Raw genomic sequence first — 57,671 nt, forward strand, 5'->3', positions numbered from 1 at the left:
ACAGATTGATAGGTTTATATTGTTAAAGAGCTTGTTTTGAGCTTTGCTCAAAACGGACGGCCATTTTAGCGAGATAAGTTGTCGTGTCAACCACTTTTTTCAACTTATTTTACCAAGCTTCTTAGAAGCTTGAGGCCTTCTGACTGGGTGCGAACTTTCGTCTGCGTTCCCGTGTCAGCGAGGGGGCATTATAGAGATCGAAATCTTCTTGGCAACCCTTTTTTTTAAGTTTTTCGCATTTTTTTATCGTTCGATTAAAAACAGCTCAAAACGACGCAAAAATCGACATTTTCTTATTATAGCTGAGCAAATTTATCCGCAAACAAGCTGACTTTATCCCAGTTAGTGTATTCCACTTCCTTTGAAGTATCTGTTTCTCCGCCGGTCATCGTCATAATCAGTTTAATCATAAAGCGGTCAAAAGGATTATAACGTGGGTAATACAATGCGCCGGCAAACACACCTATTAACTCCGGTTGCCAAGGTGACTTTTTCAAGAACGTCTTTATATAAGCACTGCCTTCCGGCGTGTCTTTTCCTTGTTCTTCTTTTCTTGCGGTCAGATTGACGCAGAAGAATGCGGCTTTCATTGATGCTAACTTTGTACTGTTAGCATTTAAAAACTGATAGAGTTTTTTATTTAAATGACCATATCGGATTGATGCCCCAATAAGCACTTTATCGAACTCATCAAGATTAATGTTCATGTCTTGGTGTAGATTGACGATAGTGGCGGCATCATCACCTAATTGCTCAGCAATACGCGTAATAATTTTTGTCGTTTGTCCTTCACGAGAAGAATAGAGATAGAGAACTTTTTCCACGATGTTTCCTTTACCTTAATAAGCAGGCTGGTTAACTACGCCAAAATGCAGGAGTTAATAGAATAAGAAGGGTAAACACTTCAAGTCGGCCAAATAGCATCGAAACGATGAGCACCCACTTAGCGCTATCATTGACTTCACCAAAGTGGACAGCTACTTCTCCAAGACCCGGGCCCAGGTTGTTCAACGTAGCCGCAACTGCGGAGAACGCACTAAGCTCATCCATACCAGTAGCAATTAACGCTAACATACAGACCACAAACACCAGTGCGTAAGCCGAGAAAAATCCCCATACTGCGTCTACTACACGCTGAGACAATGCTGTCCCACCCACTTTGATGGTATATACCGCTCTTGGGTGTACAAGGCGTTTCATCTCACGAGCGCCTTGCAGAGTAAGTAATAAAATACGAATTACCTTCATACCACCGCCCGTTGAGCCTGCACATCCACCAATAAAAGAAGAGAACAGTAGCAACACGGGTAAAAACAATGGCCATTCCGAGAATCCAGTAGTGGTAAAGCCCGCCGTCGTCGAAATAGATACTGACTGGAACAGTGCCTGATCAAACGCATCGTATACCGAGTTATAGGAGTGATGCTTCAATAAAATAAGGAAGCAGATCAGGAATAACACCGCCTGTATAAAAATGAAGGCTCTAAACTCGGGATCCTTCCAATAATACTTAGGATGTACTCCACCTGAAGCAAATGCAGCAAAGTGTAAAGAGTAGTTACAGGCCGATATAAGCAGGAATACCACGGTAATCATATTAATAGCATGGCTATCAAAGTAACCCATGCTCGCATCATGAGTGGAAAAACCGCCAATCGCAATGGTTGAGAAACTATGGGCTATCGCATCAAACGGTGTCATACCTGCTACCCAAAATGCCGCTGCACAAGCGATAGTCAAGCTTAAGTAGATGTACCAAAGCGCCTTTGCTGTCTCAGCAATTCGAGGCGTCATTTTGCTGTCTTTCACCGGACCAGGGATTTCAGCCCGATATAACTGCATACCACCGATGCCTAGCACCGGTAAAATAGCGACGGCGAGTACAATGATCCCCATACCCCCAAACCACTGTAGTAATTGACGGTAAAACAATATCGCTTTAGGTAGCTCATCTAAACCAACAATAACCGTCGCACCGGTAGTGGTTAAGGCGGAGAATGATTCAAAGAATGCATCGGTTATCGACACATTAGGGAAATCGGATATAAGGAACGGTAAGGCGCCGGCGCTGCCGATTACTGTCCAAAACAAAACCACAATAAGGAAGCCATCACGAGCTTTGAGCTCGTGTTTGTGACGTCGGTTGGGAAACCAGAAAAAGCCACCACAAACTAATAAGACAAAAAAGGTCGTAACAAAAGGTACACCCGCACCATCACGATAGATGAGCGCGACAAGGGCTGGCGCAAGCATTGACACACTGAACAGTGCTAAAAGAAGCCCGACAATGCGGATTATGGATCGAAATTGCATATATGTTGAATGAAGCTACGCTTCGTTACGTCCTAGTTGTGTTCTACTGGAGAAACCATTGCCTTGGCTCCACTTTTATTAATTATGCTTTGCGTGAGTGCATCAACCTTATTCACCTCAACTTCTACAATAAGAATAACCTTATCGCTATAGTGAGATTCCACTTCTACTGCAGAACACTTACTAAGTTCAGACTGAGCCGTGGCTACAAATGCATAGTCTAACTCTAGTCGTAATTGTGTGGTGATTTTTTTTTCTATTGTTTGAATTAGCTTAAGTGCTTGTTGAACTCCTCCACCATAAGCTTTCACTAATCCGCCTGTTCCTAGCTTGATTCCACCAGAATAACGGGTAACAACGGCCGCCAATTCTCCAATCCCGGAACCGCTTAACTGTGCCAAAATAGGCTTTCCTGCAGTGCCAGATGGTTCACCATCATCACTAAAGCCCCACATCATCGAATTCTCTGGACGACCAGCTACAAAGCCCCAACAGTTATGTCTGGCACTACTGTGTTCTTTCTTCACATCATCGATAAACGCTTTGGCACTTTCGATACTTGGTGTATGGGCAATTTGTGTGATGAAGACACTCTTTTTGATTTCTTCTTCAAAAATCACAGAGTGCTCTGGTATCAAGTATGCAGTTGAGTTCATTAGGATTTATGAGATCTGTAGCTTAAAAAGGGTATTCTATCACGGGTGAATAGGATTGACTCCAAGATTGGACCACGGTCATAATGTTAAACAGTTGTTTAAAAAATGTATTGAAATTAAATTCAATGCGGTTCAATATTAGACAACTGGTCTAACCAGAAGCAAAAACAATAACTACCGCTTTCGCACAATCACGGATTGTCTGTCACGGAGAATGACAATGATTTACCAATCTGAAACCCTACAGGTAAAGGAAGTACACAACGGCATCGCCGAACTGTGTTTTAGCTCTCCCCAGTCGGTCAATAAACTTGATCTGGCTACTCTTGAAGCCCTAGACAAAGCACTTGATGCTCTTGCAGCATGGAATGATTTAAAGGGTCTAATCCTCACTACAGATAAAAGCGCATTTATCGTTGGCGCCGATATCACGGAATTCTTGGGATTGTTTGCCAAACCAAAAGCAGAACTCAAAGAGTGGCTTGGTTTTGCAAATAGCATCTTCAACAAGTTAGAAGATCTACCCGTTCCGACACTTTCAGCCCTAAAAGGTCACACGCTTGGTGGCGGTTGTGAGTGTGTATTAGCAACAGATTTTAGAATTGGTGACAAAACCACCAGCATCGGCCTTCCAGAGACAAAACTTGGCATTATGCCTGGCTTTGGCGGCACTGTGCGCCTACCACGCCTCATTGGTGCCGATAGCGCGATGGAAATCATCACACAAGGTAAAGCATGTCGCTCAGGTGAAGCGTTAAAGCTTGGTTTACTCGACGCAATCGTCGAAACCGATGCACTGTATGAATCTGCACTTAACACGATTCAATTAGCCATCAATGAGAAAATCGATTGGAAAGCACGCCGCCAAGCGAAAGTGTCTCCACTGACACTGAGCAAGCTTGAAGCGATGATGAGCTTCACTATGGCTAAAGGTCTTGTTGCTCAAAAAGCAGGCCCACATTATCCAGCACCAATGGCTGCAGTAAAAGCCATTGAAGAAGCAGCTCGCTCTGGCCGAGATCAGGCTCTTGATATTGAAGCAAATTACTTTATTCAACTAGCTGGCTCTGATGTAGCCAACGCACTAGTTGGTATCTTCCTTAACGACCAATACATTAAAGGTCTTGCTAAGAAAGCCGCGAAGTCAGGTAAAGACACCGAACGTGCTGCCGTGCTAGGTGCTGGCATCATGGGTGGCGGTATTGCTTATCAGTCTGCGCTTAAAGGCGTACCCGTAATCATGAAAGATATTGCTCAGGCTTCTTTAGAGCTTGGCATGACTGAAGCATCCAAACTGCTGAACAAACGCTTGCAACGTGGTCGTATTGATGGCTTTAAGATGGCTGGCGTATTGGCATCTATCACTCCAAGCCTTCATTACGCAGGCATCGAACAGAGCGATGTGATTGTCGAAGCGGTCGTTGAGAATCCAAAGATAAAGGCATCAGTATTGAGCGAAGTCGAAGGATTAGTCGGTGAGAATACTGTCATTGCATCGAATACATCGACGATTCCTATTAATGTACTTGCGAAGTCACTCAAGCGCCCAGAAAACTTCTGTGGTATGCACTTCTTTAATCCAGTCCACCGTATGCCACTGGTTGAAATCATCCGTGGTGAGCACACGTCAGAAGAAACCATTAATCGTGTTGTGGCTTACGCAGCAAAAATGGGTAAATCGCCAATCGTCGTTAATGATTGCCCAGGGTTCTTTGTTAACCGCGTACTCTTCCCTTACTTTGGTGGCTTTAGTCAGCTATTAAGTGATGGTGCTGACTTCATTCAGATTGATAAAGTCATGGAGCGCAAGTTTGGTTGGCCTATGGGGCCTGCTTATCTTCTCGATGTTGTTGGTATCGATACCGCTCACCACGCTCAAGCTGTCATGGCGGAAGGTTTCCCTGAGCGTATGGCGAAAGAAGAGCGCGATGCAATCGATGTTCTCTTTAGTAACACTCGCTACGGTCAGAAGAATGGCTCTGGCTTCTACGCGTACACTACAGACAAGCGTGGTCGACCGAAGAAAGCACCAAGTGAAGACATCACTAGCTTACTAGAACCGGTTTGCAAACCAAGCCAAGCGTTCGACGACGACACCATCATTCAACGTATGATGATTCCAATGATCAACGAAGTAGCACTGTGTCTTGAAGAGGGCATCATTGCAACACCACAAGAAGCCGACATGGCTCTAGTATATGGATTGGGCTTCCCTCCATTCCGCGGTGGTGTATTCCGTTACCTAGATAGCATTGGTATCGATAACTACGTAGCAATGGCAAAACAATACGAGTCATTGGGTGCAATGTACAAAGTCCCTCAGTCGCTAGTAGACATGGCAAGCTCTGGTAAGCGCTTCTATGAACTGCAGCAAACTGGCTCACTGTAATTACCCATTGGAAGAGGAATATCAAAATGAAAAATGTTGTCGTTGTTGATTGTCTTCGCACACCGATGGGTCGTTCCAAAGGTGGTGCATTTAGACATCAACGTGCTGAAGATCTATCAGCGCATCTTATGAAAGGAATTTTGGCTCGCAACCCACAAGTCAAACCTGAAGAAATTGAAGATATCTATTGGGGCTGTGTACAGCAAACATTAGAGCAAGGCTTTAACGTGGCACGTAATGCAGCACTGCTCGCGGGTTTACCTATTGAAATTGGTGCGGTTACCGTTAACCGTTTGTGTGGTTCATCAATGCAAGCTCTGCATGACGCGGCACGCTCTATCATGGTTGACGATGCGGAAATCTGTCTTATCGGTGGTGTAGAACACATGGGTCATGTCCCAATGACTCATGGCGTTGACTTTCATCCACAGTTGTCAAAGAACGTTGCCAAAGCAGCAGGCATGATGGGTTTAACAGCTGAGATGCTAGGTAAACTCCATGGAATTAGCCGCGAACAACAAGATGAGTTTGCTGCCCGCAGTCACCAACGTGCACAAGCCGCAACCCTAGAAGGACGCTTCAAAAACGAAATTCTACCAACAGAAGGTCACGCAGAAGACGGCTCTCTCTTCACTTTAGATTACGATGAAGTTATTCGTCCGGAAACTAACGTGGAAGGTCTATCTAAGCTACGTCCTGTATTTGACCCTGCCAATGGCACTGTCACTGCCGGCACGTCATCTGCGCTATCAGATGGTGCTTCTGCCATGTTGATAATGAGTGAAGATAAAGCTAACGAGCTAGGTTTACCTATTCGTGCAAAAATCCGCTCAATGGCCATTGCTGGTTGCGATCCTTCCATTATGGGTTACGGTCCAGTACCTGCGACTCAAAAAGCACTGAAGCGTGCAGGTTTGACGATGGGTGATATTGATATTGTTGAACTTAACGAAGCATTTGCTGCTCAGTCACTGCCTTGTGCGAAGGATCTGGGTCTATTAGATGTGGTAGACGAGAAAGTAAACCTTAACGGTGGTGCTATCGCGCTTGGACACCCATTGGGCTGCTCAGGCTCTCGCATTTCCACCACCCTTATCAATATTATGGAAAGCAAAGATGCCAAGATCGGTCTAGCGACCATGTGTATTGGTTTGGGTCAAGGCATTGCAACCATATTCGAACGTCCATAACCCCATCTGAATGTAAAAACAGCTCCGCTTGCGGAGCTGTTTTTATTTATGCATAAAATGCATACATCAAATGTTCAAGTTTCATTTTTTTTTTACCTATTTGTCGCCTACACTTTGCAGCAGATAACACGTCAACTCATTGGAGATAACCATGTTCAAAGCACTGTTACTTAACCAAGAAGATAAAAAAACAATCGCTACTATTTCTCAAGTAGATGAGTCTCAGCTTCCAGAAGGTAATGTAAAAATAGATGTAAAATATTCATCTTTGAACTACAAAGATGGGTTGGCGATTACAGGTAAAGGCAAAATTATTCGCAATTTCCCAATGGTACCGGGTATCGATCTTTCTGGCGTAGTGTCTCAATCTGATGACCCTCGTTATAAGGAAGGCGACGAAGTGGTTCTCACTGGCTGGGGGGTCGGTGAGAATCACTGGGGTGGCATGGCAGAGAAAGCAAGTCTAAACGGTGATTGGTTGGTGCCAATGCCTGCTGGCCTAGATGCAGAAAAGGTCATGGCTATCGGTACTGCTGGCTTCACGGCTATGCTTTGCGTGCAAGCGATTGTTGATGCTGGCATCAAACCAGAAGATGGTGAAGTACTGGTAACCGGCGCAAGTGGTGGTGTCGGTAGTGTATCAGTAACGCTACTAAACCAACTCGGCTACAAAGTCGCAGCAGTCACAGGCCGTGCTTCAGAAAATGGTGAATTACTCACTTCTCTTGGCGCTTCTCGTATTGTTGAACGTAGTGAACTTGAAGAGCCAGCTAAGCCACTTGAGCGTCAAGTTTGGGCTGCAGCGGTTGACACTGTAGGTAGCAAACTTCTCGCGAAAGTATTGGCTCAAATGAACTATAACGGTGTGGTCGCAGCATGTGGTCTGGCAGGTGGTTTTGATTTGCCAACAACCGTTATGCCATTCATTCTACGTAATGTCCGCCTACAGGGCATTGACTCAGTAATGTGCCCTCGCGAGAAACGTATCAAAGCATGGGAACAATTGGCAACTTTACTTCCAGAATCATACTACGCACAAGCGAGTAAAACAGTGGCGTTGGAAGAAGCGATTCAAGCAGCAGAAGATATCACTAATGGCGCTATCACTGGCCGTGTGACAATTAAGATCTAATCTTAGCTAACATATAATTGAAAAGGCTCTCATGATGAGAGCCTTTTGTATTTAATACGCATTAGTACCGAGTATTTGCTTATCATTAGCAGGGCTTGGATTACCGTACTCTCCATTATGATTATGAAAAGCTTCTTTCGTCGACTTAATATCACCATCAAAGCGTGGATCCTGTGGTCGTTCATGGCTGTCCATAAACAACGCGATATCCCAAGCTTGCTGATCTGTTAATGTTCCACCTTGCCCCAAAGGCATGTTGTGTTTTATGAACGTAGCAGCAGTATTTACTCGATGCATTCCTGCTCCCCAGTTAAAACTATCCGGCCCCCAAAGTGCAGGAAAGACATAACGTCCACCCACCTGTCGTCCTTGTCCGTTTTCACCATGGCATACAGAACATTCTTTTTGATAAGCTTTTTCACCACGCTTGTAACTAGGTGCCTTCACAGGTTTCTCTAGTTTTCCAAATCCTCTTCCAGGCAACTTGTTATCAACAGAGACCCCAAACGACAACCAATAAGAGTAAGCATTAAGGTCCAATATTTCCTGACTTAATACCTCTGGGGGTTGACCATCTTTTGCGTTCATAGAATAAAGAAAACAACCTTGCAATCGATCTTCAAACGTATTTACTCGTTTATTTTTAGAACGATAGGCAGGGTAAGACACAAACGCAGCCCACATAGGTGCCGCATTGGCTACACTCCCCCCTCCAAGATGGCAATTGGTGCAGTTCATACCATTATTCACTCTTCCCGTCGGTTTCAATTGCTGGGTATTCATAAACAATGAATATCCACGCTTTATCGACTCCCCCAATTCACCCTTTGGTAAGTTATCCCAATGAGATACTTGATGAAGGGTTTCACCTTCGTTCAACGTCCTACCAGGCTCTATGGGGTGAAGCTCTTTATATTGATCAGCAAAGGCAACGAAAGTAAAACCAGCAAGCAAAGCGATTAGATAATGAGTTTTCATAAAGAACCTCCTTGCGATGAGAAGTATTCCGCAACAGCTTCGATTTCTTCTTCACTGAGTGCTTTAGAAATAGTTACCATCGTCCCCAACAAACCCGGAGGGCGTTGATCATTTTTCCAAGCGTTGAGTTGATTGATTAAGTAGTCTTTATTTTGCCCTATAAGCATAGGAAAACTTGGTGCAACCCCCACCCCATTAGGTCCGTGGCAACTGACACAAGCTGGTACATTGCTATTCCATTTACCACTGTATGCGATTCGTTCACCCAATGGCATATCAGCAGGCCACTTATCACCTCGCCATTGCAAGGTTTCAGGAGTATCAACGGGAATGGAGGCATAGAAATCAGCAGCGAGTACCAGCTGATCATCTGCAACGTCGTGAACGATAGGCTCCATAAAGCTGCTAGTTCGATGACCAGATTTAAACGCAAGGACTTGAGCCTCTAAGTAGGCTTTAGGCTGCCCTCGAAGGTTAGGGATGGTGTTTTCTCTACCAACACCATCAGAACCATGACAGTCGATACACGCCTCCATGATGTTATTGGCGAGAGCAGTATGAGTAAGGCTTATAGCAGCTAGCCCGACGATAATCCTTTTAATATTCATTGCTCATTCCTTTGTTGTTTTTAAGTCAAACTAGGATAAAGATTAGTGAATACAAGGAAATGAAGGTATCAATTCAACCGACTGCTAGCCTAACCCTACATCTTCAATTCTTTTAGTAATCAATTTTCCACATTCTTGTTTCAACACTTTGCGCAACCATTGCTGGGACTCAGAAGTATCGCAGCGTGAGTGCCAAATCAACGAATAATCAAATGGTGTGAACGTAAATGGCAATGGCTTAATTACTAAGTCATATCGCTCTGCAACCAAATACGCTAAATCGGCAGGAACGGTAATAATAAGAGGCATGGAATCAACAATCGCCAATGCCGCTTCAAGGTGATAAGCCCGTAACACCATTCTTCTTGGATTCTGATTAACCAATGCAGCATCAAGTAATGATTTTACGCCATCGCTTATCGCAATCATGGCGTGTGGCGCATTAATATAGTCTTCGAGTAATAGTGGCTTTTCCGCAAGAGGATGCTGTTTAGACACTAAACATGAAACCCCTACAGGCCCTAATATATCTTGATGCAAAGGTGAGACAGAACCTGATGGTCGACAGATAGCCATATCTACCTTATCGGTACTCAGCTGCTTAAAAAGGCTCTCGTGTTGCAGTGGGGCAAACTCTAGCGAAATGTTAGGCGCCTGCTGATACACCATAGGCAAGGCATAAGGAAGTATGGTCTGCATAGCGTAGTCAGTAGTAGCGATAAGAAAACGCTCATTGCAGTAATATGGATTGAACTCACTCGGTGTTAACAATTGGCGGAATGATTCTAACGGCGCATCAATTTGTTTGCAGATCTCCAATGCTTTACTGGTAGGAATGATCCGTTGCCCTTGACGGGTAAACAGAGGATCGCCCAGTAAATCTCTGAGCCGACCTAAAACACGACTGGTCGCTGACTGGCTAAGGTTCAAGCGCACTGCTGCTTGACTAACACTGCCTTCTTCGACCAACACTTTTAACGCAACCAACAGATTCAAGTCACGACGATAGATTTCTTCGAGTTCCATAAACACTTCCTAACGGGTTCTTTTATAGTGTACACCGAGCCCGAATATCTTTACCTAGCGCCAGATAAAAAAAATCCCGCCTTTGACAGCGGGGAAGCCCAAGAAAATGGGGATAGTGTCGGAATGTCGTATAGTGTTAGAAATCTAAATTAGCCAGATGTTTATAAAATGTTAACTTTCTTGTTCTTCTGAAACATCTTGCCAGCGTCTCATCTCAATCCAAATCCCTAGGATTGAGGCGCTTAATCCAATTAAAGGAACAAAGCTCGGCTCTGCTGAAGTCTTTAATACCAGGGCACAGAACGCAATAAAGCAAAGCACTGAATAAATCGTCAATCTATCTAAAGCGGTTAACATAGCTACTCCCTTGCTTCTTTGTTACCAACTTGTTAAACAAAGTTAAAACAAAAAAATCCATTTGCCAAGAGTTATTGCATATTTTTTCTTCATAAGTAGAATTTGAGCTGTTTTTTATAGATCAGAGCACACCATGACAATCAATACAGACCTAGCAACGCAAACATTAGAAGCAGAAGGCTTGCGCTGTCCAGAGCCAGTGATGATGGTCAGGAAGACAATTCGTAAAATGGAACAAGGAGAAGTGTTGTTAGTGAAAGCTGACGATCCTTCTACTACGAGAGACATCCCAAGCTTTTGTCGTTTTATGGATCACCAATTACTTGGCTCGCAAACAGAATCTATACCTTACCTTTACTTAATCAAGAAAGGTCTCGCGTAAAGAATCAAAAAAGGTCTCGCGTAAAGAATCAAAAAAGGCTGCATCATGCAGCCTTTTTACTATTCATCATATTCAAGCGTTCGGACTTCCGATTGCAACTGCTTAATCTGCTTTTGCATCGCACGTATTTCATTGTGCATGGGAATGAGGTGTTGCACCCTAATCCACGACTCTACAGAGAGTCCAGCCATCACAATGGCACCGACAACCATAGGTGTCCACATGTCGGTGAGCACCATTCCAAGAACCGTTAAAACAAAACCGAACGTAAATAAAGAACTCTGACTTTTCGCGGTCATTCCTGTGTAACGTGTAAGCATAGTATTGCCCTCTCGCTAGGATCCACATGATTAAAGTAGCATGACAATTGTGACACTAATATGTCACTCATCACGAAATTCACTAGATTCGTGCCAGAGTTTGATCTTGGATAAATCACAGTTAGCTAGTTGATATTGTTATTAAAAAATAGCCGCACCAATTGCTAATAATACAAACAGAATGGCGGTAACCCGGCGAATCCAATCTAATGGCAATTTATCCGCTGACAACTTTCCTATCAGTACTACCGGAACATTCGCCAACAACATACCAATAGTGGTTCCTAGAACCACCAGCATTAAGGCATCGGCATACTGCGCCCCTAATATTGATGTCGCAATTTGAGTTTTGTCACCAATCTCTGCGATAAAAAACGCAATGAAACTGGCCACAAATGGTCCTTTGTTGGAGATACTTTCCTCTTCATCCAGTTTATCGGGAATCAGTACCCATCCGGCCATGGCTACAAAACTTACGACAACAACCCACTTCAGAACTTGAGGCGAAAGGTAATCGGCGACGACAACTCCTAACCAAGCAGCAAGTGCATGGTTGGCTATCGTTGCCAGAAAAATGGCTGCAATAATGGGAATAGGTTTACGGTAACGACTGGCTAACAGCAATGAGAGAAGTTGGGTTTTATCCCCAATCTCAGCTAAGGCGACAGTAGTAATTGAAATAGCTAAAACGCTCACGACATGCTCTAAGGGGCAGGGATTATAGTTTTTAACCTATAGATAAACCTCGCACCCCACCCCGGTTCACGATGTTTATCTAAGGTCTTGCTAAACTTGTTGGCACAAGTCTCGAACGCCATGGTGATTTTGCACCAATTATGTTGACGAACGAATTCTGACTCTTGCTAGAGTCCGAATAAGCTACTCCCCAAAGATGGCGGTATTGTAATCACACTAACCATCAAATTCAACAATAACACTGTCCCTTAAGCCGCAGTTGAGCGAGAAATGCAAAAAACTGACCTTTTTTCGCATAATGACGATTAATTAACCACTTTTACCCCTACTCCCCCAAGGAATTACTGGGTATACTTGATCGTTATTTTTACCTTTTTCAGATAAAGAATCGCGCGAATTGACTATGCAAAAATACGATATCAAAACCTTCCAGGGAATGATCCTCGCGCTGCAGGATTATTGGGCACAAAATGGCTGTACCATTGTACAACCTCTAGATATGGAAGTAGGTGCGGGCACCTCTCACCCAATGACATGTTTGCGCGCACTTGGCCCTGAGCCAATGTCGACAGCTTATGTCCAACCATCTCGTCGTCCGACTGACGGCCGCTATGGTGAAAACCCGAACCGACTACAGCACTACTATCAATTTCAGGTAGCGCTAAAGCCATCTCCAGACAACATTCAGGAGTTATATCTAGGCTCACTAGAAGTACTTGGTATCGACCCACTAGTGCATGACATTCGCTTCGTAGAAGACAACTGGGAAAACCCGACACTCGGTGCTTGGGGTCTTGGTTGGGAAGTATGGCTAAACGGTATGGAAGTCACTCAGTTTACTTACTTCCAGCAAGTGGGTGGTCTTGAGTGTAAGCCAGTAACCGGCGAGATCACTTATGGTATCGAGCGCCTTGCTATGTATATCCAAGAAGTAGACTCTGTTTACGACCTAGTTTGGAACATTGCACCAGACGGAAGCAAAGTGACTTATGGTGATATCTTCCACCAAAACGAAGTTGAGCAATCTACATACAACTTCGAGCACGCTGACGTAGACTTCCTATTCTCATATTTCGATCAATGTGAGAAAGAAACTAAAGAGCTACTGGAACTAGAGAAACCTCTTCCTCTTCCAGCTTACGAGCGCATTCTAAAAGCCGCTCACGCGTTCAACTTGCTTGATGCTCGCAAAGCTATCTCTGTAACAGAGCGCCAACGTTACATTCTTCGCATCCGCAACCTGACTAAGTCAGTAGCAGAAGCATACTACGCATCACGTGAAGCACTTGGCTTCCCAATGTGTAAGAAATAAGGCGAGGAGACAGTAAACATGGCAAAAGAATTTCTAATTGAACTAGGTACTGAAGAGCTACCACCAACACAACTTCGCACTCTTGCTGAAGCATTTGCAGCAAACTTTGAGTCTGAACTTAAAGATGCAGACCTAGCACACGAAGGTGTGAAGTGGTATGCCGCACCTCGTCGCTTAGCACTTAAGGTTTCAGCGCTGGCTGAAGGTCAAGCTGACAAAGTGGTTGAAAAGCGCGGCCCAGCAGTATCGGTAGCATTTGATGCTGATGGCAATGCAACTAAAGCAGCACAAGGCTGGGCTCGTGGTAACGGTATTACTGTTGACCAAGCAGAACGTCTAGTGACTGACAAAGGTGAATGGCTGCTATTCAAACAAGAGGTGAAAGGTCAGGCAACGTCTGAGATCATCGTTGAACTTGCAGCCAAAGCACTCGCTAATCTACCTATCGCTAAGCCAATGCGTTGGGGTGATAAAACCACTCAATTTATCCGCCCAGTTAAAACGCTGACGATGCTAATGGGTTCTGACCTTATAGAAGGCGAAATCCTAGGCGTAGCGTCTGATCGAACTATCCGTGGTCACCGCTTTATGGGTGAGCAAGAGTTCACTATCGAATCAGCAGAGCAATACCCAGCGATCCTCGAAGAACGCGGTAAAGTGATGGCTGATTATGACGCACGTAAAGCCATCATCCTAGCGGACTCTCAAAAAGCAGCGGCAGCGGTTGGCGGTGTAGCTGATCTCGAAGATGACTTAGTAGAAGAAGTGACGTCCCTGGTTGAATGGCCAGTAGTACTCACTGCGAAGTTTGAAGAAGAATTCCTAAAAGTACCTTCTGAAGCGTTGGTTTACACCATGAAGGGTGACCAAAAATACTTCCCAGTTTATGACGAGAACAAGAAGCTACTACCAAACTTCATCTTCGTTTCTAATATCGAATCGAAAGAGCCTCGCTACGTTATCGAAGGTAACGAGAAGGTTGTGCGTCCTCGCCTAGCCGATGCCGAGTTCTTCTTTAATACAGATCGCAAGCGCCCGCTTATCGACCGTCTACCTGAACTAGAGCAAGCTATCTTCCAGAAGCAGCTTGGTACTATCAAAGACAAAACGGATCGCATCACTGAGCTTGCTGGCTACATCGCTGAGCAAATCGATGCTGATGTTGAAAAGTCTAAGCGTGCAGGCCTATTGGCTAAATGTGACCTAATGACATCTATGGTATTTGAATTTACTGATACTCAAGGTGTGATGGGGATGCATTATGCCACGCACGACGGTGAAGATGAGCAAGTAGCGCTAGCACTATACGAACAATACATGCCTCGTTTTGCAGGCGATGACCTACCAAGCACTGGTATCTCATCCGCTGTCGCGATGGCAGATAAGCTAGATACTATTGTTGGTATCTTCGGTATTGGTCAAGCACCTAAGGGCTCTGACCCATTTGCACTTCGTCGTGCATCGCTAGGTGTGTTGCGTATCATCGTAGAAAACGGCTACAGCTTAGACCTTACAGACCTTATCGCAAAAGCGAAGTCACTGTTTGGCGACAAGCTAACCAATGCAAATGTTGAAGAAGACGTACTTGAGTTTATGCTTGGTCGTTTCAATGCATGGTACAAAGACGAAGGCTTCAGCGTAGACATCATCCAGGCGGTGTTAGCACGTCGTCCGACTAAACCTGCAGACTTTGACCATCGTGTGAAAGCAGTGTCTCACTTCCGCGAACTGGAAGCGGCAGAATCACTTGCAGCAGCAAACAAGCGTGTGGGCAATATCCTAGCGAAGTTTGATGGTGAACTCGCAGCCGATATCGACCTTGCACTTCTACAAGAAGATGCAGAAAAAGTACTGGCAGAAAACGTAGAAGTCATGACAGAGGCACTGGAGCCTGCTTTCGCTACAGGTAACTACCAAGAAGCGCTAAGCAAGCTAGCAGATCTTCGTGAACCGGTTGATGCTTTCTTCGACAACGTAATGGTAATGGCAGACGATGAGGCGCTGAAGAAAAACCGCCTAACACTGCTGAACAACCTACGTAACCTATTCTTGCAAATTGCTGATATATCACTGATTCAAAAGTAATTTTCTAGAAAAACAGCAAAAGCCCAGTTACCTAACTGGGCTTTTTTTTATTCCCACCACAAATAGTGCTTTGCCTCACAGTTTCATTAATGTATGTTCAAACATTAATCTTGCCATCAGCAGGATAAAAAACCGAAAAAATATAACAAGTGAACACAATGAACTAGGTACAGCAATGCAATTTTCTAAGTTTGGTGAAAAATTTAATCGTTACTCAGGTATTACCCAATTAATGGATGATCTCAATGATGGCCTCCGCACTCCAGGTGCCATTATGCTCGGAGGTGGCAATCCAGCCGCTATTCCAGCAATGCTCGAGTACTTTCACCAAGCCAGTGCAGATATGCTTGCCAACGGCGATCTCGTCGCAGCTATGGCTAACTACGATGGCCCACAAGGTAAAGATGCCTTTGTTAAAGCGCTTGCTAAGCTGCTGCGTGAAACCTATGGCTGGGCAATCACAGAAAAGAACATCAGCCTAACCAATGGTAGTCAAAGCGGCTTTTTCTATTTGTTCAATTTGCTTGCAGGTAAGCAATCCGATGGCTCGCACAAGAAGATTCTATTGCCTATTGCTCCCGAGTACATTGGCTATGGCGACGCGGGCATTGACGAAGATATCTTCGTCTCTTATCACCCAGAAATTGAATTACTCGACGGTGGTTTATTCAAATATCATGTGGATTTTGAACACCTGAAAATCGATGACTCTGTTGCCGCTATCTGTGCGTCGCGTCCAACCAACCCGACGGGTAACGTGCTAACTGACGAAGAGATCCACAAGCTCGATAAACTGGCTCGTGCTAACAATATCCCACTGATTATTGATAATGCTTATGGTCTGCCATTCCCAAACATCATTTTTGAAGATGTAGAGCCATTTTGGAATGAAAACACCATCCTATGTATGAGTTTATCCAAACTAGGGTTACCTGGCTTACGCTGCGGCATTGTCATTGCGAGTGAAGAAGTCACGCAAGCGATGACCAATATGAATGGCATCATTAGTCTTGCTCCTGGGAGCTTTGGCCCTGCGCTTGCCAATCATATGATTGAAAAAGGTGATCTGCTGGATTTAAGCTCGAATGTCATTAAGCCTTTCTATCAACAGAAATCATTGCGTGCGGTAGAACTACTGCAATCAGCCATAACCGACCCACGTTTTAGAATTCACAAACCAGAGGGTGCAATTTTCTTATGGCTTTGGTTTGATGAATTACCGATTACTACCATGGAGCTGTACCAACGACTGAAAGACCGTGGTGTATTAATTGTTCCTGGTGAATACTTCTTTATTGGTCAAGAAGACGAATGGGATCATGCTCATCAGTGTTTACGCATGAACTACGTGCAAGACGATGACAAGATGCAGCAAGGCATCGCTATCATTGCGGAAGAAGTAGCAAAAGCCTACGCAGAAGCCTAACACTAAAAAGAGCGCCTTATGGCGCTCTTTCACTCTTTATTTCCGAGTATTGTTTCAAGGCAAATATTAGCCTTCGATCAGTTTATTACCACCGATCTCAATTTTACGCGGTTTCATCGCTTCTGGTATTTCACGTTCTAGGTCAACATGAAGCAAGCCATTCTCCATGCTTGCACCGACCACTTTCACATAGTCTGCTAGCTGGAACTTACGCTCAAAGTCGCGTTCTGCGATACCTTGGTAAACATAGTTTTTACCTTCTTCAGCTTTACGTTCACCCTTAACAATCAACAGGTTCTCTTTTTGAGTAAGATCGAGCTGCTCTTCAGCAAAGCCAGCCACAGCCATAGTAATACGGAAGTGGTTCTCGTCTTGTTGTTCGATGTTGTAAGGAGGGTAACCACCTGAAGAATTTTTCGCGGTGTTCGCTTCCATCATATTAAATAGACGATCGAAGCCGATTGCGTTGCGGTATAAAGGAGTGAAATCTACAGTTCTCATAATACTATCCTCAGTTAAGCAATAGTCTTAGCTCTTTATTCATAAGAACTAAGGGGATTCATGGCTTATTCCCTGATGTTTGTCGATAAACGGGACATAAGTTGGAATCAATCTAAATAGTGTGCTGCCACCGTTATCCTCTTTTGAGCAATAAGGGATCAGCGATTTCCGAGGCCCATAAGTTGGCATCCTCTTCATTACCTTATATAGGGATGATGTACTCCATATTCAAGAGAGCCCTACTCTTTTTTCTATAAACGGACACTCACTATCAACAATAAGAATACGCGAGTAATAAAAAACGCCACCCTAAGGCAGCGTTTTTATTTAGCAGAACAACCCGTCTATACGTCTAGGTTGGCCACTTTCAGTGCGTTTTCTTCGATGAAGTTACGACGAGGTTCTACTTGGTCACCCATCAACGTGGTAAACAGTTGATCAGCGCCAACCGCGTCTTCAATCGTCACCTGCATCATACGACGAGTCTCTGGATCCATGGTTGTTTCCCACAGCTGATCAGGGTTCATCTCACCAAGACCTTTATAGCGTTGTAGGCTTAAACCACGACGTGACTCTTTGATTAACCACTCAAGAGCATCAACGAAGTTTGTAACTTCTTGAGTACGCTCACCACGTTTGATGTAAGCACCCTCTTCAATCAGACCGTCTAACGCTTCTGACGTATCTGCCAATTGGCGATACTCTTTCGAGTTGAGTAGATCAACACTGATAACGTGCTCATGAGTCACGCCATGGGTACGAACCACAACTTTAGGTAGGTTTACACCCAGTTCAGCGTGCTGTTCTACTTCAAAGCTGTATTGGCTTGCGCCCACTTCTTTGTTGTTTAGCTGCTCAACAAGCTGTTTAGACCATGCTTCCACCGCCGCAGCGTCATGACATTGCTCAGCCGTTAGACGTGGTACATACATGAACTCGCCAACCATAGCATGTGGATAACGACGACTCATGCGATCAACCGTTTTAACTGCAGCGTTGTATTGCTGAACTAGCTTCTCAAGTGCTTCACCAGCCAGTGCAGGTGCTTCAGAATTAACATGCAGTGCCGCGTTATCTAGAGCCAGAGATACTTGATACTGGTTCATGGCATCTTCATCTTTAATATACTGCTCTTGCTTGCCTTTCTTCACTTTGTAAAGTGGTGGCTGAGCAATATATACGTAGCCACGCTCAATAAGCTCTGGCATTTGACGGTAGAAGAACGTTAATAGCAGCGTACGAATGTGAGAACCATCCACGTCCGCATCGGTCATGATAATGATGTTGTGATAACGCAGTTTGTCTGGGTTATATTCATCACGACCAATACCACAGCCAAGTGCCGTGATAAGCGTTGCCACTTCTTGTGAAGAAAGCATCTTATCGAAGCGCGCTTTTTCTACGTTAAGGATTTTACCTTTAAGTGGAAGAATCGCTTGGTTCTTACGGTTACGACCCTGCTTGGCACTACCGCCCGCAGAGTCACCCTCCACTATGTATAGTTCAGAAAGCGCTGGGTCTTTCTCTTGGCAGTCAGCCAGTTTGCCTGGTAGACCGGCTAAATCTAGTGCACCTTTACGACGCGTCATCTCACGAGCTTTACGTGCTGCGTCACGAGCACGAGCAGCATCGATGATCTTGGTACAAACAATCTTCGCTTCACCTGGGTTCTCAACAAGGAACTCTGACAGTTTCTCACCCATCGCAGACTCAACCGCTGATTTCACTTCAGATGAAACCAACTTGTCTTTGGTTTGGCTTGAGAACTTAGGATCTGGCACTTTCACCGAAACGATAGCAGTTAGACCTTCACGCGCATCATCACCTGATGTTGCGGTTTTCGCTTTCTTAGAAAAGCCTTCTTTATCCATAAACGTGTTTAACGTACGCGTTAACGCCGCACGGAAACCAGCAAGGTGAGTACCACCATCACGTTGAGGGATGTTGTTGGTAAAGCAATAGATGTTTTCTTGGTAACCATCGTTCCACTGCATCGCCACTTCGACAGTAATGCCATCATCACGTTCGTTATCGAAGTGGAAGATTTTTTGGATGATTGGTGTTTTATTGGTGTTTAGGTGCTCAACAAACGCTTGGATACCGCCTTCAAACATGAAGTGATCCATTTTGTCTTCTTCACGCTTATCAATCAGCTTGATAGACACACCAGAGTTTAAGAACGATAGCTCACGAAGACGTTTTGCTAAGATATCGTAATGGAATTCAATGTTAGTGAAGGTTTCTTCACTTGGCCAGAAACGGATTTCCGTACCCGTTTTATCCGTATCACCAATGACTGTAAGTGGCGCTTCTGGCTCACCATGGTGATAGGTTTGCGTATGAATTTGACCGCCACGATGAATGGTTAGCGTCACTTTTTTCGACAATGCGTTTACTACCGAAACACCTACACCGTGCAGACCACCCGATACTTTGTACGAGTTGTCATCAAACTTACCACCCGCGTGAAGTACCGTCATGATAACTTCTGCAGCAGAAACCTGCTCTTCTGGGTGCATTTCAGTCGGGATACCACGACCATCATCGCTAACAGAAACAGAGTTGTCCTCATGGATTGTCACAATAATGTCGTTACAGTGACCAGCCAACGCTTCATCAATTGAGTTATCAACCACCTCAAAAACCATGTGGTGCAGACCGGTTCCATCGTCCGTGTCACCAATGTACATTCCCGGACGCTTACGTACCGCATCCAGACCCTTTAGTACCTTAATACTCGATGAATCGTAATTTTCTGACATGAGTTTCTCTCACTATTTACCTGGTTCTATTGTGCCATGTTCCACATGAAACATCTTGCCATTTTCGTCAATCATATCGGCGACTTGGCTTTGGGTAATAGAACTTACAAAAACTTGAGCGTTCGTCTGTTTTAGGTAATCCGCTAAGCGTTTACGACGAAGGCTATCTAATTCGGAAGCAAAGTCATCTATTAAATAAATGCACTGCTTACCGGTCAACTCGGCGAGATGCTGTCCCTGCGCTAAACGCAATGCACACATCATCAGTTTTAGCTGACCTCGAGACAACACATCCTCAACTGGTGTGTTGTTCACTTTAATTCTTAAGTCGGCTTTATTAGGTCCACTAAAGGTGTACCCTAAGCTCTGGTCTCGTTCAAAGTTACGCTCTAATAGCTCAGCATAGGGCGTATCTTTTTCCCAACCACGGTAGTAGCCAAGTTTGATTTCAAACTCGGGCAAAAACGACTGACACATTTCCTCAGCAAGAGGTTGCATCTGTTCGACATAACACCGACGCCAATCATCAATTTGTTCCGCCAGTTGGGCCAAATCACGATCCCAATAGCTCAGTTCTCGATAACTGGTTGCAGTCTTAAGCAGAGCATTACGCTGCTTACTTAAACGCTTAAATCGTCCCCAAGCTTCATGAAAGCCTGGTTCAGAGTGAAACACACCCCAATCGATAAAAGCGCGACGAAACTTAGGTCCATCCGTCAGTAATTCAAATCCTTCAGGGTGAATTAGTTGCAGCGGTAATACCTTGGCAAGCTGAGCCAATTTTTGCCCAGATTGACCGCCTATTTTAACCTCAGTTGAGCCATCACGCTGCTTATTAATGCCAACGGGTATCTCAAATTGATCCGAGTTCAAAAAACGGCCATGAACGAACAGCTCTTGGCAGTCATTTTGAATGACTCGTCCTGTCAAAGAACTCTTAAAAGAGCGTCCATGACCGAGCAAATATATGGCTTCCAATACGCTGGTTTTGCCACTGCCATTGGGGCCAATAATAAAGTTAAAGCCTGTAGATAGTTCTATATCACAGGCTTTAATATTACGAAATTGCTGTACGATTAAGCGCGTAAGCGGCATAACATCATGCCTAGCTTAGAGACGAATCGGCATCACCACATACATGGCACTGTCATCTTCGCTATTTTCAATCAACGCACTCGCATTGGCATTCGACATAGAAATACGAACCTGATCGCAACGAAGCGTGTTCAGTACATCCAAAACGTATGACACATTGAAACCAATTTCTAATGCATCGCCTTGGAATTCGACGTCTAACATTTCTTCCGCTTCTTCCTGTTCAGGGTTATTCGCGGTAATGCGCATTTCATTTTGGTCGAGATTAACTCGCACACCACGGAACTTCTCATTGGAAAGAATGGCGGCGCGTGAGAATGCTTGTCGTAGTTCGTCGCAATTGGCTTCCAATGTTTTATCGGTATTTTGCGGCAAAACACGGCGATAATCCGGGAAACGACCATCAACGAGCTTAGAAGTAAAGACAAAGTTATTCACTTCCGCACGGATATTAGAGCTGCCAATTTGCAGCGTCACAGGTTGCTCAGGAGCATCTAATAACTTAGACAGTTCCTGCACACCTTTACGCGGTACGATAATTTGTTTGTTATCAAAGCTGCCTTCAAGTGACACCAAAGCAACAGCCATACGGTGGCCATCAGTGGCAACAGAACGAAGCGTGTTTTGGTCTAACTCAAACAGCATACCGTTGAGATAATAACGAACGTCTTGGTTCGCCATTGAAAATTGTGTTTTTTCTATCAGTGATTTAAGTTCAGCTTGAGTAACGGTCACCGCCACTTCTTGTTGCCAATCTTCAATATTTGGGAAATCACTGGCTGGTAAAGTCGATAGCGAGAAACGACTGCGTCCAGAACGTACTTGTACACGATCGCCTTCTAACACGATAGTGATAGTAGAGTCATCCGGCAGTCCACGACAAATATCTAGGAACTTGCGTGAAGGTACCGTCACACTACCCGCTTCAAACTCACTCTCTAGCGTCACTTTACTTACTAGCTCAACTTCTAAGTCGGTTGCAGTAAGAGAAAGCACCCCTTCTTCAACCTTCAACAGCAAATTGCCCAAAATAGGTAATGTTGGTCGTCCACCCAGTGCACCAGAGACTTGTTGTAACGGCTTTAATAAGTGATGACGTTCGATAGTAAATTTCATAGATAACTCTTCGTAAAGCTGGCAATCCATGCCACTTATATGCGAAATACAATAACTTGAATGCTAATTATAGCGATTATGCCATTATTATGAAGAAAGCGTACGAATTAAGTTCGAATAGTCTTCTTTAATATCGTGACTTTCTTCGCGTAGCTGAGCAATCTTACGACAAGCATGAAGCACTGTCGTGTGGTCACGACCACCAAATGCATCGCCAATTTCTGGAAGACTGTGGTTGGTAAGCTCTTTCGCCAAAGCCATCGCCAACTGGCGAGGACGCGCAACCGAACGAGAGCGACGTTTGGACAATAAGTCAGCCACTTTAATCTTGTAGTACTCAGCAACGGTCTTTTGAATGTTGTCTATAGTGACTAGCTTCTCTTGTAGTGCTAATAGATCGCGCAGCGCCTCTCGAACAAAGTCGATAGTGATAGGACGGCCAGTAAAGTTCGCGTTGGCGATAACACGGTTAAGTGCCCCTTCCAACTCACGAACATTAGAACGTAAACGCTTAGCAATAAAGAACGCCACCTCATCAGCAAGGTGAATTTGATGATCTTCTGCTTTCTTCATCAAAATTGCCACGCGGGTTTCAAGCTCTGGTGGCTCGATCGCAACCGTCAAACCCCAACCGAAACGGGATTTTAGACGATCCTCTACCCCATTTATCTCTTTAGGGTAGCGATCAGAGGTAAGGATGATCTGTTGGTTACCTTCTAATAGAGCATTAAAGGTATGAAAGAATTCTTCTTGAGAACGTTCTTTATTTGCAAAGAACTGAATATCATCGATAAGCAATGCATCAACGCTACGATAGTAACGTTTAAACTCTTCAATCGCATTGTTTTGTAGTGCTTTTACCATGTCTTGAACAAAACGTTCAGAGTGCATGTACACAACTTTCGCGTTCGGCTTGTTATCAACAATCGCATTGCCTACCGCATGCAACAAGTGGGTTTTACCCAGACCAGTACCGCCGTACAAAAACAGCGGGTTGTATGCCGCACCAGGGTTATCCGCAACTTGACGTGCAGCAGCTAAGCCAAGTTGGTTCGACTTACCTTCAACGAAATTATTGAATTTATGCTTGATATTAACGTTCGAGCGATGATTGATATCTGAGACTTCTGCTTCATCGTCCCACGTTTTATGCACAGGCTGACGTGCTTGCAGCTGTGCTGGTGCTGAAGATTCTGCCGCTACATCAGCGGCCGTCTTAACAGGCTTAGGCGCTGGTGGCGCAGAAACTGGTTTACTACCCACTTCAAATCGTAAGTTAGGTACGTCATTACCGCAATACTCTTTGAGTAAACGGTTGATGCTGTTTAAGTATCTGTCACGTACCCAATCTAATACAAAGCGATTAGGCGCAAATAGAGTTAGGGTGTTGTCATTAAGTTCAGCTTGTAATGGTCTGACCCACATGCTGAATTCGGTAGCGGGTAGCTCTTCTTGTAGTCGTTGCGAACATTGCAACCAAAGCGAAGATGACACGGTGCTCTCACTCTATTTATTTGAATTGGAAAAGATTGGTAATTTTACCTGTTGATAACCAAGATCGCCAGTAAATGATCAGTGATCCAGTGAATAAGATCTAAGTTATTCACAATTTTTTCGGTTGAATTCGCTTGATCCACACAATTTGCCCTAATTTTACTCACAAATGAATGCACAAAACACAGATCTACCCACAAAAGCAGTATGTTGATCTAACTTGTGCATAGATCAACGTTCAAGCTGTCATTATCTTTTTGTTTAATATTAATAGAGTGATGAAAAAGCCAGCATTCAACCCCGAGTTTGTTATGGTTAATAACAACTAGTTATTTAACTTATCGACATGTTTACCAGTAACATCCTCTCCATAAATATCAGGAGTAGTAAAATGAAAAACTGGATTAAAGGCCTTCTAACCGCTTTAGCGCTTTCTGCAACCGTATCTCAAGCAGCATATGCTGCGACACAACAAGAAGTGAAAGTCGGCATGTCTGGTCGCTACTTCCCATTTACGTTTGTTAAACAAGACAAGTTACAAGGGTTTGAAGTCGACCTTTGGGACGAAATTGGTCGTCGCAATGACTATAAAGTAGAGTTCGTGACGGCAAACTTCTCAGGTTTGTTTGGTTTGCTTGAGACCGGTCGTATCGACACGATTTCTAACCAAATCACTATGACAGATGCTCGTAAAGCGAAGTATCTGTTCGCAGACCCATATGTTGTTGATGGTGCTCAAATTACCGTTCGAAAAGGTAATGACAGCATTCAAGGTATTGATGATTTGGCAGGTAAAACAGTCGCAGTGAACCTTGGTTCAAACTTTGAACAACTGCTACGTAGCTACGATAAAGACGGCAAAATCACCATCAAAACTTACGATACAGGTATTGAACATGACGTCGCACTAGGCCGTGCTGATGCTTTTGTTATGGATCGCCTTTCTGCACTTGAACTAATCAAGAAAACAGGCCTGCCACTGCAACTTGCAGGTCAACCTTTTGAAACCATCGAGAATGCTTGGCCATTCGTAAACAACGAAAAAGGTCAAAAGCTGCAACAAGAAGTAAATAGCGCACTGGCAGACATGCGAGCTGATGGTACGCTAGTAAAAATCTCTGAGAAGTGGTTTGGTGCTGATATCACTAAAAAGTAAGTGATTACTATTGATACGCCCACTACTCTTGGTAGTGGGCGTTTGTTTTTCTAAGAGTTTGGTACTGTTATGGGATTTGATTTTCAATACATGCTTGAGTTGATGCCGATACTGTTGAAGTATCTTGGTACAACCATGGAAATGGCGGTATGGGGACTGCTGTTCTCATTGATTCTATCGGTTATTTTAGCCAACATTCGCGTGTTTAAGATCCCGGTATTGGATCAGCTCAGTCAGCTCTATATAAGCTTTTTCCGTGGTACTCCATTATTGGTTCAGCTGTTTCTGCTTTATTATGGCTTACCACAAATTTTTCCTTGGATGGTTGGGCTCAACGCCTTCAGTGCCGCAGTAATAGGCCTGACTCTGCACTTTGCCGCTTATATGGCAGAGAGTATTCGTGCCGCCATTATCGGCATTGACCGCAGTCAGATGGAAGCAAGTCTTTCTGTAGGTATGACAACTAGCCAAGCCATGCGTCGTATCATTTTGCCGCAAGCAACTCGCGTAGCCCTACCATCATTGATGAACTACTTCATTGATATGATTAAGTCGACGTCGTTAGCGTTCACACTTGGTGTGGCAGAGATTATGGCGAAAGCCCAAATGGAAGCATCATCCAGCTTCCGATTTTTTGAAGCATTTCTTGCCGTCGCGCTCATATACTGGGGTGTTGTGTTAGTACTTACTCGCGTACAAATTGTCGCAGAGCAAAAACTGAATAAGGCTTATCAACGATGATTACATTAAAAAATATCCACAAGCGATTCGGTGACACCGAAGTGCTCAAAGGCATCGATATTGATATCAAACAAGGCGAAATTATCGTCATTATTGGTTCTAGTGGTACCGGTAAGTCTACCTTATTACGTTGCGTCAATTTCCTGGAACAAGCAGATGAAGGCCAAATCTCTATTGACGATGTCTCGGTAAACTGCCAAAGCCATACTAAAGCAGAAGTATTGGCACTAAGACGCAAGACTGGCTTTGTGTTTCAGAACTACGCTCTATTCGCGCACATGACTGCGCGTCAGAATATTGCGGAAGGTTTGATCACAGTAAAGGGCTGGAAAAAAGAGCAAGCTCTTGAGAAAGCACAACAAATTCTCGATGACATCGGTCTAGGAGACAAAGGGGATCAATACCCAGCTTCCCTTTCCGGTGGTCAACAGCAGCGTGTAGGTATTGGCCGAGCGATGGCATTACAACCTGAGCTACTGTTATTCGATGAACCAACTTCAGCACTCGATCCTGAGTGGGTAGGTGAAGTACTTAACCTTATGAAAAAGCTCGCAACACAGCATCAAACCATGCTTGTTGTGACCCACGAAATGCAGTTTGCCAAAGAAGTCGCCGACAGAGTGATCTTCATGGCTGATGGCCACATAGTGGAACAAGGTACACCAGAGCAAATTTTTAACGATCCACAAGATATCCAACTGAAGAAATTTCTAAATCAAGTTGGGATCGAATAGGATCCTTGCGCTCTGGCTCACAAAAAGTATAATTCGCCAACCGGAATTGAAGTTGAACTGATTATTGACTCTTGACGAGTCAGTGATTACAATTCCGCCTCTTTGTTGAGAGGCGTCGGATTTCCTCTCTATATATAGAGTAGGGAAATATGTCCCACGCCGGGTTCAACGAGAACCTAAAACTACTGATCAGTAAAGGTAATAACCATGTCTAAACGCACTTTTCAACCTTCAGTTCTAAAGCGCAAGCGTACTCACGGTTTCCGTGCTCGCATGGCGACTAAGAACGGTCGTAAAGTAATCAATGCACGTCGTGCTAAAGGCCGTGCACGCCTATCAAAATAATTTTCTATTTTGAATAAGCACGCCTTTATTCGGGAGTTACGTTTGTTAACTCCCGAGCATTATCAAAACGTATTTAAGCAAGCTCATCGAGCTGGCTCCCCTCATTTCACCATCATTGCTCGTAAAAACTCTCTCTCACACCCTCGTCTTGGTCTTGCGGTTCCTAAAAAACAGATAAAAACAGCTGTTGCTAGAAATCACTTCAAGCGTCTGGTACGTGAAAGTTTTCGTAACAAACAACATGAACTTCCAAGCAAAGATTTTGTTGTAATTGCAAAGAAGAGTGCGCAAACTCTAAGCAATGAAGAAATGTTCAAACTTCTAGATAAGTTATGGCATCGCCTGTCTCGCCCTTCGCGTGGTTAGCTATCGGACTCGTCTACCTATATAGGTGGATTATCAGTCCTCTTATCGGACCTCGTTGTCGGTTCACCCCAACCTGTTCTCTTTACGCTATAGAAGCCTTGAAAGCTCACGGTTTTGTAAAAGGATGTTGGTTATCAGGCAAACGTCTATTAAAATGCCATCCTTTGAATGAAGGGGGATTTGACCCCGTTCCACCAGTCCAAAAACAAGACAGAGATAAATAACGATGGATTCTCAACGTAATATTCTGTTAATCGGTTTGGCTTTAGTTTCTTTTTTGCTGTTCCAACAATGGCAATCGTATAAGAATCCAGCGCCAGTTCCGACCCAACAGACGCAAAGCAGTACTCTACCTGCGCCATCTTTCGCTGATGAGCATGATCCTGCACCTGGTCAAAGCCAAACTGCTGCAGAAAAAATCATCACAGTGAAAACTGACGTACTAACGCTAGGTATTAATACCGTTGGCGGTGATGTAGTAACAGCAAAATTAAACGAGTACGCAACTGAGTTAGAATCTAGCGAACCGTTTGAACTTCTAAAAGACGATCAAGGTCACCAGTTTATCGCTCAAAGTGGTCTGGTAGGTCCTCAAGGTATTGACCTAAGCAGCACAAGCCGTCCAGCTTATACCGTGTCTGCTGACAGCTTTACCATTGCTGACGGTCAAGATGAACTACGTGTTCCAATGACATTTGAAGCGAATGGCATCTCTTACACCAAAACCTTCATTCTAAAACGTGGCAACTACGCGATTGATGTTGAATACGATGTAGACAACAACTCTGGCCAAAATGCAACGTTCGGCATGTACGCTCACCTTCGTCAAAACTTACAAGACAAAGGCGGCAGCATCACAATGCCAACATACAATGGCGGCGCATACTCAACTCAAGACGTTCGCTATAAAAAATACAGCTTCGAAGATATGCAAGATCGCAACCTGTCTCTTAACCTGACTGACGGTCAAGGTTGGGCAGCAATGATCCAACACTACTTCGCAGCAGCATGGATTCCTCGTGAAGCACCAGGTACTAACCTTTACACTCGTGTAATCGGTAACCTAGGTGATATCGGTGTTCGTATGCCAAACGCAACAATTGCAGATGGCCAATCAGCAACACTGAAAGCTACACTTTGGGCAGGCCCTAAACTTCAGAAGCAAATGGCTGAAACTGCGCCAAACCTAGATCTAGTAGTAGACTACGGCTGGTTATGGTTCATTGCAAAACCACTTCACACGCTACTATCGTTCATTCAAGGTATCGTTGTTAACTGGGGTCTAGCTATCATCTGTTTGACCTTCATTGTTCGTGGTGCCATGTACCCACTAACAAAAGCTCAATACACCTCGATGGCGAAAATGCGTATGCTTCAGCCTAAGCTGCAAGCAATGCGTGAGCGTATCGGCGATGACCGCCAACGCATGAGCCAAGAAATGATGGAACTGTACAAGAAAGAGAAAGTAAATCCTCTAGGTGGCTGTCTACCAATCTTGCTACAGATGCCAATCTTCATTGCACTTTACTGGGCACTAATGGAGTCGGTTGAGCTGCGTCATTCACCGTTCTTTGGTTGGATTCATGACCTTTCAGCTCAAGACCCATACTACATTCTGCCTCTACTAATGGGTGCAAGTATGTTCTTGATCCAGAAGATGAGCCCGACAACAGTAACCGATCCAATGCAGCAGAAGATCATGACCTTTATGCCGGTTATGTTTACCTTCTTCTTCCTATGGTTCCCATCAGGTCTAGTTCTTTACTGGTTGGTATCGAACATCGTTACTCTGATTCAGCAAACCTTGATTTATCGAGCGCTGGAGAAGAAAGGATTACACTCTAAGTAGTCCTGCTGATTGGTTAACAATACGCGAATAGAATAAAAGGCGGCCTAAATGGTCGCCTTTTTCATTTACCATGATTACAATTTGGCTAAAGTACTGCGATTAGGCAACACAATGACAACAGACACTATTGTGGCACAAGCCACAGCCCCAGGCCGCGGTGGCGTGGGTATTATACGAGTATCAGGCCCTCTTGCTGCTGAGGTTGCCTTACAAGTGACAGGGAAAACGCTTAAACCGCGCTACGCCGACTATCTGCCATTTAAAGCACAGGATGGCAGCGAGCTTGACCAAGGGATCGCTCTATACTTCCCTAACCCACATTCGTTTACTGGTGAGGACGTTCTTGAACTACAAGGACACGGTGGCCCTGTTGTTATGGACATGCTGATTAAGCGTATCCTGCTCATTCCGGGCGTTCGTCCAGCAAGACCTGGCGAATTTAGTGAACGCGCATTCCTCAACGATAAAATGGACTTAACCCAAGCAGAAGCCATTGCCGATTTAATTGATGCCAGTTCAGAAGAGGCCGCGAAATCGGCACTGCAATCTCTTCAAGGACAATTCTCTAAACGCATTCAGGTGCTGGTGGAATCGCTAATCCATTTACGTATTTATGTCGAAGCGGCTATCGACTTCCCAGAAGAAGAAATCGACTTTCTAGCAGATGGCAAAGTCGCTGGTGACCTGCAACATATCATTGATAACTTAGAGTCCGTTCGTAAGGAAGCCAATCAAGGTGCCATTATGCGCGAAGGGATGAAAGTGGTTATTGCAGGTCGCCCTAATGCAGGTAAATCTAGCCTACTCAATGCCCTATCTGGGAAAGAGTCTGCTATCGTTACCGATATCGCAGGCACGACTCGAGATGTCCTGAGAGAGCATATCCATATAGACGGAATGCCACTGCATATCATTGATACCGCAGGTCTACGTGACGCTTCCGATGAGGTAGAACGTATTGGTATCGAGCGAGCTTGGGAAGAGATTGAGCAGGCCGATCGCGTTCTCTTCATGGTAGATGGCACCACAACAGATGCTACGGATCCAAAAGAAATCTGGCCCGACTTTATCGATCGCCTACCAAGTTCGATCGGCATTACCGTAATCCGCAATAAAGTTGACGAAACAGGCGAAACGCTAGGGATCTGCCATGTTAATGATCCAACCCTAATTCGACTTTCTGCACGCACTGGTGAGGGTGTGCCAGCTTTACGAGAACACCTAAAAGCCATTATGGGCTTCTCTGGTGCCAATGAAGGTGGCTTTATGGCAAGACGTCGACACCTTGATGCGTTAGAGCGAGCTGCTGAGCATCTCGATATCGGACAGCAGCAACTAGAAGGTTATATGGCGGGCGAAATTCTGGCTGAAGAACTTCGTATTGCCCAGCAACATCTGAATGAGATTACTGGAGAGTTTAGCTCCGACGATCTGCTTGGTCGTATCTTCTCTTCATTCTGTATTGGTAAATAAGGAACATTAATGATTCATATCATCACAGGTAGCACACTTGGCGGTGCGGAATATGTCGGTGACCACTTGAGTGACCTACTTATAGAACAAGGGCTAGAAACTACAATCCACAATCAGCCTGAGTTGAGTGACATTGAGGCCGAAGGGATTTGGCTTTTAATCACCTCAACGCATGGAGCTGGAGATTACCCAGATAATATCCAGCCTTTCATCGCAGCTCTGCAAGATACACCACCTCGCATGTCGAACGTGAAATACGCTGTCGTTGGCATAGGTGACTCTAGCTATGATACGTTTTGTGCAGCCGGTAAACACGCTTATGAGTTACTTGAAGACATCGGCGCGACACCACTGACAGACTGCCTGCAAATCGATGTTCTCAACGATCCCGTGCCTGAAGACGCTGCGGAAGTTTGGCTCAATGAACACATGAGTAAGTTTAGCTAGAAGCAAACACTTAATAATAAGCGGCTTTGGCCGCTTTTTTTATGCCTGTGAGTAACTCTTCAACTTCAATTCACTCATAACGAGTAATTTATGACCAATCAATCTGTGGATAAAATATGATCTTTTCGGTGAAAAACCTATATTTATCCAAAGAACAACTTTCAAGGCCTCCTTCCCTTGTGTATAACTAGCCTTTTTGATCCCAACTAATACAGTGCCAGATCAACACTAGATCACAACAAGCGATCACGAAAAGATCCATGGATTTGTTGATCATTTTCGACTTATCCACAGAGATCGAGGATCCTAATAATAGATCTAATAAAAGATCATATATATAGATCTTATCTTTATATTACTTATTTCTTGGATCCAAAAAATGTGAAAACCGTTTTTCTCACTTCAAGAAAAGCGGTAGAATACTGCTCCTTTTGGTTTGTCTAAATTTCTCGATTGAATACTGAGGTCGGTTCATGCTTTATCACGAAACATTTGATGTCATCGTAGTTGGTGGCGGACATGCAGGAACGGAAGCCGCACTCGCATCTGCTCGTACAGGGCAAAAGACACTACTGCTAACTCATAATATTGATACGTTAGGTCAAATGTCATGTAACCCTGCCATTGGTGGTATTGGTAAAGGACATTTGGTTAAAGAAGTGGATGCTATGGGTGGTTTGATGGCAGAGGCCATTGATCATGCAGGTATTCAATTTCGTACGCTGAATGCGTCAAAGGGTCCAGCAGTTCGTGCCACACGCGCTCAAGCAGATCGTGCGTTATACAAGGCTTATGTGCGTAACGCCCTAGAAAACACACCAAACTTAACACTATTCCAACAGTCGGTGGATGACTTGATCGTGGAACAAGATCAAGTACGCGGTGTAGTAACTGAGATGGGATTGAAATTCCATTCGAGATCCGTTGTATTAACGGTTGGTACTTTTTTAGGTGGTAAGATCCATATCGGTATGGAGAGCTCTTCTGGCGGTCGTATGGGTGATCAACCATCCATTGCACTCGCGGCGCGTTTGCGAGAGTTACCATTTCGCGTAGATCGTTTAAAAACAGGTACACCTCCACGTATTGATGCTCGAAGCGTCGACTTTTCTGCACTAGAAGTGCAGCATGGTGATAACCCTACGCCTGTTTTTTCTTTCATGGGTAACCGCAACCAACATCCAACGCAGATTCCGTGTTTCATTACGCACACGAATGAGTCCACGCATGAGGTGATTCGCAATAACCTCGATCGAAGCCCAATGTATGCCGGCGTGATCGAAGGTATTGGACCGCGCTATTGCCCTTCTATTGAAGATAAGGTCATGCGTTTTGCGGACAAAAATAGCCATCAGATCTTTATCGAACCTGAAGGTTTAACCACGCATGAGCTGTATCCAAACGGTATCTCAACCAGTTTACCGTTTGATGTACAGGTACAAATCGTTCGTTCAATGAAAGGTTTTGAGAACGCGCATATTGTTCGCGCTGGTTATGCTATCGAATACGATTTCTTTGACCCTCGTGATCTAAAACAGACTTACGAAACCAAGTTTATTTCTGGTTTGTTCTTTGCTGGCCAGATTAATGGCACCACCGGTTACGAAGAAGCGGCGGCACAAGGTCTAATGGCAGGTCTAAACGCTAGCCTCTACTCGCAAGGCAAAGAAGGCTGGAGCCCACGTCGTGATCAGGCTTATATGGGCGTACTGATTGACGATTTATCAACCATGGGTACCAAAGAGCCTTATCGCATGTTTACATCTCGTGCGGAATATCGTCTATTGCTGCGTGAAGACAATGCGGATATTCGTTTGACTGAACATGCGCATAATCTCGGTTTAATTGACGAGAAACGCTGGTCGCGATTCAACGAAAAACTGAATAACATGGCGACCGAACGTCAGCGCCTAAAAGAAACATGGGTTAATCCAAAATCTGAAGGTATCGAAGCACTTAATGTGCTACTGAAGACCCCTATTTCTCGCGAAGCAAGCGGTGAAGATCTACTACGTCGTCCTGAATTGAACTATTCACAATTGACGTCATTAGACGCATTCGCACCCGCGATGGAAGATCAACAAGCCAGTGAGCAAGTTGAGATCCAGGTGAAATATGAAGGTTATATTCAGCGCCAACAAGATGAGATAGCTAAGTCGCTTCGTCATGAAAACACCAAGATCCCAGCCGATCTTGATTACAGCGATGTGAAAGGGCTGTCTAACGAGGTCGTTGCCAAGCTGACAGAAGCAAAACCTGAAACGGTTGGAATTGCTTCCCGTATTTCTGGTATTACACCCGCAGCGATTTCCATCCTGTTGGTTTACTTGAAGAAACAAGGAATGCTTAAAAAAGGTGAAGCCGCGTGAGCAACAACTTATCCGCAAAACTTGAACAATTATTATCAGAGACCTCATTAGAGGTCTCTGAACTTCAAAAGCAGCAACTTGTGGGCTATGTCCAATTACTTGATAAATGGAATAAGGCTTACAACTTGACTTCGGTGCGTCGACCTGAAGATATGTTAGTGAAACATATCCTTGATAGCATCATTGTTGGTGAGCACCTCGAAGGTGAGCGTTTTATTGATGTTGGAACGGGGCCGGGACTGCCAGGGATTCCTTTGGCTATCATGCATCCAAACCGTTCATTCACTTTGCTTGATAGCTTAGGTAAGCGTATTCGTTTTATCAAACAGGTGGTTCACGAGCTTAAACTGTCTAATGTGACTGCGGTTCAATCTCGAGTCGAAGAGTTTGATCCTGAAGGTGGCTTTGATGGTGTTCTGAGCCGAGCCTTTGCCTCTATGACCGATATGGTGAATTGGTGTGAACATTTACCAAAATCACAGAGTGGTCGCTTCTATGCATTAAAAGGTCAACTTCATGAACAGGAAGTCTCAGAGCTACCGGAGTGGTGTTCTGTGATCGATATCAAACCTTTGCAAGTTCCTGAGTTGGAAGGTGACCGTCATCTTGTAATCTTATCCAAGAAGGGATAATGGAGAAGTTGTCGTGGGAAAAATTGTCGCTATTGCGAACCAAAAAGGTGGCGTTGGTAAAACTACCACGTGTGTAAATTTAGCGGCATCAATGGCTGCCACTAAACGTAAGGTATTAGTGATAGATCTTGATCCGCAGGGAAATGCGACGATGGCCAGTGGCGTCGATAAGTATCAAGTTGAAACAACTGCTTACGATTTGCTGGTTGATGAGCTTCCTTTTGAACAGGTAGTTTGTCAGGACACTTCTGGTCAGTTTGACCTCATCGCTGCTAATGGAGATGTTACGGCAGCTGAAATTAAACTCATGGAAGTGTTTGCTAGAGAAGTGCGTTTAAAACATGCACTTGCGCCAATCCGCGATAACTATGATTTCATCTTTATCGATTGTCCTCCCTCTTTGAACCTACTTACAATAAACGCAATGGCTGCTGCTGACTCTGTGTTAGTGCCAATGCAATGTGAATACTTTGCCTTAGAGGGACTGACGGCATTGATGGATACCATCAGTAAGTTGGCAGCGGTAGTCAATGAAAACCTGAAGATCGAAGGGCTACTACGTACCATGTACGACCCTCGAAATCGTCTTGCTAACGAAGTGTCTGAACAATTGAAAAAACACTTCGGAGACAAGGTTTATCGAACCGTTATCCCTAGGAATGTACGCCTCGCAGAAGCGCCAAGTCATGGTAAACCAGCGATGTACTACGACAAGTATTCCGCCGGTGCCAAAGCTTATCTTGCCCTTGCTGGTGAGATGCTACGACGCGAAGAAGTATTGGCTTAACGCTCTTAAGGAAAATAGATTCAATGTCTAAACGTGGTTTAGGCAAAGGGCTCGACGCGCTTTTGTCGACGAGTTCTATTGCCAGAGAAAAACAACAAGTCGCAACGCAAAGCCAAAGCCTATCTACCGATGGTGATCTGGCTGAACTTTCAATCAATAGTCTGCGCCCTGGTATTTACCAGCCGCGTAAAGATATGGCTCCTGAAGCACTCGAAGAGCTCGCAGCTTCCATTCAATCGCAAGGTATTATTCAACCTATTGTGGTCAGAAGTGTTGGGCATGAGCAATTTGAAATTATTGCTGGTGAAAGACGCTGGCGAGCGGCAAGACAAGCTGGCCTGAAAATGGTGCCTTGTCTGGTGAAGAACGTTCAGGATCGTGCTGCGGTTGCGATGGCGCTAATTGAGAACATTCAACGTGAAGACCTAAATGCCATTGAAGAAGCTCAGGCTCTGGAAAGGCTACAAGACGAATTTGAATTGACCCACCAGCAAGTGGCCGATGTGATTGGTAAATCACGTACTGCGGTCAGTAACTTGCTGCGTTTGAATCAACTAGAGCCATCTGTGAAGAAGCTAGTTGAAGCGAAACAGATAGATATGGGTCACGCTCGCGCACTATTAGCATTGGAAGGTGAAGTTCAATGTGAGGTTGCGGACACTGTTGCTAAGAAACAGCTGACGGTTCGTCAAACCGAAGATTTAGTGAAAAAGTGCTTAAAACCGAACTCTTCAGAGAAAAAACAGTCAGAAGACCGTGATGCTAAAGAAATTTCACATCGTTTAAGTGAAATTCTGGGTGCAAAAGTGTCTCTTGTACGAAATGCAAGCGGAAAAGCAAAAGTAACGATAAGTCTTGATGAACCTCACAAATTGGAGCAACTTATTGCCAAGCTTGAGAGCTAAATGAGATAATTGATGTAGGTCAATTATTTATAAATTGAAATTTTGTGCGAAAGTTATGGTTTTGTGAACGAAATAGCACCTTTTTGGTGCTGTTTGATTGCAATAACTTTGTCGGAAAGTATAATTTTCGCGAATCTCCCAGCACAGTAGTAATTTAGGTGCATTGTGGAAAAAACTATAGGTAAGAATACATGGTAGCTGTGCTAGCTAGACCAGGACGAGAGCTTGCAAAGCGATTGTTACTGATTCAAGCCAGCGCGGTTACATTGGTAGCTGTTGGAATGGCAGTAGCTGTAAATGCTGAGTGGGGAATTTCAGCGCTCATTGGTGGTGGCAGTTTTGTTATCGCTAATGCGGTTTTTGCATTGTGTGCATTTTTGTTTAGTGGGGCTCGAGCAGCGAAAAAGGTTGCCGCGTCTTTCTACGCAGGAGTGACTCTGAAAATCCTCATTACGGTTGCTCTATTCTCGATTGCTTACATGTATATTCAGGTGGAAGTGATTCCCTTGAATCTCACTTTTTTACTGGCCGTCTTAATTAACCTTATGGCACCAGTAATATTCGTCAACAACAAAAAATAGGATGAGTTATGGCTGCGCCAGGTGAAGCGCTAACATCGGCCGGATATATCACTCACCACTTGACCAACCTTTCTTTAGGAAGTCTCGGTCTAGTGGAGGAGACGAGTTTCTGGAACGTACATATCGATAGCCTGTTTTTTTCTGTGTTTACTGGTCTGATATTCCTAGGAGTGTTTCGTTCAGTAGCTAAGAAAGCAACAGCTGGTGTGCCGGGCAAGCTGCAGTGTTTTGTTGAAATGATCGTGGAATTCGTTGACGACAACGTCAAAGAAACGTTTCATGGACGCAACGCGCTAATCGCGCCTTTAGCACTAACTATCTTCTGTTGGGTATTTTTAATGAACGTCATGGACCTTGTTCCAATTGACTTCTTACCTTACCCTGCAGAGCAGATGGGCATCCCTTATCTCAAAGTGGTTCCTTCTGCTGATGTCAATATCACCATGGCTATGGCGCTAGGTGTTTTTGCTCTGATGATTTACTACAGCATCAAAGTAAAAGGTCTAGTTGGCTTTACAAAAGAATTGACGCTACACCCATTTAACAATCCAATCATGATTCCTTTCAACATGCTGATCGAAGTCGTGTCTTTGCTTTCAAAGCCACTGTCTCTCGGTATGCGTCTGTTCGGTAACATGTTTGCGGGTGAGGTGGTCTTCATTCTTTGTGCTGCAATGCTACCATGGTATTTACAATGGATGGGCTCACTACCATGGGCGATATTCCATATTCTGGTTATTACGATTCAAGCCTTCGTGTTTATGATGCTAACGATTGTTTATCTATCAATGGCACACGAAGACAGCGATCACTAACTTTATTAACGCTTTTTATTTGGGCAAATTTAAGCCAACAACTATAAATTGGAGATAGTAATGGAAACTTTACTGAGCTTTTCTGCAATCGCCGTAGGTATCATTATCGGTATGGCAGCATTTGGTACGGCGATCGGTTTTGGTCTTCTAGGTGGTAAATTCCTTGAAGGCGCGGCTCGTCAACCTGAAATGGCTCCGATGCTTCAAGTTAAGATGTTCATCATCGCAGGTCTACTTGATGCGGTTCCTATGATCGGTGTTGTTATCGCACTGCTATTCACATTCGCGAACCCATTCGTTGGTCAGCTAGGTTAATCAGCTTTTTCTCAGACAAGTTTCGGACTTGTCACCTGATTAAACTTTAGCTCGTCAATGAACCATTAGAGGGGTAGCTGTTGTGAATATGAACGCAACTCTGCTAGGTCAAGCAATCTCATTCGCACTATTTGTGTGGTTCTGCATGAAGTATGTATGGCCACCAATCATGAATGCGATTGAAGAACGTCAGAAAAAAATTGCTGACGGTCTAGTAGCCGCTGAGCGCGCTGCTAAAGACTTGGATCTAGCACAAGCCAACGCTTCTGACCAAATGAAGGAAGCGAAGCGCACTGCAACAGAGGTCATTGAACAGGCAAACAAGCGTAAAGCACAAATTGTTGATGAAGCTCGTGAAGAAGCTTTGGCAGAACGCCAAAAGATTCTTGCTCAAGCTGAAGCAGAAATTGAAGCTGAACGTAACCGTGCCCGTGATGAGCTGCGCAAACAAGTTGCAACTCTGGCTGTAGCTGGTGCTGAGAAGATTCTTGAGCGTAGTATCGATAAGGATGCGCAAAAAGATATTCTCGACAATATTACTGCGAAACTTTAAGGCGAGGGGCGCATATGTCTGAATTGACTACAATCGCACGCCCCTATGCTAAAGCAGCATTTGACTTTGCGGTAGAAAAGCAAGCATTAGACCAATGGGTTGAAATGTTAACTTTTGCCGCTGAAATTACCAAGAATGAAGACATTGCAGACTTGTTATCAGGTTCTGTAACGGCGAAAAAAGTCGCTGATATCTTCATTGCCGTTGGTGGTGAACAGTTTGATGAATTCGGTCAAAACTTGATTAAAGTTATGGCTGAAAATGGTCGACTAGCAGCCTTGCCGTATGTGTTAGAAGAGTTTGTAGCTTTCAAAAAAGAGCTAGAAAAACAAATTGATGTTGAAGTGATTTCAGCGTCAGCTCTAAACGACGAGCAACTTGCAGCGATCAGCGACAAACTTGAGAAGCGTTTAGAACGCAAAGTTAAGCTGAATTGCAGTGTAGATGAGACCCTACTTGGTGGGGTTATTATTCGAGCCGGAGATCTTGTAATTGACAACTCAGCACGTGGTCGTTTGAACCGCCTGAGTGAAGCAATGCAGTCTTGATGGGGATTGGAGCATGCAACTTAATTCCACAGAAATTAGCGACCTAATCAAGCAGCGTATCGAATCTTTCGATGTTGTGAGTGAAGCTCGTAATGAAGGTACTATCGTATCGGTAAGCGATGGTATCATTCGCATTCACGGCCTAGCGGACGTGATGCAAGGTGAAATGATTGAATTACCGGGTGGCCGTTATGCACTAGCACTTAACCTTGAGCGTGACTCGGTTGGTGCGGTAGTAATGGGCCCATATGCTGACCTTAAGGAAGGCATGAAAGTAACAGGTACTGGTCGTATTCTTGAAGTACCAGTTGGTCCAGAATTGCTTGGTCGTGTTGTAAACACGCTAGGTGAGCCAATTGATGGTAAAGGTCCAATTGAAGCTAAACTTACGTCACCAGTTGAAGTGATTGCACCGGGTGTAATCGACCGTAAATCGGTTGATCAGCCAGTACAAACTGGTTATAAGTCAGTTGACTCAATGATCCCAATCGGTCGTGGTCAGCGTGAGCTTATCATCGGTGACCGTCAGATCGGTAAAACCGCTATGGCGATCGATGCAATCATCAACCAGAAAGACTCTGGTATCTTCTCTATCTACGTAGCGATTGGCCAGAAGGCATCTACAATCGCAAACGTTGTGCGTAAACTGGAAGAGCACGGTGCACTACAAAACACTATCGTTGTTGTAGCATCTGCATCTGAATCTGCTGCACTGCAATATCTTGCGCCATACTCTGGTTGTGCAATGGGTGAGTACTTCCGTGACCGCGGTGAAGACGCTCTGATTGTTTATGATGATCTATCTAAGCAAGCGGTAGCTTACCGTCAGATCTCTCTACTACTTAAACGTCCACCAGGCCGTGAGGCATTCCCAGGTGACGTATTCTACCTCCACTCACGTCTACTAGAGCGTGCAGCTCGTGTAAACGAAGAGTACGTAGAGCGTTTCACTAACGGTGAAGTGAAAGGCAAGACTGGTTCTTTAACTGCTCTTCCTATCATTGAAACTCAAGCAGGTGACGTTTCTGCATTCGTACCGACAAACGTAATCTCGATTACCGATGGTCAGATCTTCCTACAAACTGAAGCCTTCAACGCGGGTGTTCGCCCAGCGGTTGACCCAGGTATCTCAGTATCTCGTGTAGGTGGTTCAGCACAGACTAAGATCATTAAGAAGCTATCTGGCGGTATCCGTACTGCACTAGCTGCTTATCGTGAACTAGCGGCATTCGCACAGTTCTCATCTGATCTAGATGAAGCAACTAAGCGTCAGCTAAGCCACGGTCAAAAAGTTACAGAACTAATGAAGCAGAAGCAATATGCTCCAATGTCTGTATTTGACCAAGCACTAGTTATCTTTGCTGTTGAGCGCGGCTACCTAGATGATGTTGAAATCAACAAGATTCTAGACTTCGAAGCAGCGCTTCTATCGTATGCTCACAGTCAATATGCTGATCTTGCAAAAGAGATCAACACTACGGGTGCTTACAACGATGATATCGAAGCTCAGCTTAAGAAACTGACTGACGATTTCAAAGCAACTCAGACTTGGTAATTGGTGGGTGACCTTTTGGTCACCACTTATGGAGAGTAACGATGGCCGGCGCAAAAGAGATACGTAATAAAATCGGTAGTGTGAAAAGCACTCAGAAAATTACGAAAGCGATGGAAATGGTAGCAGCTTCAAAAATGCGTCGTTCGCAAGATGCGCGTGAAGCTTCTCGTCCATACGCTGAAACTATGCGTAAAGTGATCGGTCATTTGGCAAACGCAAACCTAGAGTACCAACATCCGTACCTAGAAGAGCGTGAAGCCAAGCGTGTTGGTTATGTCATTATTTCTACTGACCGTGGTCTTTGTGGTGGCTTGAACATTAACTTGTTTAAAAAAGCCATTGTAGAGATGCAAGGTTGGAAAGATAAAGGTGCTGAAATCGAGTTAGCTATTATTGGCTCAAAGGCGACAGCATTCTTTAACAACAGCGGCGCAAAAGTAGCGGCACAGGTATCTGGTCTGGGTGATGAGCCAAGTCTAGAAGACCTAATCGGTACGGTAGGCGTTATGCTGAAGAAGTATGACGAAGGCGAATTGGATCGCCTGTACGTAGTGTATAACCACTTTGTGAACACTATGATTCAGGAACCAACGATCGATCAATTGCTACCTCTGCCTAAATCTGACAGTGAAGAGATGCAGCGCGAACATTCATGGGGCTACATTTATGAGCCTGAGCCAAAACCACTACTAGACGCACTATTGCTTCGTTATATCGAATCTCAAGTGTATCAAGGTGTGGTAGAGAACCTTGCTTGTGAGCAAGCGGCTCGAATGATTGCAATGAAAGCTGCAACGGACAATGCGACCAACTTGATTGATGATCTAGAGCTTGTGTACAACAAGGCGCGTCAAGCGGCTATCACACAAGAACTATCAGAAATCGTTGGCGGCGCAGCTGCGGTTTAAGCTTAGGTAAAACGAAATAGATTAGAGGATTAACGATGGCTACAGGTAAGATCGTACAGATCATCGGTGCGGTAGTCGACGTAGAGTTCCCACAGAGTGACGTACCAAGTGTATACGACGCTCTAAACGTAACGGACTCTAAAGAGCGTCTTGTTCTTGAAGTTCAACAACAGCTAGGCGGTGGCGTAGTTCGTTGTATCGTAATGGGTAGCTCTGATGGTTTACGTCGTGGCGTAACAGTAGAGAACACAGGCGCGCCAATCTCAGTACCAGTAGGTACTAAGACTCTTGGTCGTATCATGAACGTACTTGGTGATGCGATTGACGAGTGTGGTGAGATCGGTGCAGAAGAAAGCTATGCGATTCACCGTGAAGCGCCAAGCTACGAAGAGCAATCTAACGAAGTCGCTCTTCTAGAAACGGGTGTTAAAGTAATCGACTTGGTTTGTCCATTCGCTAAGGGTGGTAAAATCGGTCTATTCGGTGGTGCAGGTGTAGGTAAGACCGTTAACATGATGGAACTTATCAACAACATCGCATTACAACACTCAGGCCTATCCGTATTTGCGGGTGTAGGTGAGCGTACTCGTGAAGGTAACGACTTCTACTTTGAGATGCAGGAAGCGGGCGTTGTAAACGTTGAGAAGCCTGAAGAATCAAAAGTAGCAATGGTTTACGGTCAGATGAACGAGCCTCCAGGTAACCGTCTACGTGTTGCTCTGACTGGTCTAACAATGGCAGAGAAGTTCCGTGACGAAGGTCGTGACGTACTGCTGTTCGTTGATAACATCTACCGTTACACACTTGCAGGTACAGAGGTATCGGCACTTCTAGGTCGTATGCCATCTGCGGTAGGTTACCAGCCAACTCTTGCAGAAGAGATGGGTGTACTACAGGAGCGTATCACGTCAACAAAAACTGGTTCTATCACGTCTGTACAGGCGGTATACGTACCAGCGGATGACTTGACTGACCCGTCTCCAGCAACAACGTTCGCGCACTTGGATGCAACGGTTGTACTTAACCGTAACATCGCTGCTATGGGTCTATACCCAGCGATTGACCCACTAGATTCAACATCTCGTATGCTTGATCCACTAGTCGTTGGTCAAGAGCACTACGAGGTAGCTCGTGGTGTGCAGCAAACACTGCAGCGTTATAAAGAGCTGAAAGACATCATCGCGATCCTAGGTATGGACGAGCTATCTGAAGAAGATAAGCAAGTTGTATCTCGTGCTCGTAAGATTGAGCGTTTCCTAACTCAGCCTTACCACGTAGCGGAAGTATTTACTGGCGACCCAGGCATCTACGTACCTCTTAAAGAGACTCTACGTGGCTTCAAAGGTCTACTAGCTGGTGACTACGATGACATTCCAGAGCAAGCGTTCATGTACTGCGGTACTATCGACGATGCTATCGAGAATGCTAAGAAGCTATAAGGCTAAATAGGAGGCGATATGGCAGCAATAACCTTTCACCTAGACGTAGTAAGCGCTGAGAAAAAGCTTTTCTCTGGTCGCGTAGAAACGTTCCAGGTGTCCGGTAGCGAAGGTGAACTTGGTATTTTCCATGGTCACACACCGCTGCTGACCGCTATCAAGCCTGGTATGGTGCGTATCGTTAAACAGCACGGCCATGAAGAGTTCATTTATGTCTCTGGTGGTATTGTTGAAGTTCAGCCAGGCACAGCGACTGTGTTGGCTGATACAGCAATTCGTGGTGAAGAACTAGACGCAGCGAAGGCGGAAGAAGCCAAGCGCAAAGCTGAGGAACATATCCAGAATCAGCATGGCGACATGGACTTCGCGCAAGCGGCCAGTGAACTGGCTAAAGCCATTGCTCAGCTTCGAGTAATCGAGCTGACAAAAAAACGTCGTTAATTCAGTTAAACTGAACTAACCGCGATGAAAAAGGCGACCTATGGGTCGCCTTTTTGCTTAATTTTTATTAGAAATTTACCCAATCCATTTAACACTATTGTCATTCATAGCTAGAATGACGTTAGCTTAATTAACGTCAATGGTTTGATAATAATGAAATTCAGTGCAGTTGTTCTTGCTGCGGGGAAAGGAACCCGCATGTATTCCAATAAGCCTAAAGTGTTGCATACACTTGCTGGCAAACCAATGGTAAAACATGTCATCGATACTTGTGAAAGCTTAGGTTCTCAGAATATCCACCTTGTTTATGGTCATGGCGGTGAAATGATGCAATCGGCTTTGCAACAAGAAAAAGTAAACTGGGTTCTACAAGCCGATCAGTTAGGGACAGGTCATGCTGTTGATCAGGCATCTCCTTATTTGGCGGATGATGAAAAAGTGCTGGTCCTCTACGGTGATGTACCTCTTATCTCCGAAGAGACTATTGAAAACCTATTAGATGCTCAGCCTACAGGTGGTATCGCTTTGCTTACTGTCGTTCTTGATAACCCTATGGGTTATGGTCGTATCGTGCGTAAGAATGGTCCTGTTGTTGCGATCGTTGAGCAAAAAGACGCCACAGAAGAACAAAAGCTGATTAAAGAGATCAATACGGGTGTGATGGTGGCAACCGGTGGAGACCTTAAACGTTGGTTGTCCGGCTTAAGCAATGATAACGCGCAAGGTGAGTATTACCTGACAGACGTGATTGCAGCTGCTCATAATGAAGGTCGTGCAGTAGAAGCCGTTCACCCGGTAAACCCTATTGAAGTTGAAGGTGTGAACGACCGTGCTCAGCTTGCTCGTCTAGAGCGTGCATTCCAATCTATGCAGGCGCAGAAGTTACTAGAGCAGGGGGTTATGCTACGTGACCCTGCACGTTTTGACCTTCGTGGTCAGTTACAGTGTGGCATGGACGTAGAAATCGATACCAATGTCATCATCGAGGGTAGTGTAACTCTTGGCGATAATGTAGTTGTAGGTGCAGGTTGCGTACTGAAAGACTGTGAAATCGATGATAACACACTTGTACGCCCGTATAGCGTAATCGAAGGTGCGACAGTTGGCGAGGAGTGTACTGTTGGCCCATTTACACGTTTACGCCCTGGAGCTGATTTACGTAATGATTCGCACGTTGGCAATTTTGTTGAAGTGAAGAATGCGCGTCTAGGTGAAGGTTCGAAAGCTAATCACTTAACTTACCTGGGTGATGCCGAAATTGGCCAGCGCACTAACGTTGGTGCTGGTGTTATTACTTGCAACTACGACGGTGCAAATAAGTTTAAGACAGTTATCGGCAATGACGTTTTTGTCGGTTCTGACAGTCAACTGATTGCTCCTGTGATTATCGCTGATGGGGCAACGATTGGTGCGGGCACCACATTAACCAAAGATGTAGCTGAAGGTGAGTTAGTGATTACTCGCGCAAAAGAGCGCAAAATTACAGGATGGCAGCGTCCAACCAAACAGAAGTAAACTCTTCCATTAGAAAGGGCCTCATTGAGGCCCTTTTTTGTCTCTTGATACTTATTGTTAGTGGCTTGGAATAGCAATACGCTTTTCCAGCCAGCGTACAGCTTGTGAGACCAATAGTATTAATACTAAGTACTCGAGTACCAAAAACGTATAGATTTCTAAAGGTAAGTACTCATTTACAACCAGCTCATTGGCGCGTCTAGTTAGGTCACTTAGCCCGATAACGCTTACTAATGATGACATTTTGAGGATATAGACAAACTGGTTACCGAGTGGTGGCAGTATCTGACGAAAGGCTTGCGGTAAGATAACCAGTCGCATCTTCTGCCAATAATTGAGGCCGAGTGACTCAGCAGCTTCATGCTGACCACGAGTCACTGCCTGAATACCGCCACGGAACACTTCTGCCATAAAGGCACTTTCCGCGATAGTAAGTGCTATCACTCCTGCCCAAAAATGGTTGAGGGAAATGTCTAATAACGTGGGCATGCCGTAGTACACCCACAGTAACAAAACTAGAACGGGTATGGAGCGAATAACTTCGACATAGACTCGATTAATGGCGCGCAGCCAGGGCTTCTCTGACAAGGCTGGAAAGGCAACAAGCAGACCTATAAGCATGGCAAACACCATACTTAGTAAGGATACATAGATAGTGTCTTTAAAGCCCGCCAATAGAAAGCCGAGGTTAGTTTTTCCTTGTTCAGTTGAGGGATCAAGTACATACCAACCCCACTCATAGTCAGAACAGCCACTTAGAAGTGGTAGGCACAAAACAACAGTAAGTAATCGATAGCTCACAATCGTCCCTAATTATTCCTGAAAAATCCATCTGTTACTGCTATGTTATCAAGGATGTACCACTAATGTTTAATAATTTTAGGGACTATTCAATGAAGAAGTGGATTCTGGGTTTTATTATTACTTTTCTTTCTATCGGTCAGGTAGCGGCTGAAACCAGTCGTCTGCAGAAGATCTTGGATTCAGGTGTATTGCGTGTAGGCACTACGGGTGACTGGAACCCGATGACCATGAAAGATCCTGCGACCAATTCGTATCGTGGTTTCGATATTGACGTGACGACAGAACTTGCCAAAGATCTTGGTGTTAAAGTGGAGTACGTGGCAACGGATTGGAAAACGTTAGTAAACGGTATTACTGCTAACAAATACGATATGACGGGCAGTGCGTCGCTTAATATGTCTCGCGCTAAAGTGGCGGGATATAGCCAGCCCTATTTTTATCTGGCATTTGTCCCCGTGGTTCAAAAGAAAGACCTGGAGAAATTTTCTGATTGGGCCGATTTTAACAAACCTGATGTCAAAGTGGCTGCCACGCTCGGTACCGTGCAAGAGAAAATGGTGAAAGACTTTTTTCCTGATGCTGAGCACATTGTTATTGAAGCACCAGCTCGTGACTTCCAAGAATTACTCGCGCGTCGTGCCGATGTGTCAGTGACGTCAAATGTGGAAGCGGCAACGTTAGTAACCAAGTTCAAGCAACTTGCCATTGTACCTGTTAAGAAGCCTCGCAAGCCGACACCGATTTCGATGCTGTTACCACAAAGTGACCAAGTTTGGATTAACTATGTGAATCATTGGGTAGAGCTGAAAAAAACGCAGGGTTTCTTTGAAGAAACTGCGAAAAAGTGGGGGCTGAAAAGTCTTTAATATTAGAAAAATGGGTGACTTGGTCACCCATTTTTGATTACTCGTCGCTCACTACTCGTGAGTTATCCGGTATTGTCAGTTCTTCGGTTAGTGCTGGTGTTGCGATCAGGTAACCGACCCACATTAATGCTAAACAACCAAGAATCACATAGCCTACCGCTGATTGAGCGACAACGGCAAATGCTGCAACTAGCGCACTGGCTAAACTACTAATACCAATCTGTAAGCTATTTTGTAGGCCTGCCGCAGTTGCTGAACAATGTGGTGCGCTTGATAGTGCACGGTTAACAACAATTGGATACAGTGCCCCATTAGCGACTGCAAGTAAGCAGAATGGCGCTAGAATTGGCCATACGCTGGTTAGCTCCCACTGACACGCAGCAAATACTAACAGTATAGCGACCGTCTCCAGTCCTAGTAGCTGTTTCAGTACCGCGTCATCACCTAATTTAGCCACCAATTTCTTGCCCATATAGCCACCGAGCATAAATGCGATGGTTTGTGGAATGAAGCTCAAACCAATGTCTTTTGCCGAATAGCCCAGCTGGCTCATAATCTCTGGCATACCGGTTAGGTAGGCGAAAAACGCAGCAGAAGCGACAGAGAACAACATCACGTTGCCCACATACTCACGTGACCCTAATAAACTCTTAAGATCAGCACCAACAGATGATTGTTTACGCTCTGCTTTTTTATGATCTTTCATCGATAAGGTGATCATGGCTAGTAGAGCGCCAGTGATCGCCAGTACGACAAAGATGCTATGCCATCCCCATAATTCAGTTAATAACACGCCAAGTTGAGGAGCTAGTGCCGGAGACAGGGCGACGAGAGGCATAATAGTGGCAAATATCTGCTGGCTTGTTTTTTTATCGAATTTGTCGATCACCATAGACTGCCAAATCACAGCTGGCGCACAGACACCAATAGCTTGTAGCATGCGCAGTGCCAACAGGTGCCATACTTCTTGGCTCCAAGCTAAGCCTACCGAGGCAATCGTAAAGATAACGAGTCCTGCAAATAGGGTTTTACGGTGTCCAAAACGGTCACTGGCTAGTCCCCATAGGAACTGACCCAGCCCCATACCGACTAAAAAGACCGTCAATGACAGGGCAATCTGTTCTGGTCCAGTCGCAAAATCTTGCTCAATGAGTTTAAACGCAGGCAAATACATGTCGGTAGCTATGAAGCCCAACATGGATAAGGTCGCAAGATAGATGAGTTGTAGTTTAGTTATTTTCATTGTTATTCCTTGAAATATTTTCACAGGAATGAATTGGCGCCAGCCCATACTGCTGATGGTGTGTATTCTATTTTTGGATCTTAGAAAAATAAAACGCTATATTTTGTGGTTATCTATCAAAAAATTTGAAAGCTAAAGTATGTATTCTCGCTCATCATTAGAAATGCTAGATGTGGTTGCTCGATTAGGAAGCTTTAGCGCTGCCGCTGAGGTATTGCATAAAGTGCCTTCTGCGATTAGCTACAGTGTGCGACAGATTGAACAAGAACTCGGGGTAAAACTGTTTACTCGGCTACCAAGAAAGGTTGAGTTAACCTCGGCCGGTGAAGTCTTCATGGTGGAAGCTCGGCAAATGCTGCGCAAAATGGATGAACTTACTCACCAGACACGACGTACAGCTCTAGGGTGGCAAAGTAGCTTAAAGCTGACCTTAGATAATGTGGTTAGAGTAGATAAGCTGTCTGACCTGATTGAAGATTTCTATCAAGAGTTTGAGTTTGCTGAGCTGCAGATCAATATGGAGGTCTATAACGGCTCTTGGGAAGCTATTTCCCAGCAACGAGCGGACATTGTGATTGGCGCGACGAGTGCGATTCCTGTCAGTGGTGAATACGGCGTTAAGAAAATAGGCAGCCTAGACTGGGCTTTGGTTATGTCGCCCTCGCATCCATGTGCTCATCAGGCGCAATTGGATGAAGATTTTGTCAGTCAATTTACCGCCATTTGTATTGATGACACGTCGCGAGTATTACCTAAGCGTCACAATGAGCACTACCCGCAACAGCGGCGCTTATTGCTACCCAATTGGTTTACTGCCATCGAGTGTTTGAAAAAGAACGTAGGCATTGGTTACATGCCTAGGCACATTGCTCAGCCACTTATCGACTACGGCATGCTGGTGGAGCGAACTCTCGAAGATGCTCAAGCACCAAGTGAGTGTTGCTTGGTGTGGAGAAAGCACGATAATCATAATCTATTGGATTGGATGGTAGAGTACTTAGGGGATGAAGCTCAGCTGTATCGCGATTGGTTAAAATAAAAATGGGAAGCAGCCACTTCCCATTTTCTGATTAAGATAAAAAGAACTTATAAGATGGATTATCGGTCTCGTCTTTGCACTGGTAGCCCAGTTCTCTCAGATGAGCCGAGAACTCATTCAAATCACTATCTTCCAATTCAAAACCACATAAAACTCGACCGTAATCTGCGCCTTGGTTACGATAATTGAATAAGCTGATATTCCAATGCGTCCCTAACGTGCTTAAGAACTTAAGTAGCGCTCCTGGATACTCTGGGAATTCAAAGCTATATAGGCGTTCTTTAAGCTGTTTTGACGGTCTACCGCCAATCATATAGCGAATGTGCAGTTTTGCCATTTCATCATCAGAGAGGTCAACCACAGGGTAGCCACTCGCTCTGAGATCACTAATGATGCCATCCAATTCTTCTTGACCACCTACGAGACGCACACCGACGAAAATGTTGGCTAATTTGTCATCGTTGTATCGGTAGTTAAACTCAGTAACCGCTCGGCCACCAATAATATTGCAGAACTCGAAGAAGGCGCCTTGGCGCTCTGGAATGGTCACCGCTAGTATACCCTCACGTTTTTCACCGAGTTCACAACGTTCAGAGACATAACGTAAGCCATGGAAATTGGTATTAGCACCCGAAAGCACTGTGCCTAGATGCTTACCTTGCAAGTGATTTTGCTCAGCAAACTTTTTCAGACCAGCAAGTGCCAGTGCACCTGATGGCTCGGCAATAGCGCGAGTATCTTCAAAGATGTCTTTCACTGCGGCACAGATTTCATCGCTAGAAACCGTAATGTGGCCATCAATATATTTCTGGCACAGTCGGAAGGTTTCATTACCAATGATTTTAACCGCAACACCGTCTGCAAACATACTGACCTGATCGAGTACTACAGGCTCCCCAGCATCCATCGCAGCTTTAAGACAGGCAGAATCTTCCGGTTCAACAGCAATGACTTTTATCTCAGGCATCAGTTGTTTGACCAAGACCGCAACACCCGCAGCTAGACCACCACCGCCAACAGGAACGAAAATATAGTCGAGGTGACCATTTTGCTGCAGCATTTCCATACCAATGGTGCCTTGCCCTGCAATCACCAATGGATGATCGAAAGGCGGCACAAAGGTGTAGCCATGTTCTTCTGACAGACGCTGTGCTTCGGCTTTAGCTTCATCAAAATTGCTACCATGCAGAACGACGTTACCACCAAAGCCACGAACCGCTTCAACCTTGATATCAGGGGTGGTTTTAGGCATCACAATGGTGGTATTGATGCCCAGTTTCGTGCCAGATAGTGCCATGCCTTGAGCATGGTTACCCGCTGAGGCGGCAATCACACCTGCACGTTTTTGCTCATCAGTCAGATTGGCCACCATGTTGTAGGCGCCGCGCAACTTGAACGAGTGCACAGGCTGGCGATCTTCACGCTTGATTTGAACCTGGTTGCCGATGCGTGCTGCCAATCTTGGCATTTCTTGAAGTGGCGTTACGGTCGCCACTTCATAAACCGGTGCTCTGAGTATCTGGCGCAGATAATCTGCGCCAGACTCAGGATGATTATCTGCTGCACTCATTGTTGTTAGCCCTCGAGTTTCGACTTATCGCGCACCGCACCTTTGTCTGCACTGGTTGCAAGGTTAGCATAAGCTTTAAGTGCTAAAGAGACCGTACGTTCGCGATCAGCAGGTTTCCAGCCCAACTTGTCTTGCTCTGCGCGTCGAGTAGCAAGCTCAGATTCAGCGACATCCAATGTGATGCTGCGTGACGGGATATCAATGCTAATAGTGTCGCCGTCTTTGACAAGGCCAATAGTACCGCCATTTGCCGCTTCCGGAGAGGCGTGACCGATAGATAGGCCAGAAGTACCGCCAGAGAATCGACCATCAGTAAGAAGTGCACACTCTTTACCAAGGCCCATCGATTTTAGGTATGTGGTTGGGTACAACATTTCTTGCATACCCGGACCGCCTTTTGGTCCTTCGTAGCGAATAACCACAACATCGCCTGCTTTTACTTTACCACCCAAAATGCCATCAACCGCATCTTCTTGGCTTTCAAAAACAACAGCAGGGCCTTGGAATACCAGGCTGCCTTCATCTACACCTGCTGTTTTAACAATACAACCATCTAAAGCAATATTACCTTTCAGCACTGCGAGACCACCATCTTGGCTATAGGCGTTGTCTTTTGTGCGAATACAGCCATTCTCACGATCATCATCTAAGGTATCCCAGCGACAATCTTGAGAGAACGCTTGAGTGGTGCGAATACCAGCAGGACCTGCGCGGTAGAACGACTTAATTTCCTCGGAATCCGTCAACATGATGTCGTATTGATTGAGTTGTTCTTCCATCGTAAGGCCAAGAACAGTCTTAGTTTGGCTATTAAGCAAGCCTGCACGATTTAGTTCACCCAGAATACCGATAACCCCACCAGCACGGTGTACATCTTCCATGTGATACTTAGGTGTGGAAGGTGCCACTTTACACAGGTTAGGGACGCGGCGAGACATTTGGTCGATATCTTCCATATCGAAATCCACTTCACCTTCTTGAGCAGCTGCTAATAGGTGAAGCACTGTATTGGTTGAGCCCCCCATAGCGATATCAAGCGCCATTGCGTTCTCAAAAGCATCTTTGGTGGCGATGTTGCGTGGAAGGGCTGTCGCGTCATCTTGTTCGTAGTAGCGCTTAGTTAGGTCAACGATACGTTTACCTGCATTCTTGAATAGCACCTCACGGTCTGCGTGAGTCGCAAGTAGTGAACCATTACCTGGTTGAGAAAGACCTAAAGCTTCTGTTAGACAGTTCATCGAGTTGGCAGTGAACATGCCTGAGCAAGAACCACAAGTTGGACATGCTGAACGTTCAACTTGCTCGCTTTGTTCGTCAGAAACCGTAGGATCGGCACCTTGGATCATGGCATCAACCAGATCGAGTTTGATGATCTGATCAGAAAGCTTAGTTTTACCAGCCTCCATTGGGCCACCAGAAACGAAGATCACTGGAATATTTAGGCGCATTGAAGCCATCAGCATTCCCGGAGTGATCTTATCGCAGTTGGAGATACACACCATGGCGTCGGCACAGTGAGCGTTGACCATATACTCTACAGAGTCGGCAATGAGCTCACGTGAAGGCAGTGAGTACAACATACCGCCGTGACCCATTGCGATGCCATCATCAACAGCAATGGTATTGAATTCTTTGGCAATACCGCCCGCTTCTTCAATTTCTTTGGCGACTAGTTGGCCAAGGTCTTTAAGGTGAACGTGTCCCGGTACAAATTGAGTAAACGAGTTTACAACAGCAATAATTGGCTTACCGAAATCTTCTTCTTTGACTCCAGTTGCACGCCAAAGTGCACGAGCACCAGCCATGTTGCGACCATGAGTTGTGGTGGCTGATCTGTATTTAGGCATTGTACTTCTTCCTTATTTTGCTGATGCTGGTTTCTGTTCTGGGTATACGTAATCTAGCCAGCCCCACTTATCTTCAGTGGTGCCATTGAATAGGCCAAAATACGCATCTTGCATAACTTTGGTAATTGGACCGCGTTTACCTGTACCAACATCGATTTTATCAATGCTGCGTACCGGAACGATTTCAGCAGCGGTACCGGTCATAAATACTTCGTCTGCTAGGTAAAGTGCTTCACGAGCAATGTTAGCTTCACGAACGTCGTAGCCCATATCTTTCGCAATCGTCATTATTGAGTCGCGAGTGATACCTGGTAGGATCGCGCTGGTTGCTGGTGGTGTCGTGATGACGCCATCTTTGACTACGAAAATGTTCTCACCAGCGCCTTCTGATAGATAACCATCGACACTGAGAGCAATACCTTCGTCATAACCGTGACGACGTGCTTCACCGCCAACAAGCAATGAAGAAAGATAGTTACCACCAGCTTTTGCTGCAGTTGGAATGGTATTTGGCGCGGCGCGGTTCCAACTTGATATCATTGCGTCTACACCGTTTGCTAGTGCTTCTTCACCTAGGTAAGAACCCCAAGGGAAAGCAGCAATGATGAGCTCCATTTGCGTGCCTTCTGGAGGGCAAACACCTAGACCAACGTTACCGACAAAACCTAATGGACGAATATAAGCGGATTCAAGCTTATTTTGGCGTAGTGTCTCACGGGTTGCTTCCATGATTTCTTCCTCTGTGTAAGGAATTGGGAAGCGATAAATCTTAGCGGAATCTTTAAGGCGCTTGGCGTGCTCAGGGTGACGGAAAACCACAGGGCCGTTAGGTGTGTTATAACAACGAACCCCTTCAAAAACAGAAGTACCATAATGCATTGCGTGAGTTAAGACGTGAACGTTCGCTTCAGCCCATGGAACCATCTCACCATTAAACCAAATAAAATCTGCTGTACTTTTAGCCATTTAGCATTCCTTCCTTATGCACTTTGTTCTTGTAGGTTGTGATTGGTCAGTTCGTTGTGTTTAAGCTCTGTCACCTCGATGGTACGAATATCCCAAAGCTTCTCAATCTGATTAATCAAGGTCGTGATAGGGCGATCGCTATCAACAATGATCTCAACACTGGCAATCTTACTTTCATGGTTTTGTGTTGCAGCCACTTGTTTAATGATAAAGCCACGGTGGCGAATAACGCGTAATACGCGCTCTAGCAAGACAGGTTTGTCATCGGCTTTGATGTCTAATAAGTATCTGTCCATTAGGTATTCTCCAACATGTCACTATTCGAGGCGCCTGGCGGAACCAAAGGCCATACATTTTCTTCTTCATCTATCAACACGTGAAGCATGTACGAGGTCTTGCTCTCTAGCATTTCTTTGAGAGCAGGCTCAACTTCTTCTTTACGAGTAATGGTTTTACCTGGGATATCGAATGCTTTAGCAAGCATGACAAAGTCAGGGTTATCATCCAAAATCGTTTCGCTGTGTCGACCATCAAAAAACAGTGATTGCCACTGTCTAACCATACCAAGACGTTGGTTATTTAACAGCACAATTTTGACGGGTATTTGACGGCGCTTCAGTGTGCCTAGTTCTTGCACATTCATCATGAATGAACCGTCACCAGTAATAAGAATCGATTGGTCGTCAGGGCGACCGACTGCTGCTCCCATTGCTGCTGGTAGACCAAAGCCCATAGTGCCGAGACCAGCCGAAGTAATAAAGTTCTCAGGCAATCTAGGCTGGATATGTTGTGCTGCCCACATTTGGTGTTGACCAACGTCCGTTGAGATAATCGAAGACTCAGGCATCATGTCTGATAGCTGTTTAAGGAGCAGTGGAGCAAAAATTAAATCTCCTGGATGGTCATAGCGCCATTTAAAACCACTGCGTAAGCTTTCGCTGTGATGTACCCAAGGAGCAATATCTTTTGACAGTTCAAGCTGTGGCAAGATGACGTTTATGTCACCACGTAATGCAGCATGAGCTTGTCTGAGCTTGTTAAATTCCGCAGCATCAATATCGATATGAATCACTTTTGCATGAGGAGCAAAGGTATCCAGTTTTCCGGTCACGCGGTCATCAAAACGAGCACCAACCACGATTAAAAGGTCACATTCTTGAACGACTAAGTTTGCGGCCTTGGTACCGTGCATGCCCAACATTCCCAAGTAGTGTGGGTCATGTCTCTCAATAGTACCCAAGCCTTTTAGTGTGCTGACACTTGGCATAGGGTTGAGGCGTAAAAACTCACGTACAGATTCTGTGGCATCGGCAAGTTGCACACCACCACCTACATACAAAACTGGGCGAGAGCTTTGATCAAGCAGTTGCTGTGCTAACTGGACTTGCTCTGACGAAGCAACAGGGATCGCTGGTGGCGTAAACGGGGGAAGGACATCAACCGGAGCATTAGCAAGTTGGACATCTTTAGCAATATCGACAATAACAGGGCCAGGTCTGCCTGTTTTAGCAACTTCAAATGCCTCGGCAAGAGTTGGAGCTAACTCTTCAATATCCGTGACCAGATAGCTATGTTTCGTGCATGAGAGAGACATACCAATCACATCCATTTCTTGGAATGCATCAGTACCGATATGGGAGCTGGCAACTTGACCAGTGATAGCTACGAGAGGGATCGAATCGAGAAAAGCGTCGGCGAGGCCGGTTACGAGATTGGTGGCGCCGGGGCCGGAGGTGGCCATACAAACAGCAACGTCTTTGGTGGCTCTTGCCAGTCCGATGGCTGCCATTGCAGCGCCTTGTTCGTGTCGGCAGAGGATATGTTCTACACCACCATCATACAGAGCATCGTAGATTGGCATGATGGCTCCACCAGGATAGCCAAATACCGTTTCAATGCCTTGCTGTCTCAATGCGGCTACAACTAATTCAGCACCTGTCATTATAGCCTCCTTGGGTGTCACGCTTGCTGTCGTGACTGTTTGTCGTTCGATTGCACATTGTGTGCTCCATTTCTTCCTGTCATATCCACCGAGAGGGTTTCTATGAGTGATCACTATCAAATTTATATTTTGAGTTTGTAAAAAAACCCCCGGACTTTTCAGTGCGGGGGTTTTTTGAATCTCGTGGTTATTTTCCGCCCACATGCCCCCGTGCGGTACCAATCAGGACCACAATAATCAGGCTAATCAGAGTGTGAGAGTGAGCGTTAAAAGTCATTATCTTGTTTCTAAATCGTTGTGTTGTTTCTAACGAAAATGTTTGCGTCACTAGTGGTATCACAAATTTCTGTTACCTGACAAGCAAAAAATCATACTTTTTTCACATTTACTCAGCATTAAATATGGCTGTATAACATGGGGTATATATAAAACTCTGACTTTTAACCATCTAAGTGAGAGAAATTGGAAGGAAAAAGGGATTTCATGGGATTATCGATTATTTATAGTCGAGCGAGCGTTGGTGTTGAAGCACCTTTGGTTACGGTTGAAGTCCACATCAGTAATGGTATGCCCGGTTTTACACTGGTAGGACTTCCAGAGACGACAGTTAAGGAATCTAAAGACCGAGTACGTAGTGCCATCATCAATTCACGATTTGAGTTTCCGGCGAAGAGAATCACGGTGAATCTCGCTCCTGCGGATCTGCCTAAAGAGGGGGGGCGATTTGATCTTCCTATTGCGTTAGGTATTTTGGCGGCGTCTGATCAGTTACCTCACGATAAGCTACTTGCACATGAATTTGTTGGCGAGCTAGCGCTTTCTGGAGAGCTAAGAGTCGTCAAAGGTGTTTTACCTGCTGCACTCGCCGCTAACAAAAGCCGTCGATGCTTAGTGGTGCCAGAAGGCAATGGTAATCAGGCGGCGTTGGTTGGCCGAGAGCACCATAAATCAGCATCAGGTCTACTCGATGTCTGTGCGTATTTGATGGGCCAACAAGCTTTATCCCTATATACCGACACTAAACAGATAAAGATGGTGCCGAAAACACGCGATTTACAGGATATCATCGGCCAACAACAGGGAAAGCGAGCTTTAGAGATTGCCGCAGCCGGAAATCACAACCTACTCTTTCTCGGTCCTCCTGGAACCGGAAAAACCATGTTGGCCTCACGGCTTTGCGACCTATTACCTGAAATGAGCGAACAAGAAGCGATGGAAACTGCCTCGGTCGCGTCGTTGACGCAGCAAGAAATCAATGAAGACAATTGGAAAACGCGGCCTTTTCGTGCCCCTCATCATTCGAGTTCTATGGCTGCATTAGTTGGCGGAGGTTCGATACCAAGACCAGGAGAAATTTCTCTGGCACATAATGGATTACTATTCCTCGACGAAATGCCCGAATTTGAAAGAAAAGTCTTGGACTCACTTCGAGAGCCGCTTGAGTCAGGCGAAATTATTATTTCCCGAGCCCAAGGGAAAACCCGTTTTCCAGCTCGATTCCAACTCGTCGGTGCATTGAACCCGAGTCCTACTGGGTACTATGAAGGCAATCAGTCACGTACCAACCCTCAGCTAATTCTACGCTACCTCAGTCGATTATCGGGGCCTTTGCTCGACCGATTTGATATGTCGATTGAAATACCTTCATTACCCAAAGGAACATTGTCTGAAGGGGGAGAGCGAGGGGAGTCAACTCAAGTCGTGCGTCAGCGTGTTCATCGAGCGCGTGATGTGATGTTAAGTCGCAATGGTAAGGTGAATGCACTCCTTCACAGCGGTGAAATCGAGGACTATTGTCGCTTAAAGAAAACAGATGCAGAGTTTCTTGAGAATGCTCTACACCGTTTAGGGCTCTCTGTTCGCGCCTATCATCGAATTATCAAAGTAGCACGTACTATTGCTGATCTTGGCGGTGAGGATGATATTCAAAGAGAACATTTAGCTGAAGCGTTAGGATATCGCGCTATGGATAGGTTGCTAAAACAATTGACTGCGCAAGCGGTTTAGAAGGCGAAGTTCATACCGACGGAGGTTATCCAATCGGCGGACTCATAAAAGGCGATGGAAGAATCTGTCGCGTTGTATCCTGATAGGGATATTAAAGATAATGCATCAATATTCCATAAAGAGAGGTATTCATAAGCCAGAAATGCACTGTATTTTTCATCGATACGATGATTCTGATCGAAAATGACATTCTCGCCACGATATTCATGATTCATATAGCTCATGGTCGCGGCAATGCTGTGTTGCTGGTAGGTGAATAGGGCAGTAAGTTCACTGCCAACCCCTTGGTTTCTGACGGCTTGACCTTTAGCATCATCAACCACATAAATCACCGATGGAAACAACAGCCAGTGATTATTAACCGCTAACGTGTAGGAGCCTTTCGCATAGTAGAGATGGCTATTCCTATCATAATCTGAGTCAAGATTAAGGTTTTTTGCCGAAAACTCTTCATCAACAACTCGGGTACCGTATGCCAAATCTAGGGTAAACAGTGAGCCTGCGATGTTCTCCATTTGAAAACGATAAGCATCGCCTGTTGCTTCCGCTGCTTGCAGTTGTTCGGCGCCGACGTATGGATTGTTCCAAATCGGTTCTCCGAGGACGGTCGGTAAGTAAGAAATACTCCATATAGAACCATCGTTTTGTTGTTGTCTATAACCGCCTTCTAATACAAAGGTTCCGACGGCAATATCGTTACGGGAAGTTCCAATGAACCATTGTTTATTGCTTTGCGATCCAAAAGTGTAATTGACTACACCTAATGGCATCCAAAACTCATCGTATGTTTCTTGAGAGGCGCTGATTTTGGGATCGGTACTGGCGACCAAATTGGATTTTTCTCCTACCAGTGTATTGCTGATTGATATTTCACCACTAAAGCCTTTACTCTGAGCTAGTGAAGCGACAGATAGAGAGCTGTAGGTCGCAGTAAATGCTATAAGCGAAAGCAAGAAGTATCGAATAGCCATGACATATCCATAAATCAGTAGGTTGTGGGTAAAGAGGTTATTTCCTTATAAACTTGGCGGGTACTGTAGCGATAAAAAATGGCTTAGCAAAATGCTTCGCTAAG

55 protein-coding genes and 1 riboswitch are annotated in these 57,671 nt (G+C 45.0%); of the genes, 33 read left to right on the forward strand and 22 right to left on the reverse strand.

From position 1 onward, the window contains the following. Window positions 1-296: 296 nt before the first annotated feature. From hemG to L2W36_RS22545, 3 genes are read right to left on the reverse strand one after another with little or no spacing between them, the layout of a single operon-like run. Entirely contained in the window at window positions 297-824 is a 528-nt protein-coding gene (gene hemG / locus L2W36_RS22535) for a menaquinone-dependent protoporphyrinogen IX dehydrogenase (RefSeq protein WP_038224193.1), read from the reverse strand. A gap of 31 nt (window positions 825-855) precedes the next feature. Further along, window positions 856-2,313, reverse strand: a complete 1,458-nt coding sequence (locus tag L2W36_RS22540; RefSeq protein ID WP_062463395.1) for a TrkH family potassium uptake protein — start codon at window positions 2,311-2,313, stop codon at window positions 856-858. Window positions 2,314-2,345: 32 nt separating this feature from the next. Beyond that, on the reverse strand, window positions 2,346-2,969 hold the full coding sequence (locus L2W36_RS22545) for a YigZ family protein (protein ID WP_006075111.1): 624 nt from the start codon (window positions 2,967-2,969) through the stop codon (window positions 2,346-2,348). Between the two features lie 220 nt (window positions 2,970-3,189). Here L2W36_RS22545 and fadB point away from each other — a divergent pair, with 220 nt between their 5' ends. The 3 genes from fadB to acuI all read left to right on the forward strand — a co-directional run bounded on the left by fadB (window position 3,190) and on the right by acuI (window position 7,680). Then, on the forward strand, window positions 3,190-5,358 hold the full coding sequence (gene fadB / locus L2W36_RS22550; protein ID WP_006075110.1) for a fatty acid oxidation complex subunit alpha FadB: 2,169 nt from the start codon (window positions 3,190-3,192) through the stop codon (window positions 5,356-5,358). 26 nt (window positions 5,359-5,384) lie between these two features. Next, window positions 5,385-6,548 (forward strand): acetyl-CoA C-acyltransferase FadA, encoded by a 1,164-nt coding sequence (fadA, locus tag L2W36_RS22555; protein ID WP_236111657.1) that lies wholly within the window; start codon window positions 5,385-5,387, stop codon window positions 6,546-6,548. A gap of 151 nt (window positions 6,549-6,699) precedes the next feature. After that, window positions 6,700-7,680, forward strand: a complete 981-nt coding sequence (gene acuI / locus L2W36_RS22560; RefSeq protein ID WP_038224188.1) for an acrylyl-CoA reductase (NADPH) — start codon at window positions 6,700-6,702, stop codon at window positions 7,678-7,680. A 51-nt stretch (window positions 7,681-7,731) separates the two neighbouring features. On the opposite strand, the gene L2W36_RS22565 is transcribed toward acuI, so the two are convergent. The 4 genes from L2W36_RS22565 to L2W36_RS22580 form a co-directional block, all read right to left on the reverse strand. After that, window positions 7,732-8,658: a c-type cytochrome gene (locus L2W36_RS22565; RefSeq protein ID WP_006075107.1), complete on the reverse strand. Its 927-nt coding sequence runs from the start codon at window positions 8,656-8,658 to the stop codon at window positions 7,732-7,734. After that, the gene (locus L2W36_RS22570) at window positions 8,655-9,266 is read right to left on the reverse strand and encodes a c-type cytochrome (RefSeq protein ID WP_006075106.1); all 612 of its coding nucleotides are present in this window, start codon (window positions 9,264-9,266) and stop codon (window positions 8,655-8,657) included. Before L2W36_RS22570 ends, L2W36_RS22565 begins: the two co-directional genes overlap by 4 nt. 84 nt (window positions 9,267-9,350) lie before the next feature. Further along, a complete protein-coding gene (locus L2W36_RS22575; protein WP_006075105.1) occupies window positions 9,351-10,292 on the reverse strand; it encodes a LysR family transcriptional regulator in 942 nt (313 codons plus the stop codon). Window positions 10,293-10,463: 171 nt separating this feature from the next. Then, entirely contained in the window at window positions 10,464-10,649 is a 186-nt protein-coding gene (locus L2W36_RS22580; protein WP_006075104.1) for a hypothetical protein, read from the reverse strand. A gap of 133 nt (window positions 10,650-10,782) precedes the next feature. Here L2W36_RS22580 and tusA point away from each other — a divergent pair, with 133 nt between their 5' ends. After that, on the forward strand, window positions 10,783-11,031 hold the full coding sequence (gene tusA / locus L2W36_RS22585) for a sulfurtransferase TusA (RefSeq protein ID WP_006075103.1): 249 nt from the start codon (window positions 10,783-10,785) through the stop codon (window positions 11,029-11,031). A 59-nt stretch (window positions 11,032-11,090) separates the two neighbouring features. On the opposite strand, the gene L2W36_RS22590 is transcribed toward tusA, so the two are convergent. Beyond that, window positions 11,091-11,351 (reverse strand): hypothetical protein, encoded by a 261-nt coding sequence (locus tag L2W36_RS22590; protein ID WP_006075102.1) that lies wholly within the window; start codon window positions 11,349-11,351, stop codon window positions 11,091-11,093. A 141-nt stretch (window positions 11,352-11,492) separates the two neighbouring features. Beyond that, window positions 11,493-12,047, reverse strand: coding sequence for a TMEM165/GDT1 family protein (locus L2W36_RS22595; RefSeq protein ID WP_006075101.1), 555 nt, complete (start codon window positions 12,045-12,047; stop codon window positions 11,493-11,495). Between the two features lie 92 nt (window positions 12,048-12,139). Continuing rightward, window positions 12,140-12,251, reverse strand: a riboswitch (yybP-ykoY riboswitch). 199 nt (window positions 12,252-12,450) lie between these two features. Here L2W36_RS22595 and glyQ point away from each other — a divergent pair. The 3 genes from glyQ to L2W36_RS22610 all read left to right on the forward strand — a co-directional run bounded on the left by glyQ (window position 12,451) and on the right by L2W36_RS22610 (window position 16,870). Continuing rightward, window positions 12,451-13,359 (forward strand): glycine--tRNA ligase subunit alpha, encoded by a 909-nt coding sequence (gene glyQ / locus L2W36_RS22600; RefSeq protein ID WP_006075100.1) that lies wholly within the window; start codon window positions 12,451-12,453, stop codon window positions 13,357-13,359. Window positions 13,360-13,377: 18 nt separating this feature from the next. Continuing rightward, entirely contained in the window at window positions 13,378-15,444 is a 2,067-nt protein-coding gene (gene glyS, locus L2W36_RS22605) for a glycine--tRNA ligase subunit beta (protein WP_236111658.1), read from the forward strand. 175 nt (window positions 15,445-15,619) lie between these two features. Further along, window positions 15,620-16,870 (forward strand): valine--pyruvate transaminase, encoded by a 1,251-nt coding sequence (locus L2W36_RS22610; protein WP_088876471.1) that lies wholly within the window; start codon window positions 15,620-15,622, stop codon window positions 16,868-16,870. Window positions 16,871-16,936: 66 nt separating this feature from the next. Here the strand turns inward: L2W36_RS22610 and L2W36_RS22615 are convergent, their stop codons facing one another. From L2W36_RS22615 to dnaA, 5 genes are all read right to left on the reverse strand, one after another. Then, complete coding sequence (locus L2W36_RS22615) at window positions 16,937-17,371, reverse strand: Hsp20 family protein (RefSeq protein WP_096994004.1); 435 nt, start codon at window positions 17,369-17,371, stop codon at window positions 16,937-16,939. Window positions 17,372-17,715: 344 nt separating this feature from the next. Further along, entirely contained in the window at window positions 17,716-20,133 is a 2,418-nt protein-coding gene (gyrB, locus tag L2W36_RS22620) for a DNA topoisomerase (ATP-hydrolyzing) subunit B (protein WP_006075096.1), read from the reverse strand. Window positions 20,134-20,145: 12 nt separating this feature from the next. Further along, a complete protein-coding gene (recF, locus tag L2W36_RS22625) occupies window positions 20,146-21,228 on the reverse strand; it encodes a DNA replication/repair protein RecF (RefSeq protein ID WP_006075095.1) in 1,083 nt (360 codons plus the stop codon). Window positions 21,229-21,243: 15 nt separating this feature from the next. Continuing rightward, window positions 21,244-22,344, reverse strand: coding sequence for a DNA polymerase III subunit beta (dnaN, locus tag L2W36_RS22630; RefSeq protein WP_031493149.1), 1,101 nt, complete (start codon window positions 22,342-22,344; stop codon window positions 21,244-21,246). 87 nt (window positions 22,345-22,431) lie between these two features. Further along, window positions 22,432-23,838: a chromosomal replication initiator protein DnaA gene (gene dnaA, locus L2W36_RS22635; protein WP_038224178.1), complete on the reverse strand. Its 1,407-nt coding sequence runs from the start codon at window positions 23,836-23,838 to the stop codon at window positions 22,432-22,434. 391 nt (window positions 23,839-24,229) lie between these two features. On the opposite strand from dnaA, the gene L2W36_RS22640 reads away from it, so the two are divergent. The 23 genes from L2W36_RS22640 (at window position 24,230) to glmU (ending at window position 44,312) form a co-directional block, all read left to right on the forward strand. Continuing rightward, window positions 24,230-24,994: an amino acid ABC transporter substrate-binding protein gene (locus L2W36_RS22640; protein ID WP_236111659.1), complete on the forward strand. Its 765-nt coding sequence runs from the start codon at window positions 24,230-24,232 to the stop codon at window positions 24,992-24,994. Between the two features lie 69 nt (window positions 24,995-25,063). Further along, complete coding sequence (locus L2W36_RS22645) at window positions 25,064-25,735, forward strand: amino acid ABC transporter permease (RefSeq protein WP_038224176.1); 672 nt, start codon at window positions 25,064-25,066, stop codon at window positions 25,733-25,735. Beyond that, window positions 25,732-26,469, forward strand: coding sequence for an amino acid ABC transporter ATP-binding protein (locus tag L2W36_RS22650; RefSeq protein ID WP_062463369.1), 738 nt, complete (start codon window positions 25,732-25,734; stop codon window positions 26,467-26,469). The genes L2W36_RS22645 and L2W36_RS22650 overlap by 4 nt, the downstream gene beginning before the upstream one ends. Before the next feature lie 207 nt (window positions 26,470-26,676). Continuing rightward, entirely contained in the window at window positions 26,677-26,814 is a 138-nt protein-coding gene (rpmH, locus tag L2W36_RS22655; protein WP_004400210.1) for a 50S ribosomal protein L34, read from the forward strand. Between the two features lie 9 nt (window positions 26,815-26,823). Next, a complete protein-coding gene (gene rnpA / locus L2W36_RS22660) occupies window positions 26,824-27,180 on the forward strand; it encodes a ribonuclease P protein component (protein WP_081836356.1) in 357 nt (118 codons plus the stop codon). Next, window positions 27,147-27,404 carry a membrane protein insertion efficiency factor YidD gene (gene yidD / locus L2W36_RS22665; RefSeq protein ID WP_081836355.1) on the forward strand — a complete coding sequence of 86 codons (258 nt, stop codon included), beginning with the start codon at window positions 27,147-27,149 and terminating at the stop codon, window positions 27,402-27,404. Before rnpA ends, yidD begins: the two co-directional genes overlap by 34 nt. A 2-nt stretch (window positions 27,405-27,406) precedes the next feature. Then, complete coding sequence (gene yidC / locus L2W36_RS22670) at window positions 27,407-29,029, forward strand: membrane protein insertase YidC (protein WP_006073083.1); 1,623 nt, start codon at window positions 27,407-27,409, stop codon at window positions 29,027-29,029. Between the two features lie 111 nt (window positions 29,030-29,140). Continuing rightward, entirely contained in the window at window positions 29,141-30,502 is a 1,362-nt protein-coding gene (mnmE, locus tag L2W36_RS22675; RefSeq protein ID WP_038224196.1) for a tRNA uridine-5-carboxymethylaminomethyl(34) synthesis GTPase MnmE, read from the forward strand. 9 nt (window positions 30,503-30,511) lie between these two features. After that, complete coding sequence (gene mioC / locus L2W36_RS22680) at window positions 30,512-30,949, forward strand: FMN-binding protein MioC (protein ID WP_038224172.1); 438 nt, start codon at window positions 30,512-30,514, stop codon at window positions 30,947-30,949. A 473-nt stretch (window positions 30,950-31,422) separates the two neighbouring features. Beyond that, on the forward strand, window positions 31,423-33,318 hold the full coding sequence (mnmG, locus tag L2W36_RS22685) for a tRNA uridine-5-carboxymethylaminomethyl(34) synthesis enzyme MnmG (protein ID WP_236111660.1): 1,896 nt from the start codon (window positions 31,423-31,425) through the stop codon (window positions 33,316-33,318). Further along, window positions 33,315-33,950, forward strand: a complete 636-nt coding sequence (gene rsmG, locus L2W36_RS22690; RefSeq protein ID WP_236111661.1) for a 16S rRNA (guanine(527)-N(7))-methyltransferase RsmG — start codon at window positions 33,315-33,317, stop codon at window positions 33,948-33,950. Before mnmG ends, rsmG begins: the two co-directional genes overlap by 4 nt. Before the next feature lie 13 nt (window positions 33,951-33,963). After that, window positions 33,964-34,737: a ParA family protein gene (locus tag L2W36_RS22695; RefSeq protein WP_038224165.1), complete on the forward strand. Its 774-nt coding sequence runs from the start codon at window positions 33,964-33,966 to the stop codon at window positions 34,735-34,737. Between the two features lie 23 nt (window positions 34,738-34,760). Continuing rightward, complete coding sequence (locus tag L2W36_RS22700) at window positions 34,761-35,642, forward strand: ParB/RepB/Spo0J family partition protein (RefSeq protein ID WP_006073071.1); 882 nt, start codon at window positions 34,761-34,763, stop codon at window positions 35,640-35,642. Between the two features lie 191 nt (window positions 35,643-35,833). Further along, on the forward strand, window positions 35,834-36,223 hold the full coding sequence (locus tag L2W36_RS22705) for a F0F1 ATP synthase subunit I (protein ID WP_006073069.1): 390 nt from the start codon (window positions 35,834-35,836) through the stop codon (window positions 36,221-36,223). A gap of 8 nt (window positions 36,224-36,231) precedes the next feature. Next, window positions 36,232-37,038: a F0F1 ATP synthase subunit A gene (atpB, locus tag L2W36_RS22710; protein ID WP_006073067.1), complete on the forward strand. Its 807-nt coding sequence runs from the start codon at window positions 36,232-36,234 to the stop codon at window positions 37,036-37,038. Between the two features lie 60 nt (window positions 37,039-37,098). Next, window positions 37,099-37,353 (forward strand): F0F1 ATP synthase subunit C, encoded by a 255-nt coding sequence (gene atpE, locus L2W36_RS22715; RefSeq protein WP_006073065.1) that lies wholly within the window; start codon window positions 37,099-37,101, stop codon window positions 37,351-37,353. Between the two features lie 82 nt (window positions 37,354-37,435). After that, on the forward strand, window positions 37,436-37,906 hold the full coding sequence (atpF, locus tag L2W36_RS22720) for a F0F1 ATP synthase subunit B (protein WP_006073063.1): 471 nt from the start codon (window positions 37,436-37,438) through the stop codon (window positions 37,904-37,906). Window positions 37,907-37,920: 14 nt separating this feature from the next. Beyond that, a complete protein-coding gene (gene atpH, locus L2W36_RS22725; protein ID WP_031493873.1) occupies window positions 37,921-38,454 on the forward strand; it encodes a F0F1 ATP synthase subunit delta in 534 nt (177 codons plus the stop codon). Window positions 38,455-38,467: 13 nt separating this feature from the next. Further along, a complete protein-coding gene (atpA, locus tag L2W36_RS22730; protein WP_006073059.1) occupies window positions 38,468-40,009 on the forward strand; it encodes a F0F1 ATP synthase subunit alpha in 1,542 nt (513 codons plus the stop codon). 41 nt (window positions 40,010-40,050) lie between these two features. Then, window positions 40,051-40,917 (forward strand): F0F1 ATP synthase subunit gamma, encoded by an 867-nt coding sequence (gene atpG / locus L2W36_RS22735; RefSeq protein WP_006073057.1) that lies wholly within the window; start codon window positions 40,051-40,053, stop codon window positions 40,915-40,917. A 35-nt stretch (window positions 40,918-40,952) separates the two neighbouring features. Next, a complete protein-coding gene (atpD, locus tag L2W36_RS22740) occupies window positions 40,953-42,356 on the forward strand; it encodes a F0F1 ATP synthase subunit beta (protein ID WP_006073055.1) in 1,404 nt (467 codons plus the stop codon). An 18-nt stretch (window positions 42,357-42,374) separates the two neighbouring features. Further along, window positions 42,375-42,797, forward strand: coding sequence for a F0F1 ATP synthase subunit epsilon (locus L2W36_RS22745; RefSeq protein WP_006073053.1), 423 nt, complete (start codon window positions 42,375-42,377; stop codon window positions 42,795-42,797). 153 nt (window positions 42,798-42,950) lie between these two features. After that, a complete protein-coding gene (gene glmU, locus L2W36_RS22750; RefSeq protein ID WP_236111662.1) occupies window positions 42,951-44,312 on the forward strand; it encodes a bifunctional UDP-N-acetylglucosamine diphosphorylase/glucosamine-1-phosphate N-acetyltransferase GlmU in 1,362 nt (453 codons plus the stop codon). A gap of 57 nt (window positions 44,313-44,369) precedes the next feature. Here glmU and L2W36_RS22755 read toward each other — a convergent pair whose 3' ends face one another. Further along, entirely contained in the window at window positions 44,370-45,113 is a 744-nt protein-coding gene (locus L2W36_RS22755; RefSeq protein WP_236111663.1) for an amino acid ABC transporter permease, read from the reverse strand. Window positions 45,114-45,205: 92 nt separating this feature from the next. Between L2W36_RS22755 and L2W36_RS22760 the strand changes: the two genes are divergently transcribed. Next, the gene (locus tag L2W36_RS22760; RefSeq protein WP_124940465.1) at window positions 45,206-45,982 is read left to right on the forward strand and encodes a transporter substrate-binding domain-containing protein; all 777 of its coding nucleotides are present in this window, start codon (window positions 45,206-45,208) and stop codon (window positions 45,980-45,982) included. A gap of 37 nt (window positions 45,983-46,019) precedes the next feature. Here L2W36_RS22760 and punC read toward each other — a convergent pair whose 3' ends face one another. Then, complete coding sequence (punC, locus tag L2W36_RS22765; protein ID WP_219906997.1) at window positions 46,020-47,273, reverse strand: purine nucleoside transporter PunC; 1,254 nt, start codon at window positions 47,271-47,273, stop codon at window positions 46,020-46,022. 91 nt (window positions 47,274-47,364) lie between these two features. On the opposite strand from punC, the gene punR reads away from it, so the two are divergent. Further along, window positions 47,365-48,264 carry a DNA-binding transcriptional activator PunR gene (punR, locus tag L2W36_RS22770; protein ID WP_088876462.1) on the forward strand — a complete coding sequence of 300 codons (900 nt, stop codon included), beginning with the start codon at window positions 47,365-47,367 and terminating at the stop codon, window positions 48,262-48,264. Window positions 48,265-48,295: 31 nt separating this feature from the next. Here the strand turns inward: punR and ilvA are convergent, their stop codons facing one another. From ilvA to ilvG, 5 genes are read right to left on the reverse strand one after another with little or no spacing between them, the layout of a single operon-like run. Continuing rightward, on the reverse strand, window positions 48,296-49,834 hold the full coding sequence (gene ilvA / locus L2W36_RS22775; RefSeq protein WP_006073044.1) for a threonine ammonia-lyase, biosynthetic: 1,539 nt from the start codon (window positions 49,832-49,834) through the stop codon (window positions 48,296-48,298). A gap of 5 nt (window positions 49,835-49,839) precedes the next feature. Continuing rightward, entirely contained in the window at window positions 49,840-51,681 is a 1,842-nt protein-coding gene (gene ilvD / locus L2W36_RS22780; RefSeq protein WP_006073042.1) for a dihydroxy-acid dehydratase, read from the reverse strand. A 12-nt stretch (window positions 51,682-51,693) separates the two neighbouring features. Then, window positions 51,694-52,647: a branched-chain amino acid transaminase gene (locus tag L2W36_RS22785; RefSeq protein WP_006073040.1), complete on the reverse strand. Its 954-nt coding sequence runs from the start codon at window positions 52,645-52,647 to the stop codon at window positions 51,694-51,696. Between the two features lie 14 nt (window positions 52,648-52,661). Continuing rightward, window positions 52,662-52,943, reverse strand: coding sequence for an acetolactate synthase 2 small subunit (gene ilvM, locus L2W36_RS22790; protein ID WP_006073039.1), 282 nt, complete (start codon window positions 52,941-52,943; stop codon window positions 52,662-52,664). After that, on the reverse strand, window positions 52,943-54,589 hold the full coding sequence (ilvG, locus tag L2W36_RS22795; protein WP_038224147.1) for an acetolactate synthase 2 catalytic subunit: 1,647 nt from the start codon (window positions 54,587-54,589) through the stop codon (window positions 52,943-52,945). Before ilvG ends, ilvM begins: the two co-directional genes overlap by 1 nt. A 483-nt stretch (window positions 54,590-55,072) precedes the next feature. Here ilvG and L2W36_RS22800 point away from each other — a divergent pair, with 483 nt between their 5' ends. Next, window positions 55,073-56,596, forward strand: a complete 1,524-nt coding sequence (locus L2W36_RS22800) for a YifB family Mg chelatase-like AAA ATPase (protein WP_096443858.1) — start codon at window positions 55,073-55,075, stop codon at window positions 56,594-56,596. Here the strand turns inward: L2W36_RS22800 and L2W36_RS22805 are convergent. Continuing rightward, window positions 56,593-57,567, reverse strand: a complete 975-nt coding sequence (locus L2W36_RS22805; RefSeq protein ID WP_124940462.1) for a DUF2860 family protein — start codon at window positions 57,565-57,567, stop codon at window positions 56,593-56,595. The two genes, L2W36_RS22800 and L2W36_RS22805, sit on opposite strands and share 4 nt — an antisense overlap. Between the last annotated feature and the right edge of the window lie 104 nt (window positions 57,568-57,671).

The organism is Vibrio sp. McD22-P3 (genome assembly GCF_021568915.1).
Taxonomy (GTDB): Bacteria; Pseudomonadota; Gammaproteobacteria; order Enterobacterales; family Vibrionaceae; genus Vibrio; species Vibrio mediterranei.

Bases quoted from the DNA above. Each gene is read 5' to 3' on its own strand.
- L2W36_RS22540 (WP_062463395.1), bottom strand. From the start codon at position 2,313: ATGCAATTTCGATCCATAATCCGCATTGTCGGGCTTCTTTTAGCACTG.
- L2W36_RS22545 (WP_006075111.1), bottom strand. From the start codon at position 2,969: ATGAACTCAACTGCATACTTGATACCAGAGCACTCTGTGATTTTTGAA.
- fadB (WP_006075110.1), top strand. From the start codon at position 3,190: ATGATTTACCAATCTGAAACCCTACAGGTAAAGGAAGTACACAACGGC.
- fadA (WP_236111657.1), top strand. From the start codon at position 5,385: ATGAAAAATGTTGTCGTTGTTGATTGTCTTCGCACACCGATGGGTCGT.
- acuI (WP_038224188.1), top strand. From the start codon at position 6,700: ATGTTCAAAGCACTGTTACTTAACCAAGAAGATAAAAAAACAATCGCT.
- L2W36_RS22565 (WP_006075107.1), bottom strand. From the start codon at position 8,658: ATGAAAACTCATTATCTAATCGCTTTGCTTGCTGGTTTTACTTTCGTT.
- L2W36_RS22570 (WP_006075106.1), bottom strand. From the start codon at position 9,266: ATGAATATTAAAAGGATTATCGTCGGGCTAGCTGCTATAAGCCTTACT.
- L2W36_RS22575 (WP_006075105.1), bottom strand. From the start codon at position 10,292: ATGGAACTCGAAGAAATCTATCGTCGTGACTTGAATCTGTTGGTTGCG.
- L2W36_RS22580 (WP_006075104.1), bottom strand. From the start codon at position 10,649: ATGTTAACCGCTTTAGATAGATTGACGATTTATTCAGTGCTTTGCTTT.
- tusA (WP_006075103.1), top strand. From the start codon at position 10,783: ATGACAATCAATACAGACCTAGCAACGCAAACATTAGAAGCAGAAGGC.
- L2W36_RS22590 (WP_006075102.1), bottom strand. From the start codon at position 11,351: ATGCTTACACGTTACACAGGAATGACCGCGAAAAGTCAGAGTTCTTTA.
- glyQ (WP_006075100.1), top strand. From the start codon at position 12,451: ATGCAAAAATACGATATCAAAACCTTCCAGGGAATGATCCTCGCGCTG.
- glyS (WP_236111658.1), top strand. From the start codon at position 13,378: ATGGCAAAAGAATTTCTAATTGAACTAGGTACTGAAGAGCTACCACCA.
- L2W36_RS22610 (WP_088876471.1), top strand. From the start codon at position 15,620: ATGCAATTTTCTAAGTTTGGTGAAAAATTTAATCGTTACTCAGGTATT.
- L2W36_RS22615 (WP_096994004.1), bottom strand. From the start codon at position 17,371: ATGAGAACTGTAGATTTCACTCCTTTATACCGCAACGCAATCGGCTTC.
- gyrB (WP_006075096.1), bottom strand. From the start codon at position 20,133: ATGTCAGAAAATTACGATTCATCGAGTATTAAGGTACTAAAGGGTCTG.
- recF (WP_006075095.1), bottom strand. From the start codon at position 21,228: ATGCCGCTTACGCGCTTAATCGTACAGCAATTTCGTAATATTAAAGCC.
- dnaN (WP_031493149.1), bottom strand. From the start codon at position 22,344: ATGAAATTTACTATCGAACGTCATCACTTATTAAAGCCGTTACAACAA.
- L2W36_RS22640 (WP_236111659.1), top strand. From the start codon at position 24,230: ATGAAAAACTGGATTAAAGGCCTTCTAACCGCTTTAGCGCTTTCTGCA.
- L2W36_RS22645 (WP_038224176.1), top strand. From the start codon at position 25,064: ATGGGATTTGATTTTCAATACATGCTTGAGTTGATGCCGATACTGTTG.
- L2W36_RS22650 (WP_062463369.1), top strand. From the start codon at position 25,732: ATGATTACATTAAAAAATATCCACAAGCGATTCGGTGACACCGAAGTG.
- rpmH (WP_004400210.1), top strand. From the start codon at position 26,677: ATGTCTAAACGCACTTTTCAACCTTCAGTTCTAAAGCGCAAGCGTACT.
- yidD (WP_081836355.1), top strand. From the start codon at position 27,147: ATGGCATCGCCTGTCTCGCCCTTCGCGTGGTTAGCTATCGGACTCGTC.
- yidC (WP_006073083.1), top strand. From the start codon at position 27,407: ATGGATTCTCAACGTAATATTCTGTTAATCGGTTTGGCTTTAGTTTCT.
- mnmE (WP_038224196.1), top strand. From the start codon at position 29,141: ATGACAACAGACACTATTGTGGCACAAGCCACAGCCCCAGGCCGCGGT.
- mioC (WP_038224172.1), top strand. From the start codon at position 30,512: ATGATTCATATCATCACAGGTAGCACACTTGGCGGTGCGGAATATGTC.
- mnmG (WP_236111660.1), top strand. From the start codon at position 31,423: ATGCTTTATCACGAAACATTTGATGTCATCGTAGTTGGTGGCGGACAT.
- L2W36_RS22700 (WP_006073071.1), top strand. From the start codon at position 34,761: ATGTCTAAACGTGGTTTAGGCAAAGGGCTCGACGCGCTTTTGTCGACG.
- L2W36_RS22705 (WP_006073069.1), top strand. From the start codon at position 35,834: ATGGTAGCTGTGCTAGCTAGACCAGGACGAGAGCTTGCAAAGCGATTG.
- atpB (WP_006073067.1), top strand. From the start codon at position 36,232: ATGGCTGCGCCAGGTGAAGCGCTAACATCGGCCGGATATATCACTCAC.
- atpE (WP_006073065.1), top strand. From the start codon at position 37,099: ATGGAAACTTTACTGAGCTTTTCTGCAATCGCCGTAGGTATCATTATC.
- atpH (WP_031493873.1), top strand. From the start codon at position 37,921: ATGTCTGAATTGACTACAATCGCACGCCCCTATGCTAAAGCAGCATTT.
- atpA (WP_006073059.1), top strand. From the start codon at position 38,468: ATGCAACTTAATTCCACAGAAATTAGCGACCTAATCAAGCAGCGTATC.
- atpG (WP_006073057.1), top strand. From the start codon at position 40,051: ATGGCCGGCGCAAAAGAGATACGTAATAAAATCGGTAGTGTGAAAAGC.
- atpD (WP_006073055.1), top strand. From the start codon at position 40,953: ATGGCTACAGGTAAGATCGTACAGATCATCGGTGCGGTAGTCGACGTA.
- L2W36_RS22745 (WP_006073053.1), top strand. From the start codon at position 42,375: ATGGCAGCAATAACCTTTCACCTAGACGTAGTAAGCGCTGAGAAAAAG.
- glmU (WP_236111662.1), top strand. From the start codon at position 42,951: ATGAAATTCAGTGCAGTTGTTCTTGCTGCGGGGAAAGGAACCCGCATG.
- L2W36_RS22760 (WP_124940465.1), top strand. From the start codon at position 45,206: ATGAAGAAGTGGATTCTGGGTTTTATTATTACTTTTCTTTCTATCGGT.
- punC (WP_219906997.1), bottom strand. From the start codon at position 47,273: ATGGGCTGGCGCCAATTCATTCCTGTGAAAATATTTCAAGGAATAACA.
- punR (WP_088876462.1), top strand. From the start codon at position 47,365: ATGTATTCTCGCTCATCATTAGAAATGCTAGATGTGGTTGCTCGATTA.
- ilvA (WP_006073044.1), bottom strand. From the start codon at position 49,834: ATGAGTGCAGCAGATAATCATCCTGAGTCTGGCGCAGATTATCTGCGC.
- ilvD (WP_006073042.1), bottom strand. From the start codon at position 51,681: ATGCCTAAATACAGATCAGCCACCACAACTCATGGTCGCAACATGGCT.
- L2W36_RS22785 (WP_006073040.1), bottom strand. From the start codon at position 52,647: ATGGCTAAAAGTACAGCAGATTTTATTTGGTTTAATGGTGAGATGGTT.
- ilvM (WP_006073039.1), bottom strand. From the start codon at position 52,943: ATGGACAGATACTTATTAGACATCAAAGCCGATGACAAACCTGTCTTG.
- ilvG (WP_038224147.1), bottom strand. From the start codon at position 54,589: ATGACAGGTGCTGAATTAGTTGTAGCCGCATTGAGACAGCAAGGCATT.
- L2W36_RS22800 (WP_096443858.1), top strand. From the start codon at position 55,073: ATGGGATTATCGATTATTTATAGTCGAGCGAGCGTTGGTGTTGAAGCA.
- L2W36_RS22805 (WP_124940462.1), bottom strand. From the start codon at position 57,567: ATGGCTATTCGATACTTCTTGCTTTCGCTTATAGCATTTACTGCGACC.